Annotated in this window: 49 protein-coding genes; 28 read left to right on the top strand and 21 right to left on the bottom strand. The window is 71.6% G+C overall.

Annotation, left to right across the window (positions count from 1 at the left end):
- Positions 1-98: 98 nt before the first annotated feature.
- From LQ222_RS18295 to mepA, 3 genes are all read right to left on the bottom strand, one after another.
- Positions 99-1,424: a methyl-accepting chemotaxis protein gene (locus tag LQ222_RS18295; RefSeq protein WP_230168280.1), complete on the bottom strand. Its 1,326-nt coding sequence runs from the start codon at positions 1,422-1,424 to the stop codon at positions 99-101.
- Positions 1,342-2,169, bottom strand: a complete 828-nt coding sequence (locus LQ222_RS18290) for a hypothetical protein (protein ID WP_230168279.1) — start codon at positions 2,167-2,169, stop codon at positions 1,342-1,344. Before LQ222_RS18290 ends, LQ222_RS18295 begins: the two co-directional genes overlap by 83 nt.
- Before the next feature lie 83 nt (positions 2,170-2,252).
- Entirely contained in the window at positions 2,253-3,098 is an 846-nt protein-coding gene (gene mepA, locus LQ222_RS18285) for a penicillin-insensitive murein endopeptidase (RefSeq protein ID WP_230168278.1), read from the bottom strand.
- 88 nt (positions 3,099-3,186) lie between these two features.
- Between mepA and galE the strand changes: the two genes are divergently transcribed.
- From galE to LQ222_RS18270, 3 genes are all read left to right on the top strand, one after another.
- Complete coding sequence (gene galE / locus LQ222_RS18280; RefSeq protein ID WP_230168277.1) at positions 3,187-4,182, top strand: UDP-glucose 4-epimerase GalE; 996 nt, start codon at positions 3,187-3,189, stop codon at positions 4,180-4,182.
- Positions 4,183-4,250: 68 nt separating this feature from the next.
- Positions 4,251-4,922, top strand: coding sequence for a hypothetical protein (locus tag LQ222_RS18275; RefSeq protein ID WP_230168276.1), 672 nt, complete (start codon positions 4,251-4,253; stop codon positions 4,920-4,922).
- 169 nt (positions 4,923-5,091) lie between these two features.
- A complete protein-coding gene (locus LQ222_RS18270) occupies positions 5,092-6,057 on the top strand; it encodes a tripartite tricarboxylate transporter substrate binding protein (protein ID WP_230168275.1) in 966 nt (321 codons plus the stop codon).
- 21 nt (positions 6,058-6,078) lie between these two features.
- On the opposite strand, the gene LQ222_RS18265 is transcribed toward LQ222_RS18270, so the two are convergent.
- From LQ222_RS18265 to LQ222_RS18255, 3 genes are read right to left on the bottom strand one after another with little or no spacing between them, the layout of a single operon-like run.
- Positions 6,079-6,378 carry a hypothetical protein gene (locus LQ222_RS18265; RefSeq protein WP_230168274.1) on the bottom strand — a complete coding sequence of 100 codons (300 nt, stop codon included), beginning with the start codon at positions 6,376-6,378 and terminating at the stop codon, positions 6,079-6,081.
- A 17-nt stretch (positions 6,379-6,395) separates the two neighbouring features.
- Positions 6,396-7,784: an HlyD family type I secretion periplasmic adaptor subunit gene (locus LQ222_RS18260; protein WP_230168273.1), complete on the bottom strand. Its 1,389-nt coding sequence runs from the start codon at positions 7,782-7,784 to the stop codon at positions 6,396-6,398.
- Complete coding sequence (locus tag LQ222_RS18255) at positions 7,781-9,538, bottom strand: type I secretion system permease/ATPase (protein ID WP_230168272.1); 1,758 nt, start codon at positions 9,536-9,538, stop codon at positions 7,781-7,783. The genes LQ222_RS18260 and LQ222_RS18255 overlap by 4 nt, the downstream gene beginning before the upstream one ends.
- Positions 9,539-9,765: 227 nt before the next feature.
- Between LQ222_RS18255 and LQ222_RS18250 the strand changes: the two genes are divergently transcribed.
- Entirely contained in the window at positions 9,766-10,962 is a 1,197-nt protein-coding gene (locus LQ222_RS18250; RefSeq protein ID WP_230168271.1) for a glycosyltransferase family 2 protein, read from the top strand.
- A gap of 7 nt (positions 10,963-10,969) precedes the next feature.
- Here the strand turns inward: LQ222_RS18250 and LQ222_RS18245 are convergent, their stop codons facing one another.
- Positions 10,970-11,431, bottom strand: coding sequence for a GtrA family protein (locus LQ222_RS18245; RefSeq protein WP_230168270.1), 462 nt, complete (start codon positions 11,429-11,431; stop codon positions 10,970-10,972).
- A 129-nt stretch (positions 11,432-11,560) separates the two neighbouring features.
- Between LQ222_RS18245 and LQ222_RS18240 the strand changes: the two genes are divergently transcribed.
- From LQ222_RS18240 to LQ222_RS18160, 17 genes are all read left to right on the top strand, one after another.
- Positions 11,561-13,165, top strand: coding sequence for an ABC transporter substrate-binding protein (locus tag LQ222_RS18240; RefSeq protein ID WP_230168269.1), 1,605 nt, complete (start codon positions 11,561-11,563; stop codon positions 13,163-13,165).
- A 231-nt stretch (positions 13,166-13,396) separates the two neighbouring features.
- Complete coding sequence (locus LQ222_RS18235) at positions 13,397-14,974, top strand: ABC transporter substrate-binding protein (RefSeq protein ID WP_230168268.1); 1,578 nt, start codon at positions 13,397-13,399, stop codon at positions 14,972-14,974.
- A gap of 246 nt (positions 14,975-15,220) precedes the next feature.
- Positions 15,221-16,813 (top strand): ABC transporter substrate-binding protein, encoded by a 1,593-nt coding sequence (locus tag LQ222_RS18230; protein ID WP_230168267.1) that lies wholly within the window; start codon positions 15,221-15,223, stop codon positions 16,811-16,813.
- Positions 16,814-16,827: 14 nt separating this feature from the next.
- Positions 16,828-18,414, top strand: coding sequence for an ABC transporter substrate-binding protein (locus LQ222_RS18225; protein ID WP_230168266.1), 1,587 nt, complete (start codon positions 16,828-16,830; stop codon positions 18,412-18,414).
- A 311-nt stretch (positions 18,415-18,725) separates the two neighbouring features.
- Complete coding sequence (locus LQ222_RS18220) at positions 18,726-20,321, top strand: ABC transporter substrate-binding protein (RefSeq protein ID WP_230168265.1); 1,596 nt, start codon at positions 18,726-18,728, stop codon at positions 20,319-20,321.
- A gap of 24 nt (positions 20,322-20,345) precedes the next feature.
- A complete protein-coding gene (locus LQ222_RS18215) occupies positions 20,346-21,287 on the top strand; it encodes an ABC transporter permease (RefSeq protein WP_230168264.1) in 942 nt (313 codons plus the stop codon).
- 65 nt (positions 21,288-21,352) lie between these two features.
- Positions 21,353-22,216 (top strand): ABC transporter permease, encoded by an 864-nt coding sequence (locus LQ222_RS18210; RefSeq protein ID WP_408906406.1) that lies wholly within the window; start codon positions 21,353-21,355, stop codon positions 22,214-22,216.
- Between the two features lie 4 nt (positions 22,217-22,220).
- Positions 22,221-23,210 (top strand): ABC transporter ATP-binding protein, encoded by a 990-nt coding sequence (locus LQ222_RS18205; RefSeq protein WP_305800024.1) that lies wholly within the window; start codon positions 22,221-22,223, stop codon positions 23,208-23,210.
- Complete coding sequence (locus LQ222_RS18200) at positions 23,207-24,238, top strand: ABC transporter ATP-binding protein (protein ID WP_230168261.1); 1,032 nt, start codon at positions 23,207-23,209, stop codon at positions 24,236-24,238. Before LQ222_RS18205 ends, LQ222_RS18200 begins: the two co-directional genes overlap by 4 nt.
- A gap of 141 nt (positions 24,239-24,379) precedes the next feature.
- Positions 24,380-24,883, top strand: coding sequence for a (2Fe-2S)-binding protein (locus LQ222_RS18195; RefSeq protein ID WP_230168260.1), 504 nt, complete (start codon positions 24,380-24,382; stop codon positions 24,881-24,883).
- Between the two features lie 89 nt (positions 24,884-24,972).
- Positions 24,973-27,363, top strand: a complete 2,391-nt coding sequence (locus tag LQ222_RS18190; RefSeq protein WP_230168259.1) for a xanthine dehydrogenase family protein molybdopterin-binding subunit — start codon at positions 24,973-24,975, stop codon at positions 27,361-27,363.
- Between the two features lie 119 nt (positions 27,364-27,482).
- Positions 27,483-28,274: a xanthine dehydrogenase family protein subunit M gene (locus LQ222_RS18185; RefSeq protein ID WP_230168258.1), complete on the top strand. Its 792-nt coding sequence runs from the start codon at positions 27,483-27,485 to the stop codon at positions 28,272-28,274.
- Between the two features lie 103 nt (positions 28,275-28,377).
- A complete protein-coding gene (locus tag LQ222_RS18180) occupies positions 28,378-28,782 on the top strand; it encodes an AtzH-like domain-containing protein (RefSeq protein WP_230168257.1) in 405 nt (134 codons plus the stop codon).
- Positions 28,779-29,438 carry a 2-hydroxychromene-2-carboxylate isomerase gene (locus tag LQ222_RS18175; protein ID WP_230168256.1) on the top strand — a complete coding sequence of 220 codons (660 nt, stop codon included), beginning with the start codon at positions 28,779-28,781 and terminating at the stop codon, positions 29,436-29,438. The genes LQ222_RS18180 and LQ222_RS18175 overlap by 4 nt, the downstream gene beginning before the upstream one ends.
- A complete protein-coding gene (locus LQ222_RS18170; RefSeq protein WP_230168255.1) occupies positions 29,435-30,697 on the top strand; it encodes an FAD-binding oxidoreductase in 1,263 nt (420 codons plus the stop codon). The genes LQ222_RS18175 and LQ222_RS18170 overlap by 4 nt, the downstream gene beginning before the upstream one ends.
- Positions 30,698-30,806: 109 nt before the next feature.
- Positions 30,807-31,604, top strand: a complete 798-nt coding sequence (locus tag LQ222_RS18165; protein ID WP_230168254.1) for a cold-shock protein — start codon at positions 30,807-30,809, stop codon at positions 31,602-31,604.
- Between the two features lie 656 nt (positions 31,605-32,260).
- Positions 32,261-33,094 (top strand): flagellin, encoded by an 834-nt coding sequence (locus LQ222_RS18160; protein ID WP_230168253.1) that lies wholly within the window; start codon positions 32,261-32,263, stop codon positions 33,092-33,094.
- Positions 33,095-33,244: 150 nt separating this feature from the next.
- Here LQ222_RS18160 and LQ222_RS18155 read toward each other — a convergent pair whose 3' ends face one another.
- Positions 33,245-33,994, bottom strand: a complete 750-nt coding sequence (locus LQ222_RS18155) for an aspartate/glutamate racemase family protein (RefSeq protein WP_230168252.1) — start codon at positions 33,992-33,994, stop codon at positions 33,245-33,247.
- Positions 33,995-34,085: 91 nt separating this feature from the next.
- Between LQ222_RS18155 and LQ222_RS18150 the strand changes: the two genes are divergently transcribed.
- Positions 34,086-35,075 carry a tripartite tricarboxylate transporter substrate binding protein gene (locus tag LQ222_RS18150; protein WP_230168251.1) on the top strand — a complete coding sequence of 330 codons (990 nt, stop codon included), beginning with the start codon at positions 34,086-34,088 and terminating at the stop codon, positions 35,073-35,075.
- A gap of 52 nt (positions 35,076-35,127) precedes the next feature.
- On the top strand, positions 35,128-36,003 hold the full coding sequence (locus tag LQ222_RS18145) for a PHB depolymerase family esterase (RefSeq protein ID WP_230168250.1): 876 nt from the start codon (positions 35,128-35,130) through the stop codon (positions 36,001-36,003).
- Positions 36,004-36,012: 9 nt separating this feature from the next.
- Here the strand turns inward: LQ222_RS18145 and LQ222_RS18140 are convergent, their stop codons facing one another.
- From LQ222_RS18140 to LQ222_RS18110, 7 genes are all read right to left on the bottom strand, one after another.
- Positions 36,013-37,740 (bottom strand): ABC transporter ATP-binding protein/permease, encoded by a 1,728-nt coding sequence (locus LQ222_RS18140; RefSeq protein WP_230168249.1) that lies wholly within the window; start codon positions 37,738-37,740, stop codon positions 36,013-36,015.
- Between the two features lie 4 nt (positions 37,741-37,744).
- Positions 37,745-38,182 carry a DUF1499 domain-containing protein gene (locus LQ222_RS18135; protein ID WP_230168248.1) on the bottom strand — a complete coding sequence of 146 codons (438 nt, stop codon included), beginning with the start codon at positions 38,180-38,182 and terminating at the stop codon, positions 37,745-37,747.
- Positions 38,179-38,427, bottom strand: coding sequence for a DUF3253 domain-containing protein (locus LQ222_RS18130; RefSeq protein WP_230168247.1), 249 nt, complete (start codon positions 38,425-38,427; stop codon positions 38,179-38,181). The genes LQ222_RS18135 and LQ222_RS18130 overlap by 4 nt, the downstream gene beginning before the upstream one ends.
- Positions 38,424-38,984: a pyridoxamine 5'-phosphate oxidase family protein gene (locus LQ222_RS18125; protein ID WP_230168246.1), complete on the bottom strand. Its 561-nt coding sequence runs from the start codon at positions 38,982-38,984 to the stop codon at positions 38,424-38,426. The genes LQ222_RS18130 and LQ222_RS18125 overlap by 4 nt, the downstream gene beginning before the upstream one ends.
- 85 nt (positions 38,985-39,069) lie before the next feature.
- Positions 39,070-39,822: a DUF1194 domain-containing protein gene (locus LQ222_RS18120; RefSeq protein ID WP_230168245.1), complete on the bottom strand. Its 753-nt coding sequence runs from the start codon at positions 39,820-39,822 to the stop codon at positions 39,070-39,072.
- Between the two features lie 598 nt (positions 39,823-40,420).
- Positions 40,421-40,993 carry a DUF924 family protein gene (locus tag LQ222_RS18115; protein ID WP_230168244.1) on the bottom strand — a complete coding sequence of 191 codons (573 nt, stop codon included), beginning with the start codon at positions 40,991-40,993 and terminating at the stop codon, positions 40,421-40,423.
- Positions 40,990-43,902 carry an FAD-binding and (Fe-S)-binding domain-containing protein gene (locus LQ222_RS18110; RefSeq protein WP_230168243.1) on the bottom strand — a complete coding sequence of 971 codons (2,913 nt, stop codon included), beginning with the start codon at positions 43,900-43,902 and terminating at the stop codon, positions 40,990-40,992. Before LQ222_RS18110 ends, LQ222_RS18115 begins: the two co-directional genes overlap by 4 nt.
- Positions 43,903-44,099: 197 nt before the next feature.
- On the opposite strand from LQ222_RS18110, the gene LQ222_RS18105 reads away from it, so the two are divergent.
- Positions 44,100-45,026 (top strand): methyltransferase domain-containing protein, encoded by a 927-nt coding sequence (locus LQ222_RS18105; protein WP_230168242.1) that lies wholly within the window; start codon positions 44,100-44,102, stop codon positions 45,024-45,026.
- 98 nt (positions 45,027-45,124) lie between these two features.
- Positions 45,125-46,309: an alanine--glyoxylate aminotransferase family protein gene (locus tag LQ222_RS18100; RefSeq protein ID WP_230168241.1), complete on the top strand. Its 1,185-nt coding sequence runs from the start codon at positions 45,125-45,127 to the stop codon at positions 46,307-46,309.
- Positions 46,310-46,361: 52 nt separating this feature from the next.
- On the opposite strand, the gene LQ222_RS18095 is transcribed toward LQ222_RS18100, so the two are convergent.
- Both LQ222_RS18095 and LQ222_RS18090 read right to left on the bottom strand, forming a co-directional pair.
- On the bottom strand, positions 46,362-46,742 hold the full coding sequence (locus LQ222_RS18095; RefSeq protein WP_230168240.1) for a VOC family protein: 381 nt from the start codon (positions 46,740-46,742) through the stop codon (positions 46,362-46,364).
- Positions 46,743-46,803: 61 nt separating this feature from the next.
- The gene (locus LQ222_RS18090; protein WP_230168239.1) at positions 46,804-47,436 is read right to left on the bottom strand and encodes a DapH/DapD/GlmU-related protein; all 633 of its coding nucleotides are present in this window, start codon (positions 47,434-47,436) and stop codon (positions 46,804-46,806) included.
- Between the two features lie 202 nt (positions 47,437-47,638).
- Between LQ222_RS18090 and LQ222_RS18085 the strand changes: the two genes are divergently transcribed.
- Positions 47,639-48,367 (top strand): glutathione binding-like protein, encoded by a 729-nt coding sequence (locus LQ222_RS18085; protein ID WP_230168238.1) that lies wholly within the window; start codon positions 47,639-47,641, stop codon positions 48,365-48,367.
- A gap of 93 nt (positions 48,368-48,460) precedes the next feature.
- A complete protein-coding gene (locus tag LQ222_RS18080) occupies positions 48,461-49,102 on the top strand; it encodes a VOC family protein (RefSeq protein ID WP_230168237.1) in 642 nt (213 codons plus the stop codon).
- Positions 49,103-49,203: 101 nt separating this feature from the next.
- Here LQ222_RS18080 and LQ222_RS18075 read toward each other — a convergent pair whose 3' ends face one another.
- Positions 49,204-49,803, bottom strand: a complete 600-nt coding sequence (locus tag LQ222_RS18075) for a class I SAM-dependent methyltransferase (RefSeq protein ID WP_230168236.1) — start codon at positions 49,801-49,803, stop codon at positions 49,204-49,206.
- 107 nt (positions 49,804-49,910) lie between these two features.
- Here LQ222_RS18075 and LQ222_RS18070 point away from each other — a divergent pair, with 107 nt between their 5' ends.
- Complete coding sequence (locus LQ222_RS18070) at positions 49,911-51,284, top strand: PleD family two-component system response regulator (RefSeq protein ID WP_230168235.1); 1,374 nt, start codon at positions 49,911-49,913, stop codon at positions 51,282-51,284.
- Between the two features lie 210 nt (positions 51,285-51,494).
- On the opposite strand, the gene rpmG is transcribed toward LQ222_RS18070, so the two are convergent.
- From rpmG to rnr, 3 genes are all read right to left on the bottom strand, one after another.
- A complete protein-coding gene (gene rpmG / locus LQ222_RS18065) occupies positions 51,495-51,662 on the bottom strand; it encodes a 50S ribosomal protein L33 (RefSeq protein ID WP_168041378.1) in 168 nt (55 codons plus the stop codon).
- A gap of 357 nt (positions 51,663-52,019) precedes the next feature.
- The gene (locus LQ222_RS18060) at positions 52,020-53,540 is read right to left on the bottom strand and encodes a S41 family peptidase (RefSeq protein WP_230168282.1); all 1,521 of its coding nucleotides are present in this window, start codon (positions 53,538-53,540) and stop codon (positions 52,020-52,022) included.
- A gap of 215 nt (positions 53,541-53,755) precedes the next feature.
- Positions 53,756-56,016: ribonuclease R (rnr, locus tag LQ222_RS18055; RefSeq protein ID WP_374202173.1), on the bottom strand; the 2,261-nt coding region annotated here is incomplete at its 5' end.

The raw sequence follows: 56,016 nt of genomic DNA, 5'->3' as shown, positions 1-56,016 counted from the left end.
GCGCCACGCCCCGCCGGCCGCGGCGCAGGGCTGGCGCGCGCCGCCCGCCACCCGGGCGCTGCGCCACGCCTGCCGCCGGCGGCGCGGGCCAGGCGGCGCTAAGCGGCACGGATGCGCTGCAGGAACTGCCCGATCTCCCCGCGCAGCCCGTCCGAATGGCGCGTCACGGCGCCGATCGCGCTCATCATCTCGGCCGTCACCGCGCCCATCTGGTCGGCCGCCACGGTCACTTCCGAGATCTCGGCGCGCATCGCGCTGGTGCCCACCGCGGTGCGCTGCACGCTTTCGGCGATCTCGCGCGTGGCATGGCCCTGCTGGTCCACCGCGCCGGAAATCTCGGCCGACACGGTGCTCATGGCGGCGATCCGCCGCCCGATCCCCTGGATGGCGCCGACCGCGCTGCCGGTGGCGGACTGGATCTCGGAGATGCGCCGCGCGATCTCCTCGGTCGCGCGGGTGGTCTGACCGGCCAGGCTCTTGACCTCGTTGGCCACCACGGCGAAGCCCTTGCCCGCCTCGCCGGCGCGGGCTGCCTCGATGGTGGCGTTCAGCGCGAGCAGGTTGGTCTGCGCCGCGACATCGGTGATCAGTTGCACCACCTCGCCGATCTGCTGGGCGGCACGTGCCAGGCCCTGCACGCTGGCATCGACCGCCGAGGCCTCCTGCTCGGCCTCGCGCGCCATCGACGTCGCGCTCTGGACGCGCCGCGTGATCTCATTGACCGAGGCGCTGAGCTGCTCGGTCGCGGCCGCCACGGTCTGCACCTCGGCGGCGGACTGGTCGGCGGTCGCGGCGACGGTGCCGGCGCGCCCGGCCGTCGCGGTGCTGGAGACGCTGACGGTCTGCGCCGCGCGCGTCATCGCCTCGGCGGCGTGGCCCAGTTCGCCGAGGGCCGCATTGACCATGCCGTCGAAGGCATGCACCTGCGTCTCGATGGTGGCGGCGCGGGCGGCGCGCGCCTTCGCCTCGGCCTCGCGCTCGGCGCGTTCGGCCTGCTGGCGCATCGCGGCGTCGCGGAACATGGTGAGCGCGCGCGCCAATTCGCCGACCTCGTCGCGCCGCGTCGCGTGCGGCACCTGGGTATCGAGGTCGCCGGCCGCGACCCGCGTGGTCGCCGCCGTGATCTCCTCCAGCGCGCGCAGCACGCGGCGGCGGAAGGCGATGGCGCCCACGGCCAGCAGCAGCAGCGCAACGGCCAGCGCGCCGCCGGCCAGCAGCAGGTCGCGCAGCGCCGCGTCGCGCCGCCGCTGGGCGTGCTCCAGCAACGCCCCGGCCGCCGCCTCGCGCAGCGCCGCGACGCCGCGGAAGGCATCGACCGCGCGGTTCCACGCTGCCGTGTCGTCACGATAGGGCCGCCCGGCGCGGCCATCGGCCACCACGCGGTCGACCACCTGCATCGGCGCGCCGATGGCGTCCGCCATCATGCGGCGATAGACCGGCTCCAGCGGCGAACGCGGCGGCTCGCGCCCCATGCGCCCGGCCAGCTCGGTGCTGAGCGCGGCGAAGCGGCCGAGCGCGACGTCGGCGCGGCGCAGATCCTCGGCGCTGGGCGCGCGCGGCGCGGATCGCCGGGCCGATCGGCACCAGGAAGCCCGAGACCGCCTCGCGCAGGTCGAGCGTCAGGCGCGCGATCGCGGCGGCATTGCCCAGGGCTTCGTCGGCGCCGGCAATGAGGCCCTCGAGCGCATTGACCATCGGCGTCAGCGTGCCCTGCAGCGCCAGGCTGCGGTTCGACAGCTCGGGCTGCGCGGCGCGGCGCGCCTCGGGGGCGAGGGCCTCGGCCGCGGTGGCGTCGCGCCGGATCGCGGCGATCTCCTGCGCCAGCCTTTCCAGACCCTCGCGGACCGGTGCGGGCAAGGCCGCGCCGGCCTGCGCGGCGTCGCGCAGCGCGGCCACCTCGCGGTCCAGCGCCGACCGGGTATCGGCCAGCAGCTGGCGGTTGGGCGCGACCTCGGCGGCGGGGCCGCTGAGGACGCGGGTCAGCCAGGCGCGTTCGTCCGAGACCAGCAGCGGCAGCGCGCTGACCGCGCCATAGGCGGTGGCAAGGTCGCGCGCCGAGGTGTCGCGCGACAGCCGGCGGGCGCCATCGGTCAGCGCGACCGCGCCGATCAGGATGGCGATGCCGGCGATGGCCGCGACGGCGGCGCCGATGATGGCGCGAATGCGCATGATGTCACTCCGGTGTGGTGCATGCCGCGGATCGCGGCACGCGCTCGCCCGGAGCGTGTAACGTCGCGCGTGTTAACGGCGGGTCAGCGCGCGCCCAGCACGCCCGCGCAGGCCGCCGGCATGCGCGGCGGCGGGCCGGGCGGGCGCGGGATCGGCCGGCGCGCGTCGGGCGTCAGCCACCAGTCCAGGCTGGCATCGCAGCCATCGCCGGCCGGTGGCGCGCCGATGTCGCGGCACTCCGGCTGCCCGGCCGGGCAGGGCAGGCGGATATGCATGTGCGAATCATGGCCGCGCCAGGGGCGCACGCGGCGCAGCCAGGCCTCGCCGCGATGCCGCCGGCACAATTCGCGCTTGATCGCGTGGTTCACCAGCAGCCGGTCGATCCCGCGCTGTTCCGCCGCCAGCCGGATCAGCGCCACGTGCCGGTCGGTGAAATGCCGCGGGTCCACGCCCGATTCATCGGCCAGCACCAGGGAGGCGACCTGGATGTTCTCCCGCTGCGCCGGCGTGCTGCGCGGCTTGGGGGTCAGGTCGAACCAGATATCCGCGTCGATGCCGGTCTGGTGGCTGGCGTGGCCGAAGGTCATGGGTCCGCCGCGCGGCTGCGACAGGTCGCCGATCCACAAATCGGCGAAGCCGCGCGCGCGCGCCGCCGCCGCGAAATCCTGCACCCAGGCGACCATCGCCGGATGCCCCCAGTGCCGGTTGCGCGACACCCGCACCGCCTGCCAGCCCGGCCCGTCGGCCGGCAGCTGCACCGCCCCCGCGATGCAGCCGAGCGAGGTGCCGCCAATGATCCGCGCCGGCCCCGGCGCCGGCGCCGCGACCGCGCCCCAGCTCTCGGCGCGCGAAATGTCCTGCGCGGCCGCCGGCCCGCCCGGCAGCATGGTCAGGAGGGTCGCCAGAAGCGCCAGCAGTGCCTTGTGCATGCCCGATTGTTAGAGCAGCGTCCGCCGCGATGAAACCATGCGCCGCGCCCCGGCGCCCTGGCCCGCCGACCTCACGGAGTCCGCCCGCGTGTCCCGATACCTCGTCACCGGCGGTGCCGGCTTCGTCGGCAGCCATGCGGTGCTGGCGCTACTCGACCGCGGGCATGATGTGGTGGTGCTCGACAACCTGACCCAGGGCCATCGCGCCGCGGTACCCGCCGGCGCCACGCTGGTCGAGGCCGACCTCGCCGACACCGCGCGCGTGGCGGAGGTCTTCGCGACCTGGCGCTTCGACGCCGTGCTGCATTTCGCCGCGCTGTCCATCGTGGGCGCATCGATGCGCGACCCGCTGCACTACATCGCCGAGAATGTCGGCCATTCGCTCCGCCTGGCCGAGGCCGCCATCAAGGCCGGCTGCCTGCGCTTCGTGCTGTCATCGACCGCCGCGCTGTTCGGCGACCCCGACCGCGTGCCGATCGACGAGGATTGCCGGATCGCGCCGTCGAACCCCTATGGCGACAGCAAGCGGATGGTCGAGGAAGGCCTGGAATGGGCCGCACGCATCCATGGGCTGCGCTATGCCGCGCTGCGCTATTTCAACGCCGCCGGATCGGACCCGCAGGGCCGCGCCGGCGAGGACCACGACCCCGAGACGCACCTGGTGCCGCTGGCGATCGACGCCGCCCTCGGCCGCCGGCCGCCGCTGACGGTGTTCGGCGAGGACTACGCCACGCCCGATGGCACCTGCATCCGCGACTACGTGCATGTGACGGATCTCGCGCAGGCGCATCTGGCGGCGCTGGCGCGGCTCGAGACGCATGGGTCGTGCCGCTACAATGTCGGCAGCGGGCAGGGCGCCTCGGTCCGCCAGGTGATCGACGCGGTCGGGCGCGTGGGTGGCCGCCCGGTGCCGCATGCCATGGGCCCGCGCCGCGCCGGCGACCCGCCGGTGCTGGTCGCGGCATCGGACCGGCTGCGCGCCGAGACCGGCTGGTCCCCGCGCTATGGCGAGCTGGAGGAGATCGTGCGCACCGCCTGGGCCTGGCGGGAGGCCCGCCCGAAGGGCTATGCCGACCGCGGCTGACACGCACGCTCGCGGGCGCTGCGAAGTCTGTGTAGATGGGCGGTGGCATCGACACGAAAGGGTGATCCATGGCGCGCCACCGCATCCTGTCGGTGATCGGGCACGAACTGCGGGAGATGCTGCCGCCGACCATCTTCTTCGCGCTCGGCTTCAACCTGATCGTGCTGACCACCCACCTGACGACCGGCAGCTACGGGCGGCAGCTGTTCACCTTCACCCTCGCGACCACCGGCGCGCTGCTGGTCGGCAAGTCCGTGCTGCTGGCCAATGCGATGCCGCTGATGCACCGCTTCGACAATGCGCCGCTGCTCTACCCCATCCTGTTCAAGACCTTCGTCTATTGGCTGGTGGTAATGGCGCTGCGCCTGGTCGAGGCGCTGGTCGAGGGGCTGGTCGCCGATGGCAGCGTGATCGCCGCCTTCAACGAGGCCGAGGCGCGGTTCTCCTGGGACCGTTTCATCGCGGTGCAGATCTGGGTGCTGGTGCTCTTCCTGGCCTATGTCACGGCCGACGAGCTGAACGCGCTGTTCGGCGCGGGGGAATTGCGGCGCGTCTTCCTCACCTGGGCGCCGGCGGGCTTGCGGCGCAGCCGCCAGCAGCGGATGCGGGCGCTGGCGCGCATCGCCCGGCTGGCGCGCGAGGGCGATCCCGCCCTGCTGGTCGACCAGCCGGGACCGCGGCGGGACGAACTGCGCCGGCTGCTCGACGAGCTCGGCACCCGGCCGGCGCCGGGGCACTGAGAGACCGTTCGAGAATGCCGGCACCGTCTGGCCGCCCCACCCGCCAGGTGGCGGCCGGGTTGGCAGGCGGGCCGGGCGCCGGCGGTCCCGCATGGTCTGTGACACCGCGCCGCGGAATCGGCCATACTCCCGCCAACCCTGCCACGCGCGGGGGCAGGGAGGTTCCGCCATGACCATCGCCGCCGGTCGCCGCGCCGTCATCGCCGCCGCGATCGCCATGCCGGCGGCCCCGCGCATCGCCCAGGCCGCCTGGCCCGACCGGTCCTTGCGCATCATCGTCGCCTTCCCGCCGGGCAGTTCGACCGATGTGGTGGCGCGCGCGCTCGCGCAGAAGCTGACCGAGGCGATCGGCCAGCCCGTGCTGGTCGAGAACCGCGGCGGCGCGGGCGGCAACCTCGGTACCCAGGCGGCCAAGGCCGCGACCGATGGCCATACGCTGCTGATGCATTCCACCGCCATCAGCGTGAACCCGACGCTGTATCGGAATGCCGGCTACACGCTGGACGACTTCACCGCGATCGCGGTGGTGGCCACCGCGCCGAACGGCATCTTCGTGCATCCCTCGGTGCCCGCGACGACGCTGCCGGAACTGCTGGCCTGGATGCGCGCCAATCCCGGTTCGGCCTATGCCCATTCCGGCACCGGCACCACGCCGCATCTGGGCGCCGAGCTGCTGTTCCGGACGCTCGCCGGCGTGCAGGCCACGCCCGTCGCCTTCGGCCCGGCGCAGGCGGCGACCGCGGTGGTGGGCAACCAGGCGCCGATCGGCAGCACATCCTTGCCGCCGGCCCTGCCGCTGATCCGCGAGGGCCGCGTGCGCGGCATCGCGGTGGCGGGCGCGCGGCGCGACCCGACGTTGCCGGATGTGCCCACCGTGGCGGAGCAGGGCTTCCCCGGCTTCGAGGCGAGCACCTGGTTCGGAATGTTCGCTCCCGCCCGCACACCGAATGAGGGCGTGCAGCGCCTGCTGGCGGAGGTGCCGCGCGCGATGGCCTCGCCCGACCTGGTGGCCCGGCTGGCGGCGCTGTCGCTGACCGACCCGGGCCTGACCGGCGAGGCCGCGGCAAGCTTCGCACGGCGGGAAGCGGCGCGCTGGGCGGAGGTGGTGCGCAGTTCGGGCGCGACCGCCGAATAGGCCGCGCCCCGCCGCGGTGCCTCAGTTCTGGAAGCGGAAGGCCCCGGCCGGGCCATCGGCCGGCGCCGCGGGCTCCGCCGCCGCCGGCTGCCCGGCCTGCTGCTGCGCGATCTGCGCGCGCACCCGTTCCTCGATCTGCTTCAGCAGGTTGCCCATGCCGTTCACCAGCGCGGGCAGCTGCGTGACGGGCACGCACAGCGTCGCGCAGGGCGATGCCTTGCCGTCATTGCCGGTCACCGCCAGCGTGATGCGCGCAACGCCGTGCGCCACCTGTGCCTCGACGACGCCGTCGCAGAAGACGGTGGGGCGGTTGTCGGCCATGTCGGTCAATCCCTGGTCTATTGCTCGCGGAAGGCGCGCGTGAAGCTGTCGCGCACCGGCTGGGTGATGTAGCGCAGGAAGCTGCGTTCGCCGATGATGATCATCGCCTCGACCGGCATGCCCGGCACCAGGTTCACGCCATCGAGGCGCGCCAGCTGGTCCTGGTCGATCAGCACATGCGCGCGGTAATAGGTCATGCGCGTGCGCTCATCCACCGTGACGTCCTGCGCGACGAAGGTGACATGCCCGTGCAGGTAGGGCACCAGGCGCTGCTTGAAGCCGGGCAGGCGGACCTCGGCCTGCAGGCCGACATGCACGATGTCGATGTCGTTGGGCTGGATGTTCACCTCGGCCACCAGGCGGTCCTGCGCCGGCAGCAGGTCCATCACCGGGTCGCCCGGGCGCACCACCGCACCCACGTTGAACAGCCGCAGGTTCAGGATGGTGCCGTCCTCCGGGGCGACGATGTCGCGGCGCACCGCGATATCCTGCGCGGCGCGCAGGCGTTCCTCGACCTCGGCGAGGCGGGTCCGCAGCTCGCGCTGCTCGGCCGCGACCTCCTGGCGGCGCTGGCCGATGATGGCGCCGATCGTGTTGCGCGCCTCGGCCACCACCTGGGTCGCGCGGTCCAGCTGGCCCTGCAGGTCGTCCCCCTGGCCTTCCAGCGCCGCGGCGGTGCGCTGCAGCGCCAGCAGCGTGGGCAGGCGCTGCAGGCCCTGCTGCACCAGCGATCGGGTCATCTCCTCCTCGCGGCGGATCAGTTCGAGCTGCTGGCGCTGGGCGCGCAGCTGCCCGGTGGCGCCGGCGGTGATCGCATCCTGCTGGCCGATCCGCGCCTCCTGCACCGAGACCTGCGCCATCAGGCTGGCGCGACGCGCCTCGAACACCGCGCGCTGGCCCATGATGGCGTCCTGCGCGCGGGGCTCCGCGGCGTCCAGCAGGGCAGGCGGGAAGGTGATGGTGTCGGCGCCGGCGAGCTCGGCGGTCAGGCGCGCATCCTGCGCCATGAACGACCAGCGTTGCGAGCGCAGCGTCTCGAAGTCGGCGCCGGCGCGGATGTCGTCCAGGCGCACCAGCACCTGGCCGGCATGCACGCGTTCGCCGTCGCGCACCAGGATCTCGCGCACGATGCCGCCCTCCAGGTGCTGGATGGTGCGGCGCGTGCCCTCGACCTTGATCATGCCCGGCGCGATGGCGGCTTCCGACAGCGGGGCAAGGGCGGACCAGGCGGCGAAGGCGCCGAAGAACATGCCGATCGCGGCGAAGCCGAACAGCACCGTGCCGCGCGTGCGCGGGCGCGCCGCCGGGACAGGGACCTCGGGCAGGGTCAGGGTGACCGGCGGCAGGCGGCGCGGCACCACCTCCTGCGGGGCGGCCGGCTGCGGGACGGGGACGGGATCGCTCATGCCTGGGCCTCGCGGCCCTCGATGCGCGGCGCGGGGGCGGCGATCGGCGTGGCCGGCTTCATGATCTTCTTGAGCACCTCGGCCCGCGGGCCGAACATCTCGACCGCGCCGTCGCGCATCAGCAGCACTTTCTCGACCCCCTGCACCAGCACCGGGCGGTGGGAGACCAGCACCACCGTGGTGCCCTGGCGCTTGAGGTCGTGCAGCGCCCGCAGCAGGGCGGATTCCGCATCGCCATCCAGGTTGGAATTGGGTTCGTCCAGCACCAGCAGCTTGGGGTTGCCGAACATGGCGCGGGCCAGGCCGATCTGCTGGCGCTGGCCGCCGGACAGATGCGCGCCGCCCTCGCCGATCTCGGTCTCGTAGCCCTTGGGCAGGCGCAGGATCATCTCGTGGCAGCCGGCCAGCTTCGCGGCGTCGAACACGGCCTCGGCCGGGGCCTGCGCCATGCGGGAGATGTTCTCGAGCACGGTGCCGTCGAACAATTCGACATCCTGCGGCAGGTAGCCGACATGGCGGCCGAAATCCTCGCGCTGCCAGGTATGCACGTCACCGCCATCGAGCCGCACGGCGCCGGATGCCGGCGCCAGCGTGCCGGTCAGCAGCCGGATCAGCGTGGTCTTGCCGGCCGCCGACGGGCCGATGATCGCGAGGCTCTCGCCGGCTTCGAGCGCGAAGGCCACGCCCTTCACCACCGCCACGTTGGTGCCCGGGAAGCCGTAGGTGACGCGTTCGACCGTCAGGCGCCCGGTGGGTTCGGGCAGGGCGATGCCCGGCGGGCGCATGCGCGGCAGCACCAGGAAGGCCTGCAGCCGCTTCCACGACTGCCGCGACTGCACCAGCTGCTTCCAGCCGCCGATCATCTGTTCGACCGGTGCCAGCGCGCGCCCCATGATGATGGACGCCGCGATCGAGGCCCCCGCGGTCAGCTGCTGTTCCAGCACCAGGTAGGCGCCGATGCCCAGGATGGCGGCCTGGATCGCCAGCCGGAAGAACTTGGTGATGGCGAGCAGCGGCGCGGCGCGGTCCATCGCCTGGTTCATCGGGCCCGACATCTCGGCCACGCCCTTCTGCCAGCGGGCCATCACCGCCGGCAACATGCCCATGCTGTCGATCACCTCGGCATTGCGGACGATCGATTCCGCGCGCCGCTGGCTGCCCATGGCGGCGGTATTGGCCTCCCGCAGCAACTTCGAGGTGGCCAGTTCGTTGAAGATGGTCAGCCCCAGCAGCAGCGCCGCGCCGATCAGCGACACCCAGCCGAGCATCGGATGCAACAAAAAGATCACGAACAGGTAGGCCGGCACCCACGGCACGTCGTACAGCGCCAGCGCGCCGGGCGAACCGAGGAAGCCGCGCACCACGCCCAGGTCGCGCAGCGCCTCCATGCGGTAGGCGCGGCCGCGCAGCTGGCTCTCCACGGCGCGGGCGAAGCCCTCGGGCGCGACCTTCTCCTCCATCCAGGAGCCGATGCGCTGCATGATGCGCGACCGCGCCCCTTCCAGCAGCGCCATCAGCGCCAGCGCGACCATGGCGATCAAGGTCAGGTACAGCAGCGTGTTCAGGTTGCGCGTCGACAGCACGCGGTCGAACACCTGCATCATGTACAGCGAGACGGTCAGTTGCAGCACGTTGACCACGCCGGAGAACACGCCGACGGCAAGGAACTGGGCGCGGCACGCGGCGACGGCGCGCGCCAGCGGCGTCGATGCCGCCGGGGTCTCGCCCAGCAGGACCCGTGGGTCAGTGGCCATGCCGGTCCGCCGTTGACTGCCTCATGCCGCCTTCACCTGCCGTTCGGGCGGCCGGGCCCGGTCCCGGTCACGCGCCTGTGCGCCCAGCCTGCCCTTCTCCCGCCCCGTTTCGGGGCGAGACACCATGGCGGACTGATCTTCGACACCATATCACACCCAGTATCAATATGACCTTATTGAGGTCGCGCGGCCCCAGGTCGCGCGCGACGGGAGCGCCGGACAGGCCGATGGACAGCGCCGAACCGATCCGGGCGGGAGCCGCCGAGGGCGCCGCGCCGCTCGAACTCACCATCCTGATGCCCTGCCTGAACGAGGCCGAGACGCTCGGCACCTGCGTGCGCAAGGCGATGGGCTACCTGGTCCGGAGCGGCATCGTGGGCGAGGTCCTGGTGGCCGACAATGGCAGCACCGACGGTAGCCAGGAGATCGCCCGGTCCCTGGGCGCGCGCGTCGTCCCGGTGGCCGAGCGCGGCTACGGCGCCGCCCTGATCGCCGGCATCGCCGCCGCGCGCGGCCGCTTCGTCATCATGGGCGACAGCGATGATTCCTACGACTTCACCGCGCTCGACCCCTTCGTGGCCAGGCTGCGGGAAGGCTACGAGCTGGTCATGGGCAACCGCTTCCGCGGCGGCATCAAGCCGGGTGCCATGCCGCCGCTGCATCGCTACCTGGGCAATCCGGTGCTCTCGACCATCGGGCGGCTGTTCTTCCACAGCCCGGTGAAGGACTTCCATTGCGGCCTGCGCGGCTTCGACCGCGACGCGATGCTGGCGCTCGACCTGCGCGCCCCGGGGATGGAATTCGCCTCCGAGATGGTGGTGAAGGCCACGGTCAACGGGCTGCGGATCACCGAGGTGCCGACCACCCTGTCGCCCGATGGGCGGTCGCGCCCGCCACACCTGCGGTCCTGGCGCGATGGCTGGCGGCATCTGCGATTCCTGCTGGTGTTCTGCCCGCGCTGGCTGTTCCTGTATCCCGGCGCGGCGCTGTTCCTCGCGGGGCTGGCGGCGATGGCCGTGCTGCTGCCCGGCCCGGCGCGCCTGGCCGGCGTGACCTTCGATGTCCACACGCTGCTCTATGCCGCCGGGGCCACCGTGATGGGCTTCCAGGCCGTGCAGTTCTGGGTCTTCTCCCGGATCTACGGCGCCCAGCAGGGGGTGGTGCCGGAGGCCAAGGGCCTGACCGCGGCGCTCTCGCGCTTCGGCCTGGAACCCGCCCTGGTGGTTGCCGGGCTTCTGGTGCTGGGCGGCCTGGGGCTTGGCGTCACGACGGTGGCGATCTGGGGCGGGGAGCGCTTCGGCGAACTGCACGGCACGGCGGCGATGCGGCTGTCGATCGCCTCGGTCACCGCCATGCTGCTCGGGCTGCAGCTGGCCTTCGGGGCCTTCTTCGTGGCGCTGCTGGGGATGATGCGGGCGCGGTGATGGAGCGTCAGCGGTCCGGCGCTGGGCGGAACACCAGCTGCCGCGACAGCACGAAATTGCTGAACATCCCGGCGATCGACCCGGCCGCCACCCCCAGCACCGGGTGCGCCGCGACCATCGGCACGAAGGCCACCAGGATGGCGTAGGTGCCGTAGTTCAGGACGAAGCCGCCAAGGTTCACCACCACGAACAGCGCCCATTGCCGGTGCACCGCCTGGCCGCCGGCGCGGTCGCGGAAGGTCCATACCCGGTTGAGCAGCCAGGTCGTGGTCGCCGCCGTGACATAGGACAGCGCCCGCCCGCCATAGAGCCCCGCGCCCAGCGCCAGCGCGCCGTACAGCACCGCGGTATCGACCACGAAGCCGGCCGTGCCGACCACGCCGAAGCGCAGGAATTCCTGCGCCAGGCGCGCGCGCGAGGGGCCCAGCAGGCGCGTCAGCAGCGGGCCGATCAGCGGGATGTCGCTCATGCCCGCCCTTTACGGCGCCCGCGCCGGCTTGCCCACCCGTGCGCGGCGGGCCATCGGGCCGCGCTGGATCGCCCGCCCGCCGCCGGCTAAGGTCGCCCCGGCTTCACCCTTCCGAGAGAGACACCCCGCATGTTCCGACGCGACCTGCTGGCCGGCGCCGCGGCCGGCGCCACCGCCGCCACGCTCCCGCGCTTCGCCATCGCCCAGCCGGCCGCGGCCCGCACGCTGCGCTACGTGCCGCACGCCAATATCCCGAACATCGACCCGTTCACCAACACCGCCTTCATCGCGCGCGACCACGCCTTCCTGGTCTACGACCAGCTCTATGGCATGAACGACAAGTTCGAACCCGTGCCGCAGATGGTCCAGGGCCATGTGACCGAGAATAACGGCCTGCTCTGGCGCTTCACCCTGCGCGAGGGGCTGAAGTTCCACGACGGCACGCCGGTGCGCGGGCGCGACTGCGTCGCCTCCATCAGGCGCTGGGGCCGCCGCGACGCCTTCGGCCAGGAACTGATGGCCCGCGTCGCCGACATGACCGAGGACAGCGACCGCGTCTTCTCGATCCGCCTGAACCGCGCCTTCCCCAAGATGATCGAGGCCTTCAGCAAGGTCACGACATCCTGCCTGTTCATCATGCCCGAGCGCCTGGCGAACGTGGACCCCTTCACCAACATCACCGAGGCCGTGGGCTCCGGCCCCTTCCGCTTCGTGCAGAATGAATGGGTGCCCGGTTCGTCGCTGGCCTATGTCCGCAATGCCGACTACGTGCCGGTGCCCAATGGCACGCCGTCGATGACCGCGGGCCCCAAGGTCGCGCATTTCGACCGCGTGGAATGGAAGATCATCCCCGATGCCTCGACCGCCGCCGCGGCGCTGCAATCGGGCGAGATCGACTGGTGGGAGCAGCCCACCGCCGACCTGCTGCCGCTGGTGGCGCGTAACCGCGCCATCGGCGTGGATGTCATCAACGCCACCGGGCTGATCGGCATCTTCCGCCCCAACCACCTGACCGCGCCGTTCAACAACCCCGCCGTGCGCCGCACCGTCATCACCGCGATCAACCAGATCGACTTCATGACCGCGGTGATCGGCGACGCCACCGCGCCGGGCTATGCCAACCTCAAGCGCGAGGGGATCGGGTATTTCGCGCCCGAATCGCCCTCCGCCTCGACGGTCGGACTCGACCGGCTGAAGAAGTCGATCGACGCCGCGCGCGCCGAATTGCAGGCCGCCGGCGCGATGGGTGCCAAGCTGGTGCTGCTGAACGCGACCGACCTCGCCTCGATCAACGCGGCGTCCCTGGTGGGGGCGGACCTGTTCCGCCGCATGGGCTTCAACGTCGACCTGGTCAGCACCGACTGGGGCACGCTGGTGGCGCGCCGCGCCAGCAAGAACCCACTCGAACAGGGCGGCTGGTCCGGCTTCTTCACCTTCTGGAGTGGCGTCGACCACTGGAACCCCGCCAGCCACGCCTCGATCCGCGGCCATGGCGACAATGCCTGGGCCGGCTGGCCGACCATCCCGGCGCTGGAGACCCAGCGCAATGCCTGGTTCGACGCCCCGGACGACGCCGCCGCCAAGGCCGCGACGACCGAGATGCAGCGCATCGCCTTCGACGAAGTGCCCTACGTGCCCACCGGCATGTACTACCAGCCCACCGCCTTCCGGCGGAACCTCACGGGCATGTTGAAGGGCCAGCCGCCGCTGTTCTGGAACGTGCGGCGCGGGTGAACCCATCCTCCGCCCGCGGCGCCCGATGGGTTCGTGTTTTGGCACGCCCTCGAACGCCGGGCGGGCCGCATCCGCGGCCCTGGGCTTCGCCGGACTCCCGGCGGCGCCCATTCGGGCGCTCGGCATGAGGCGCGGCCTCATGCCGCAACCCTGATGGCCGTGACGCCCGCCGCCTCTTGCGCGGCGCCGGCCGATCTGATGGAGACTGCGGCCGCGATGCGGAACCCCACGATGCAGCGACGCCACCTCCTCGCCGCCGCGGCCCTCACGCTGGCGCGCCCCGCGCTGGGGCAGGGCACCACCGGCGCGGCGCGCGTGCTGAAATTCGTCCCGCAATCCGACCTGGCGGTGCTCGACCCCATCGTCACCACCGCCAATGTCGCGCGCTACCACGGCTATGCGGTGTGGGACACGCTGTACGGATTCAACCAGGACTACCAGCCCGATCCCCAGATGGCCGAGGGCCACCAGGTCGCGCAGGACGGCCGGCACGTCACCATCCGCCTGCGCGAAGGCCTGAAGTTCCACGACGGCACGCCGGTGCGCGGCGCGGATTGCGTGGCATCGATCCGCCGCTGGGCGGCGCGCGACCCGCTCGGCCAAGTGCTGATGGCGCGCACCGAGGACCTCTCGGCCCCCGACGACGGCACCATCCTGTTCCGCCTGTCGCGGCCCTTCCCGCAATTGTTCGCGGCGCTGGCCAAGCCCTCCGCGCCGGTCTGCTTCATCATGCCCGAGCGCCTGGCCGCCACCGACCCGGCGCGCCCCGTCGCCGAGATCATCGGCTCCGGCCCCTTCCGCTTCCGCGAACGCATCCCCGGCACCCGCGTGGTCTATGACCGCTTCGCCGACTACGTGCCGCGCGCCGAGGGCATCCCGAGCTGGACCGCGGGCCCCAAGCGCGTGCATTTCGACCGCGTCGAATGGCACGTGATGCCGGACGCCGCCAGCGCGGCGACGGCGCTGGGCAATGGCGACGTCGATTGGTGGGAGAACCCGTTGGCCGAGACGCAGGCCACGCTGCGGCGCAACCGCGGCGTGGTGCTGGAGGTGCCCGACCCGGTCGGCTTCATCGGCATGGCGCGCTTCAACGCGCTGCACCCGCCCTTCGACAAGCCCGCGATCCGCCGCGCCCTGCTGGGCGCGATCGACCAGGATGCCTTCATGGCCGCGGTGGTCGGCGCGGATCGCAGCCTGTGGCGCGACGACATCGGCATCTTCCCGCCCGGCACGCCGCTGGCGAATGATGCGGGGCTGGCGGCGCTGACCTCGGCGCGCGACCCCGATCGCGTGAAGCGCGAACTCTCGGAAGCCGGCTATGGCGGGGAGAAGGTGGTGCTGCTCGCCGCCACCGATTTCCCCACGCTCGCGGCGCTGGCGCGGGTCGGTGCCGAGACACTGCAGCGCGTCGGCCTGGAGGTCGAGCTGGTGTCCGCCGAATGGTCCGCGCTGGTGCAGCGCCGCGCCCGGCGCGAGCCGCCCGAGCGCGGCGGCTGGTCGATGTTCTTCACCTTCTGGACCGGGCTCGACATGATGAACCCCGGGGTGAACCAGGCGCTGCGCGGCACCGGGGACCGCGCCTGGTTCGGCTGGCCGACCATGGCGAAGATGGAGGAGCTGCGAAGCCAGTGGTTCGATGCGCCGAACCTCGAGGCCGAGCAGCGCATCGCGCGCGAGCTGCAGGCCGAGGCGCTGCGCGAGGCGCCCTACCTGCCGCTGGGCCAGTACTTCCAGGCGACCGCCTATCGGCGCGGGCTGTCGGGCATGCTGAAGGGCCTGCCGGTGTTCTGGAACATCCAGCGGGGCTGAAGCCCCGCTGGGCTTTTTGTGCGCCCTCAGGCGGCGGGCCCCGGCCATCCGGCCGGCTTGCCTGGGCGCCATGGACTGACGCACCCGGCGCGGCTGGCGGGTCGGGCGCGGTCGCGCCTTGCGCTCCCGGATCGTGCAGCAGCACGATCCGCAAGGGAGGGCCTTGTGGGGCGGCGTGGGGCATGCGGCTTGCCGTTCGCGGCTTCGGCTGTTCAGATGGCGGCTTCTGAAGGCTGGGAGACCACCATGAATCGTCGTGACCTGCTGCGGGGCACCGCGGCTGCGGGAGCCGTGGGCGCATTGCCGCGCATCGCCACCGCCCAGGCGCCCGCCACCCGCGTGCTCAAGATGGTGCCGCAGGCGAACCTCACCAGCCTCGACCCGATCTGGACCACCGCGAACATCACCCGCAACCACGGGCACATGATCTACGACAGCCTGTACGGGCTGGACGCCAACTTCGCCCCGCAGCCGCAGATGGCCGAGGGTCATGTGCTCGACGATGGCGGCAGGACCGTCACCATCACCCTGCGCCCGGGGCTGAAGTTCCACGACGGCGAACCCGTGCGCGCGCAGGACGTGGTGCCTTCCATCACGCGCTGGATGAAGCGCAATCCGTTCGGCCAGAAGCTCGAGACCGTGGTCGATGCGCTGGAGGTGGTCGATGACCGCCGCCTGCGCTTCAAGCTGAAGCGGCCCTTCCCGCTGCTGTTCAAGGCGCTGGGCCAGGTCTCCAACAGCCCGGCCTTCATCATGCCCGAGCGCCTGGCGCGCACCGACCCCTTCCAGCAGGTGCGCGAGGCGATCGGCTCCGGCCCCTTCCGCTTCAAGGCCGACGAATACAATTCCGGCTCGCTGGTGGTGTACGAACGCTTCGCCGACTACGTGCCGGTCGCCTCCGGCACGCCGAGCCTGACCGCCGGCCCCAAGGTCGCGCATTTCGACCGCGTCGAATGGAACATCATCGTCGATGCCGCGACCGCCGCCGCCGCGCTCCAGACCGGCGAGATCGACTGGTACGAGCAGCCGCCGCCGGAGATCCAGCAGCTGCTGCGCCGCAACCGCGCCATCGCTATCGAGGCGATCGACCCGCTGCCACTCACCGGCATCCTGCGCTTCAACCACCTGCACGCACCCTTCAACGACAAGCGTCTGCGCCAGGCCATCCTGCCCGCCATCGCGCAGGAGGATTTCATGCAGGCGGTGGTCGGCACCGACCCGGCCATCTACCGCACCGGTGTCGGCATGTTCACGCCGGGCACGCCGCTGGCGAACGATGCCGGCCTCGGCCCGCTGACCGGCCCGCGCAGCGTCGACCGCGCGAAGGCGCTGATGCGCGAGGCCGGCTACACCAACCAGCCGATGCGCCTGATCGGCCCGACCGACATCCTGGCCCCCTCGGCGATGACGCAGGTGGGTGCCGACCTGGTGCGCCGCCTGGGCTTCAACGCCGACATCGTGCTGACCGACTGGGGCACCACGGTGCAGCGGCGCACCTCGCGCGAGCCGGTGGAGCGCGGCGGCTGGTCGATGCTGTTCACCGCCTTCTCCTCGGTGGATTTCGCCGACCCGGCGGCGCATTTCCCGCTGCGCGGCAATGGCCCGCAGGCGTGGTTCGGCTGGCCCTCGGCGCCGCGCATCGAGGAACTGCGCGACGCCTGGTTCGACGCCCCCGACCTCGCCACCGAACAACGCCTGGCGCGCGAGATGCAGACCGTCGCGATGGACGAATTGCCCTACGTGCCGGTCGGCGCCTACCTGTCCATGACGGCCATCAAGCGCAACCTGACCGGGCGCGTGCCTGGCCTCGCGCTGTTCTGGAACCTGCGGCGGACGTGAGCGGGAGAAGCAGCATGGAACGCAGGACCTTCCTGGGCGCCGGCGCGGGCATCGCCGCCGCCGGCGTGAACGCCCCCGCGCTGTCGCAGGGCGCCGCGGCGCGCACGCTGCGCGTCATCCCGCAGGCCAACCTCACCAGCCTGGATCCGGTCTGGACCACCGCGGTGGTCACCCGCAACAACGCCTTCATGATCTACGACCAGATCTGCGCCACGGATGCCAAGGGCGAAGTGAAGCCCCAGATGGCGCAGGGCTGGGACGTCAGCCAGGACCAGCTCACCTGGACCTTCACGCTGCGCCCCGGCCTGATGTTCCACGACGGCGAACGCGTGCTGGCCAAGGACTGCGTCGCCTCCATCGAGCGCTGGCGCCGGCGCGACCCCTTCATGCAGGTGCTGTCGGCCAATGTCGCGGCGATCGAGGCGATCGACGACACCCGCTTCCGCTTCCGCCTGCATCGCCCCACGCCGCTGCTGATCATGGCGCTGGGCCAAACCCAGTTCCCCTGCTTCGTGATGCCCGAGCGCATCGCGCGCACCGATGCCTTCACGCAGATCCGCGACACCATCGGCTCCGGCCCCTTCCGCTTCCTGGCCGATGAATGGAACCCCGGCCAGCGCGCCGCCTGGGCGAAGAACGACCGCTACGTGCCGCGCGACGAAGCGGTGGACGGCCTGGCCGGCGGGCGCGTGCCGCGCATCGACAAGGTCGAATGGACCATCATCACCGACCCCGCCACCAGCGCGAACGCCATCGCGCAGGGCGAGCAGGACTACTGGGAATACCCGCTGCACGATCTGCTGCCGATGCTCCGGCGCAACCGCAACGTGGTGGTGGAACAGCGCCTGCAGGACGGCACCTACGGCATCGCGCGGTTCAACACGCTGCAGCCGCCCTTCAACAATCCCGCCATCCGCCGTGCCGTCGCCATGGCGGTGGACCAGCGCGACTATCTGCGCTCGGTCGCCGGTGACGATCCGGCCGGCTGGAGCGTGTGCGAAGGCGTGTTCACCTGCGACACGCCGCTCGCCAACGATGTCGGTTCGGATGCGCTGAAGGTCCGCAACATCGAACGCGCGAAGGCCGCACTCGCGGCCGCCGGCTACAATGGCGAGAAGGTGGTGCTGATCGCGCCGGGCGACTACCCGCAGATCAACGCGCTGTCGCTGGTCACCGCCGATATCCTGCGGCGGCTGGGGATGAACCTCGAACTCATCTCGGCCGACTGGGGCACGCTGGTGCAGCGGCGCACCTCGCGCGAACCGGTCGAGCGCGGCGGCTGGTCGATCATCCACACGACCTCCTCCGGGCAGTCGCTTGCGCTGCCCGTTTTCCACCTGTTCCTGCGCGCCAATGCGGCACAGGCCTGGTTCGGCTGGCCCGACGTGCCGGAGGTCGAGCGCCTGCGCGCCGAATGGGTCGAGAAGGGCGGCGATGCCGGTGAAAGCCGCCGCATCGCCGAGGCGCTGAACCGCGAGGCGATGCAGTCGATGTACTACATCCCGCTCGGCTACTACTGGCAGCCCTCGGCCTGGCGGCGCAACGTGACCGGCGCCTTCCGCGCGCCGGCGACGGTGTTCTGGAACATCGGCAAGACCTGAGAGACCGTTTGAGAATGCCGGCACCGGCCCTCTGCCCCACCCGGCCACCCAACGACAGTATCCTGGATGGGTGGCCGGGTGGGCGAGAGGGCCGGTGCCGGGCTGCAGAATGCGCCGCTCGGCGCATTCTCAAACCGTCGCTGAGCGAGGCGTGGCACGGCGCGTGCTGCGCTGTGCCGGGCGCCCGGGCGCGGGCACGGCCCGCTGGCGCAACCGCCGGCGGGGGTGCTGGCGACACGCCCATGTTTGATGCAATGTGATCGCCAACCGGGCAGGCAAGGCTCCGCCCAGGGACAACAGGGAGACGGTGAATGGACCGCAGGACGTTCCTCAAGGCTGGCGCCGGCGTGGCCGCGACCAGCGGCGTCTCGGCGCCCGCGCTGTCGCAGGGGGCCGCCGCGCGCACGCTGCGCTTCGTGCCGCAGGCGAACCTCGCGAATTTCGACCCGATCTGGGGCACGCAGTATGTCGTGCGCAACGCCGCCTGCATGGTGTGGGACACGCTGTATGGCTTCGACGCCAACCTGGTGCCGCAGCGCCAGATGGTCGACAGCGAGGAAGTCTCCGCCGACGGCAAGACCTGGACCTTCAAGCTGCGCGCCGGCCTGCGCTTCCATGACGGCGAGCCGGTCCGCGCGCGCGACGTCGCCGCCAGCCTGAACCGCTGGGCGGTGCGCGATGGCATGGGCCAGATGATCCGCGCGATCCAGGAGGAACCGGTGAGCGCGGTGGACGACACCACCTTCCGCTGGCGCCTGAAGTCGCCCTACCCGAAGATGCTGGTCGCCCTCGGCAAGAACAACACGCCGATGGCCTTCATCATGCCCGAACGCATCGCGCGCACCGATCCGTTCCAGCAGGTGAGCGAGTTCATCGGCTCCGGCCCGATGCGCCTGGTGCGCAACGAATGGGTGCCCGGCGCCAAGGCGGTGTTCGAGAAGTTCGACGGCTACGTGCCGCGCCAGGAGCCGTCATCCTGGCTGGCCGGCGGCAAGCGCATCATGGTCGACCGCATCGAGTGGATCATCATGCCCGATCCGGCCACCGCCTCGGCCGCGCTGCAGAACAACGAGATCGACTGGTGGGAGACGCCTCTCACCGACCTCATTCCGCAGCTGCGCCGCAACCGCAACATCATGGTCGACATCGCCGACCCGCTCGGCAATATCGGCTCCTTCCGCATGAACCACCTGCATGCGCCGTTCAACGACGTGCGCGCGCGTCGTGCGGTCGCCATGGCGCTCAGCCAGACCGACTACATGCAGGCGGTGGTGGGCGACGACCGCAGCCTGTGGCAGACGCTGCCGTCCTTCTTCACGCCGGGCACGCCGCTGTACACGGAAGCCGGCGGCGACATCCTGAAGGGTCCGCGCAACCTCGATGCCGCGAAGCGCCTGCTGGCGGAATCGGGCTACAACGGCCAGCCCATCACGGTGCTGGTCGGCCAGGACCAGGCGCCGCTGAAGGCGATGGGCGAGGTGACCAACGCGCTGCTGGTTTCGCTGGGCATGCGGGTCGATTTCGTCGCGACCGATTGGGGCACGGTCGGCCAGCGCCGCGCGGTCAAGACGCCGCCGGGGCAGGGCGGCTGGCACATCTTCCACACCTGGCATGCCGGGGCGGATTGCGTGAACCCGTCCTCCTACCTCGCGCTGCGCACGCATGGCGATGGCGCGTGGTTCGGCTGGCCGTCCGACCGGGCGGTGGAAGCCGCGCGCGACAAGTGGTTCGACGCGCCGAACCTCGATGCCGAGAAGGCCGCGGTGGCCGAGATGAACACCGCCGCGATGAACCACGTCACCTACGTGCCCACCGGCTTCTACAAGACCTACCAGGCCTGGCGGCGCAACGTCACCGGCGTGGTCGGCGCGCCGATCCCGTTCTTCTGGGGCGTCTCGAAGTCCTGACCAACCGACAGGTAATCCGCGATCATGTTCGCCTATATCGTCCGACGCGTGCTCGCCACCATCCCCGTGATGGCGGTGGTGGCGCTGTTCGTCTTCTCCCTTCTGTACATCGCGCCGGGCGACCCGGCGGCGGTGATCGCGGGTGACCAGGCCACGCCCGAGGATGTCGAGCGCATCCGCGCGTCCCTCGGCCTCGACCGCCCCTATCTGGTGCGGTTCGGGGCCTGGGTCTTCGACATCCTGCGCGGTGACCTCGGCGTGTCGATCTTCACCAACCTGCCGGTGTCGCTGATGATCAAGCAGCGGCTGGAACCGACGCTGTCGCTGATGGTGGTCACGCTGATCCTCGCGGTCTCGATCGCGGTGCCGATGGGCGTCATCGCCGCGGCGCGCGTGGGCACCTTCATCGACAAGCTGGTGATGGCTTTCGCGGTGCTGGGCTTCTCGGTGCCGGTCTTCGTGGTGGGCTACCTGCTGGCCTATATCTTCGCGCTGGAACTCGAATGGCTGCCGGTGCAGGGCTACACGCCCTTCGCCAACGGCTTCTTCCCCTGGATCGAGAACCTGATCCTGCCGGCCATAGCACTTGGGTCGGTCTATATCGCGCTGATCGCCCGCATCACCCGCGCATCGATGCTGGAAGTGCTGCAGCAGGACTACATCCGCACCGCGCGCGCGAAGGGGGCGGGGCAGCGTTCCATCCTGTTCCTGCATGCGCTGAAGAACGCGGCCGTGCCGATCGTCACCGTCATCGGCATCGGCATCGCGCTGCTGATCGGCGGCGCGGTGGTGACCGAGAGCGTCTTCGCCATCCCGGGCCTGGGGCGCCTGACGGTCGATGCCATCCTGCGGCGCGACTACCCGGTCATCCAGGGCGTGGTGCTGCTGTTCTCCTTCACCTACGTGCTGGTGAACCTGTTCATCGACATTCTCTACACATTGTTCGACCCGAGGATCCGCTACTGATGGCCTCCGCATCCGTCCTCAGCCCGGCTGGCGTCACGGCGGCGAATGTCGCCGTCGCGGCGCCGATGGGCGACATCATGCCACCGGTGAAGGCGCGCAGCGGCTTCTGGGGCTTCCTGTACCGCAACCCGACCATCGCGGTCGGTGGCACCATCGTGCTGCTGATGGTGCTGATGGCGATCTTCGCGCCGCTGCTGACCTATGCGGACCCGACGGCGCTGGCGCCGGCGCGGCGCACGCGCGAACCCTCGGCGCAATACTGGTTCGGCACCGACATGCTGGGGCGCGATGTCTATTCGCGCGTGATCTACGGCGCGCGCGTGTCGCTCATCGTGGGCTTCTCGGTCGCGATCTGCGCCTCGGTGATCGGACTGACCATTGGCCTGGTCTCAGGTTTCGTGCGCTGGGCGGACAGCATCGTCATGCGCGTGATGGACGGCATGATGTCGATCCCGCCGATCCTGCTGGCGATCGCGCTGATGGCGCTGACGCGCGGGTCGGTCGGCAACGTCATCCTCGCCATCACCATCGCGGAAGTGCCGCGTGTGTCGCGCCTGGTGCGCGGCGTGGTGCTGTCCTTGCGCGAACAGCCCTATGTCGATGCCGCGGTGGCGGCGGGCACGCGTACGCCGGTGATCATCTGGCGGCACATCCTGCCCAATACCATCGCGCCCATGACCGTGCAGGCCACCTTCATCTGCGCGGCCGCGATGATCACGGAATCCATCCTGTCCTTCATCGGCGCCGGCACGCCGCCGATCATCCCGTCCTGGGGGAACATCATGGCCGAGGGCCGGGCCCTGTGGCAGGTGAAGCCCTACATCGTCTTCTTCCCGGCGATCTTCCTGTCGATCACGGTGCTGGCGGTGAACATGCTCGGCGATGGCCTGCGCGACACGCTCGACCCGCGCATGGCGAAAAGGATCTGATGCGGTGGCGCTGCTCGAAGTCGAAAACCTCCAGACGCATTTCCGCGGCGTCGATGGCGTCAACCGCGCCGTCGATGGCCTGAACTTCCAGGTCGAGGCGCGCGAGACCGTCGCCATCGTGGGTGAATCCGGCTGCGGCAAGTCGGTCACCGCCATGTCGATCCTGCGGCTGATCCCCGAGCCACCCGGCAAGATCGCCGGCGCGATCCGCTTCGAAGGGCGCGACCTGCTGAAATGCTCGGACCGCGAGATGCGCGCCATCCGCGGCAACGAGATCAGCATGATCTTCCAGGAACCCATGACCAGCCTGAACCCGGTGCTGACCGTGGGCCGGCAGATCGGCGAGACGCTGCGCCTGCACCAGGGTCTCTCCGCCCAGGCCGCCGAGGCCCGCGCGGTCGAGATGCTGGACCTGGTCGGCATCCCGGAAGCCAAGCGTCGCGTGCGCGAATACCCGCATCAGCTCTCGGGCGGCATGCGCCAGCGGGTGATGATCGCCATAGCTCTGGCGTGCAATCCGAAGCTCCTGATCGCGGACGAACCGACCACGGCGCTGGATGTCACCATCCAGGCGCAGATCCTTGACCTGATGCGCGACCTCAAGCGCACCGTGGGGGCGGCCATCGTCATCATCACCCACGACCTGGGCGTGGTGGCGGAAGTGGCCGAGCGCGTCATCGTCATGTACGCCGGCCGCAAGGTCGAGGAAGCCGAGGTCGGCCGCCTGTTCCGCAACCCGCGCCATCCCTACACCCAGGGGCTGCTGGGCTCGATGCCCAAGCTCGGTTCGTCGCTGACCGGCACCGAGACGCGCTTGCAGGAGATCCCGGGCCTGGTGCCGAGCCTCAAGCGCAAGCTCGATGGCTGCGTGTTTGCCTCGCGCTGCGCCTACGCCACCGACCTGTGCCGGACGGTCGCCCCCGGGCTGGAAGAGAAGGCGCCGGGCCACATCGCGGCCTGCCACTACGCCATCAAGGACGCCGTTGCCGCATGAGCACCCCAATCCTCGAGGTCAACGACCTCAAGAAGCATTTTCCGATCCATGGCGGCTTCTTCGGCGGGCGCACCGGGTCCGTCTTCGCGGTGGATGGCGTGTCCTTCTCCATCAACAAGGGCGAGACGCTGTCGCTGGTGGGTGAATCCGGCTGCGGGAAATCCACCGTCGGCAAGGCCATCCTGCGGCTGTTTCCGCTCACCTCCGGCCAGGTGATCCTGGACGGCACGCGCATCGACGACATGGCGGCCGGCACGCTGCGGCCCATGCGCCGGCGGATGCAGGTGGTCTTCCAGGACCCCTTCAGCAGCCTCAACCCGCGCATGCGCGTGCGCGACATCCTGGCCGAACCGATCCGCAACTTCGGCCTCGCCAAGGACGCCGCCGACATCGAGCGCAAGGTGGCCGAACTGATGGACCGCGTGCGCCTGCCGCGCGACGCGGTCGGGCGCTGGCCGCATGAATTCTCGGGCGGGCAGCGCCAGCGCATCTGCATCGCGCGCGCGCTCGCCGCCGACCCGGACCTGATCATCTGCGACGAGGCCGTGAGCGCGCTTGACGTCTCGGTGAAGGCGCAGATCGTGAACCTGCTGCAGGACCTGCAGAAGGAACTGGGGCTGGCGATGCTGTTCATCAGCCACGACCTCGCGATCGTCGAGCACATGACGCACCGCGTGGCGGTGATGTATCTCGGCAAGATCGTGGAAGTCGCGCCGAAGCGCGCGCTGTTCGCGGCACCCAAGCACCCCTACACGGAAGCCCTGCTCTCCGCCGTGCCGGTGCCCGAACCAGGCGCGCAGCGTGAACGCATCATCCTGACCGGCGACGTGCCGTCCCCGATCAACCCGCCCAAGGGATGCCGCTTCCACACGCGCTGCCCCTACGCCTTCGACCGCTGCCGCCAGGACGAACCGGTGCTGCGCCAGACCGAGGAAGGCCATTGGGCGGCCTGCCACCTGCACGACCGGCCGGCCTCCGAGAACCCGCTCTCGGGCGCACGCGGCGCGGCGGTGATCGCGCATCACTGATCCTGCCGTTGAGAGCGGTTCGCAACGCGCGGACCGCCTCGCCGGACGCTTGACGAAGCAGGGGCGGCAGGGCGAGGCTTGCGCCATCACGCCCGGGCGCCACATGCCCGAAATCCAGACACAAGCTTGGGGAGACGCGCAATGCCGCAGGTCACGCTGACCGTGAACGGCCAGACCCACACGGCGGAGGTCGAGGGTCGCACCCTGCTTGTCGAGCTCCTGCGCGAGAAGCTGCGCCTGACCGGCACGCATGTGGGCTGCGACACCAGCCAGTGCGGCGCCTGCGTGGTGCACATCAACGGCGAGAGCGTGAAGTCCTGCACCACCCTCGCCGTCATGGCGAATGGCGCGCAGGTCACCACCATCGAGGGCCTGGCGGCTGCCGACGGCACGCTGCACGCCATGCAGGAAGCCTTCCGCGAATACCACGCCCTGCAATGCGGCTTCTGCACGCCTGGCATGGTGATGTCGGCGATCGACCTGGTGAACAAGCACCCGGACGGCATCACCGAACAGCAGATCCGCGAGGGGCTGGAAGGCAACCTGTGCCGCTGCACGGGCTACCACAACATCGTGCGCGCCATCGCCGCGGCCGCCGACGTGATGCACGGCAAGCGCACCGAGATCGCGAGCGCGGCGCAGTAGGCCATCGCGCACGCACGGGCGCACGCGCGCGCCCCAAGAACCGGCCCGGCAAATCCCGGGCGAGATAAGAAATTGGGAGCGAGACGACCATGAACGTGGTGGCACCCTTCGAGGGCATCGGCGCCAGCCTGCGCCGCAAGGAAGACTTCCGTTTCCTGCGCGGCCGCGGCGCCTATACCGATGACTTCAATCGCCAGGGCCAGCTGCATGCCTGGATCCTGCGCAGCCCGCATGCTCATGCACGGCTGACCTCGGTCGATACCGCGGCGGCGGCCGCGATGCCCGGCGTGGTCGCGGTCTTCACCGGCGCCGACATGGCGAAGGACAATATCGGCGGCCTGCCCTGCGGCTGGCAGATCCACAACAAGGACGGCTCGCCGATGGCGGAGCCGCCGCACCCCGTCCTCGCACAGGGCAAGGTCCGCCATGTCGGGGACCCGGTGGCCGTGGCCATCGCCGCCACGCGCGAACAGGCGCGCGACGCGGCCGAAGCCATCGCCGTGACCTACGACGTGCTGCCCGCGGCCGTGAACATGCTGGAGGCGGTGAAGCCCGGCGCACCGGCGGTGCATGACGATGTGGCGGGCAACCTCTGCTACGACTGGCATATCGGCGACAAGGCGGTGCTGGATGCGGCCTTCGCGCAGGCGGCCAAGATCGTCTCGCTCGACATGGTCAACAACCGGCTGATCCCGAACGCGATGGAACCGCGCGCGGCGCTGGGTGAATTCGACCCGAATTCGGGCGAGTACACGCTGCACACCACCAGCCAGAATCCGCACGTCATCCGCCTGCTGATGGGTGCGAACGTGCTGCACATCCCGGAATCGAAGCTGCGCGTGGTGGCCCCGGATGTCGGCGGCGGCTTCGGGTCCAAGATCTACCATTATGCCGAGGAAGCGATCGTCACCTGGTCGGCCGGCAAGCTCGGCCGCCCGGTGAAGTGGACCGCCGACCGTTCGGAATCCTTCATGTCGGACGCGCATGGGCGCGACCACATCTCGAACGCCCAACTGGCTCTCGATGCGAACGGCAAGATCCTCGGCCTGAAGGTGCATACCCACGCGAATATGGGCGCCTACCTGTCCACCTTCGCGCCCTGCGTGCCGACCTACCTGTACGCCACGCTGCTGGCGGGCACCTACACCACGCCGGTGATCTACTGCGAGGTGAAGGCGGTCTTCACCAACACCGTGCCGGTCGATGCCTATCGCGGCGCGGGCCGGCCGGAAGCGACCTTCCTGCTGGAACGCCTGATGGACGTGGCGGCCGCCGAGACCGGCATCGACCGCGTCGAGCTGCGCCGGCGCAACTTCATCCCGAACGACGCCTTCCCCTACCAGACGCCGGTCGCGCTGCAGTACGATTCCGGCAACTACACCGCCACGCTGGACCAGGCTTTGGCCGCGGCCGACTGGGCCGGCTTCGAGTCCCGCCGCGCGGAAGCGGCCAGGCGCGGCAAGCTGCGCGGCATCGGCTGCTCCACCTACCTCGAAGCCTGCGGCATCGCGCCATCGGCCGTGGTGGGCAGCCTCGGCGCCCGCGCCGGCCTGTATGAAGTGGGCACCATCCGCGTGCACCCCACGGGGTCCGTCACCGTGCTGACCGGCGCGCATAGCCACGGCCAGGGCCACGAGACCACCTTCGCCCAGCTGGTCGCCGACAAGCTCGGCGTGCCCACCGCGCAGGTGGACATCGTGCATGGCGACACCGCCAAGGTGCCCTTCGGCATGGGCACCTACGGGTCGCGCTCGCTGGCGGTCGGCGGCTCCGCGATGATGAAGGCGATGGACAAGATCATCGCCAAGGGCAAGCGCATCGCCGCCCACCTGATGGAAGCCGATGTCGACGACATCGAATTCGACCGCGGCACCTTCCGTGTGGCCGGCACCGACAAGACCAAGGCGCTGGTGGACATCAGCGTGGCCGCCTACGTCCCGCACAACTACCCGATCGAGGAACTGGAACCGGGCCTCGAGGAAACCGCCTTCTACGACCCCAAGAACTTCACCTACCCCGGCGGCTGCCACATCGCCGAAGTCGAGATCTGCCCCGATACCGGCAAGGTCTCGATGGTGAACTTCACGGCCGTGGACGATGTCGGGCGCGTCATCAACCCGATGATCGTGGAGGGCCAGGTGCAGGGCGGCATCGCCCAGGGCATCGGCCAGGCGCTGCTGGAAACCTGCGTCTATGACGCCGATGGCCAGCTGCTGTCCGGCTCCATGATGGACTACACCATGCCGCGCGCGGACGACCTGGCACCGGTCTCCGTCGCCACGCACACCACGCTGTGCACCCACAATCCGCTCGGCGTGAAGGGCTGCGGGGAGGTGGGCGCGATCGGCTCGCCGCCCGCCGTCATCAACGCCGTGGTGGATGCGCTGCGCGACTATGGCGTGCGAAGCCTGGACATGCCCGCCACGCCCGCCAAGATGTGGCAGATCATCAATGGCGGCCGCCGCGCCGCGGCCGAGTAACGGGACCCCGCCGTCCGATCGTCGGAGGGCCGTGACGCCCCGCGAAGCACGCTTCGCAGGGACACCGTCAGGGCCCGGAGGCGTGAATCGGCCGGTCAGCGACGCAAGGAGCGAACGAGATGTACGATTTCGCCTACCACAAGCCGGGCTCCGTCGCCGATGCGGTGAAGCTGCTGGCCGATCCCGACGCCAAGGCGATCTCCGGCGGCCACACCCTGCTGCCGGCGCTGAAGCACCGCCTCAACAAGCCTTCCGCCCTGGTGGACCTGTCCGGCATCGCGGAACTGCGCGGCATCAAGCGCGTCGGCAATGCCATCGTCATCGGCGCGCTGACCCGCCATGTCGAGGTCGCCACCAGCGCCGAGGTGGCCGCCGCGATCCCCGCGCTGGCCTACATGGCATCCCATATCGGCGACGTGCAGGTGCGCAACCGCGGCACCATCGGCGGGTCGGTCTCGAACAACGACCCCGCCGCGGACTACCCCGCCGCGGTGCTCGGCCTTGGCGCCACGGTGCACACCTCGTCGCGCAAGATCGCCGCCGACGACTTCTTCCAGGGCATGTTCACCACCGCGCTGGAACCCGGCGAGATCCTGACGGCGATCGAATTCCCGATCGTCGACAAGGCCGGCTACGCCAAGATGAAGAACCCGGCCAGCCGGTATGTCATGGCGGGCGTCTTCGTCTCGAAGGCGGGCGGCGCGGTGCGTGTCGCGGTGAACGGCGCGGGCCCCTGCGTGTTCCGCCAGGCGGCGATGGAAGCGGCACTCGCCGCCAACTGGTCGCCCGATGCGGTGGCGAACATCAGGCAGTCGCCCGACAACCTGAACGCCGACATCCACGGCAGCGCCGAATACCGCGCGCACCTGGTCGGCGTGATGGCCAGGCGCGCGGTCGCCGCCGCCGGCTGACCTGTCGCATATCCACGCGAAGGGCCGGGCGCGCCACGCCCGGCCCTTTTGCGTTCCGCGCCCGCGCGCGGCATGCTCCGCACAACAGCGGGAGTCGCACGCCGTGGAGATCGACAACCCCGAAGTGATCGCTGAGGCCCGCGCGGTCTTCGACCGCTACGAGGCCGCGATCGCCGGCAACGACACCGACGTGCTCGATGCCTCCTTCTGGCCGGACCCGCGCACCGTGCGCTTCGGCGTGACGGAAATCCTGTACGGCATCGACGCCATCCGCGCCTTCCGCGCCACGGTGAAGACCTATGCCGCGCGCGTGCAGAAGCGCATCCACATCACCACCTTCGGCCGCGACTTCGCCTGCACCCACCTGGAATACGAACGCGTCGGCACCGGGCTGGTGGGCCGCGAGACCAAGATCATGGTGCGCCTGCCGGGCCACGGCTGGCGTGTCGTCTCCGCGCATGTCTCGCTGCTCGCGGGGCATGATCCCGGCCGCACGCAGAAGGCATGACCGCCATGGGCCAGACCGTCGAATGCTTCTACACGCTCTCCAGCCCCTGGATGTATTTCGCCGGGCCGCAACTCACTGACATCGTCAGGCGCCATGGCGCGACGCTTGTCCTCAAGCCCTACGACTTCCGCCTGGTCATCAAGCATACCGGCGGCATCCCGCTGCGCACCCGCCCCGAGCCGCGGCAGGACTACCACGCGCTGGAGCTCGACCGCTGGTCGCGCCACCTGAAGATGCCGATCAAGCTGAAGCCCAGGCACTATCCGCCGACCGACCAGCGCCAGGCCGGCCGCATGGTCCTGGCCGCGCAGGCGCGCGGGATGGACGCGCAGGCGCTCAGCCACGCCATCCTGCATGCGCTGTGGGTCGATGAACGCGACATCGCCGACCCGCGCGTGCGCATCGCCATCGCCGAGGAGGAAGGCCTGCCCGGCGAGGCCCTGCACCGCGAGGAGGAAAGCCCCTCCGTCATGGCCGAATGGGACCGCAACAACCAGGAGGCCGTCGCCCGCGGCGTCTTCGGCGCCCCCACCTTCTTCTGCGGCGACCTGTTCCTCTGGGGCCAGGACCGGCTGTTCTTCCTCGACCAGCATCTGGGCGGCGTGCAGGTGCAGTCCGGCCCCTCCAGGGTGATCGGCAAGACACGCGCGTCATGACCCGTCACGTCGCCATCATCGGCGCCGGCATCGTCGGGGCCTGTTGCGCCATCGAGGCCCTGCGCGAAGGCCACCGCGTCACCCTCATCGACCCAGCCGACCCGGGCGGCGAACAGGCGGCCTCCTACGGCAATGGCTGCTGGCTCTCCCCGATGTCGGTCATCCCGCCCGCCGTCCCGGGCCTGTGGAAGAAACTGCCGAAGTTCCTGGCCGATCCGCTGGGCCCGCTGGCGATCCGCTGGTCCTACCTGCCGCGCGTCGCACCCTGGCTGCTGCGCTACCTGCGCGCCGGCTGGACCTGGGACCGCGTGGCGGAGGCCGCGCGTGCGCTGCGCCCGCTGGTCGTCGATGCCCCCGCGCTGCACAAGGCCCTGGCGGATGAAGCCGGCGTCGGCCACCTGATCGAACGCCGCGGGCTGATCTACATCTACCCCTCGCGCGCCGACTTCGCCGCCGAGGCGGGCGCCTGGAAGATCCGCCACGAGGTCGGCGTGCGCTGGATGGAACTCGACGCCGACGAACTCCGCCAGCGCGAACCCGACCTCGACCGCCGCTACACCTTCGCCGTGATGGTCGAGGAAGGCGGCCATTGCACCGACCCGGGCGCCTATGTGGCCGCGCTGGTGGCGCATGCGGTGGGGCAGGGGGCCACGTTGCGCCGCGCCCGCGCCACCGGCTTCAAGTTGGAGGAAGGCCGCCTGCTGGCCGTGCAGACCGACCAGGGCTGGGTCGAGGCCGACGCCGCCGTGATCGCCGCCGGGGCGCATGCCAAGCCGCTCGCCGCCATGCTGGGCGACCGCGTGCCGCTCGAGACCGAGCGCGGCTACCACGCCGAACTGGCCGACCCGGAGGTGTCGCCGCGCCACGGGCTGATGCCCTCGGACGGCAAGATGTCGATCATGCGGACCGCGAACGGGCTGCGCTGCGCCGGCCAGGTCGAGATCGCGGGGCTGGACGCCGCGCCCAACTGGAAGCGCGCCGAGATCCTGCGCGACCACCTGATCTCCTGCTTCCCGGGCCTGCCGCGCGACCTGCCCGCCAGCCGGGTGAAGGTGTGGATGGGGCATCGGCCATCGATGCCGGACGGCAAGCCCTGCCTGGGCCTGGCCAGCGCCACGCCGGACGTGGTGCACGCCTTCGGCCACGGCCATACCGGCCTGGTGGCAGGTGCGCGGACCGGGCGGATCGTGGCCGCCCTGCTGGCCGGGCGGGCGCCCGGGATATCGATCACACCCTTCGATCCGCGCCGATTCGCCTGAGGCGCGAGCCCCGGTTTTTCACTCGCTTTCCCTGTTGCGCGGTGCCATCCTGACACGTAGCGCCCTTGCATCCCGCAGGGACGCATCTTGTTTGTGGACCTGCAGGAACGTGTCGGAATTCGAAAATCAGGGTGGCGCCGGGCCGATCGAGGCCGAGGTGAAATGGTACAATGGTCGCAAGGGTTTCGGCTTCGTGCTGGGCCCGGACGGCACCGACGTCTTCTTCCACGCCTCGGCATTGACCGAGGCCGGGATCGAGCCGCCGGACACCGGTGACAAGCTGGTGTGCGAGATCGGCACGGACCGCCAGGGCCGTCGCCTCGTGACCCGCATCGTCGAGCTCAAGCGTGGCGAGGGTGGTGGCGCCGGTGCCGGCGCCCGCCCGCCCCGGCGCGATTTCGGCGACCGTCCGCCGCGCCGTGACTTCGGCGGCCCGGGTGGCGGTGGCGGCTTCGGCGATCGTCCGCCGCGGCGCGACTTCGGTGGTGGCGGCGGCTTCGGCGACCGTCCCCCGCGGCGCGACTTCAGCAGCCCGGGTGGCGGCGGTGGCTTCGGCGACCGTCCCCCGCGGCGCGATTTCGGCGGCGGCGGCGGCGGCTTCGGTGGCGGTGGCGGCGGCTTCGGCGATCGCCCGCCGCGCGCCTTCGGCGACCGTCCGCCGCGGCGCGATTTCGGTGGTGGCCGGGACGAAGGCGGCCCGACCTACGACGTGGCCGGCACGGTCAAGTGGTTCGACCAGGTCCGCGGCTTCGGCTTCGTCACGCCCGAGGATGGCGGCCAGGACGTGTTCCTGCATTCGTCGGTCCTGCAGCGCGCCGGCAAACAGGATGTGCAGCAGGGCGAGAAGGTCTCGCTCGAGGTCCGTGACGGCCAGCGCGGCCGCCAGGCCGTGAACATGAAGGACTGATCCGCAGGGATCGTCCGGACAGCCCCGCGGCCGAGAGGTCGCGGGGTTTTTCTTTGCGCGCGGGGCTGCACCCCAACGCCCCTTCAGGAAGCCCGCACCATTGCCCTCCCCGTGCTCCCGGCCCCAGGCTTCGCCTCGGGCCGCGAGCGCACGGCGCGACCGCGCCCAACCCGACTGCCGCGCCGGGCGCGCCAGTGCGTGGCGTGCAAGCCAAGCACGCGGATGCGTGCGCGTGCGACTGAGGCAAAGAGAAAGCGGACGTGTGCGCCTGCGATTGAAGCAAGGAGAAATCGGATCGTGCGCCTGCACGATCCGGGAGCGCACGGCGCGACCGCGCCCAACCCGACTGCCGCGCCGGGTGCGCCAGTGCGTGGCGTGCAAGCCAAGCACGCGGATGCGTGCGCCTGCGATTGAGGCAAGGAGAAAGCGGATCGTGCGCCTGCACGATCCGGGAGCGCACGGCGCGACCGCGCCCAACCCGACTGCCGCGCCGGGCGCGCCAGGGCATGGCGCGAAGGCAAGCCGGCCGGACGGCCGGCGCCCGCCGTCTGAGGGACGCAAAAAAGAATCCGCCGCGCTTAGCACTTCGTTTACCCGTCACCGCCACAGTGGCAGCGCGGCGGGAATATCCCGTCCATCGTGAAGGGAAGATCCCGATGAGCCTCAATTCGGTGAACACGAATCTCGGCGCCATGGTGGCGCTGCAGTCGCTGAACCGCACCAATGAGGCGCTGAACACCACCCAGAAGCGCGTCTCCACCGGCTATCGCGTCTCGGATGCGAAGGATGACGGCGCGGCCTTCGCCGTCGCGCAGTCGGTGCGGGCGGATGTCGCGGGCCTCACCGCCGCGAATGAACAGCTGGGTGGCGTGAAGGGCGTGCTCGACACCGCGCTGGCCGGCCTGCGCAAGGTCTCCGACACCATGATCAAGGTGCGCGAAACCCTGGTCCGCCTGGCCGACGACACGCTCAATACCGACCAGCGCGCGCAGTACGAAGCGCAGTACGAGGCGCTGCGCACGCAGATCACCAACTTCGTCCAGGATTCGACCTATAACGGCCGCACCCTGCTCTCGACCACCCCGCCGGAGGGCGGCGACATCACCACCACCCGCAACGAGGCCGGCACCACCTATACCCTTACCTCGGTGGATGGCGCGGGCACCATGATCGTCGCGGCGGCGCCGACCGATGCGGCGGGCGCGCAGGCGGCGCTGGCCGCCGGCGGCGACTGGGGCACCATCAACACGGTCATCGCGAATGCGCTGAACCAGTACGGGTCGGATGCGCGCTACGTCGATGCGCAGATCGCCTACAACCGCGACAAGCTCGATGCGCTGGATGGCGGCCTGGGCGCGCTGATCGACGCCGACCTCGCGAAGGAATCGGCGCGGCTGCAGGCCTTGCAGATCCGCCAGCAGCTCGGCACGCAGTCGCTCTCCATCGCCAACCAGGCGCCGCAGTCGCTGCTCAGCCTGTTCCAGGGCTGATCGCGGCGCCCGCCATCACCACCAGCGGATCGCGCAAGCGATCCGGGAGCGCGAGGCGCGACCGCGCCCAGGCCATCGGCGGCGTTCAGCGCACCAGTGCGGGGCACGAAGGCAAGCGGCCCGGACGGGCCGCGCCCGCCGTCCGAGGGCTCAGCCAAACCTCCTCGGCCGCAGCCCCGCGTGGAACCACGCGAGCATCGAATACACGTCATACACCGGCAGCCGCACCGCCTCCGCCAGCGCGGCGGCGTAGGGCGGCATGTTGGTGCATTCCAGCACGATCGCGCCGACCTGCGGATGCGCCGCCACCAGCGCGCGCCCGGCCTCCAGCACGTCCTGCTCGGCCAGCGCCACATCCAGCTCGGCCTTCTCCGCGCGGACCAGCACGCGGAAGAACTCCCGCCCGCCCTCCGTGCCCATGACCGGCGTGTCCGGCGCGGCGCCGACCGCCTCCAGATGCGCCGGCGTCAGCGAGGCCTTGCTCACCGTCACCACGCCCACCCGCTTGCCCGGTGGCAGGGTCGCCTGCACCCAGGGCAGCTGCAGCAGGGAGGATGTCGCGACCGGCACCCCCACCGCCGCCGCCAGCTCCCGCTGGAACAGGGACAGGAAGCCGCAGGTGGTGCTGATCGCCTCCGCCCCGAGCTCCACCAGCTCCTGCGCCGCCGCCACGAAATCCGGCAGCAGGCCGCGCGCGCCCTGCAGCACCACGCGGTCGGAGGTGGCGCCACGCACCACCTTGAACAGCACCGGGAAGGGCCAGGTCGCGGCATTGCCCATGTCGCCCGGAATGCGCGCGAAGCGCGTCTCCAGCATCAGGATGCCGACCGGCGCGCCATAGATGGACTTCCCGCCGCGCGCGATCCGCGCGAGGCTGGGGGCAATCGAGGGGGCGTTCATGGCCGGGAAGGCTAGGGCGGGATCGCGCGCGGCGGAAGCGGCGGCCGCCCCCCGGCCGTGGCGCCCGCGCAACCAGACGGAGACCGGGACCATGATGCGACGCACCTTCATCGCCGCGGCCATCGCCGCCGCCACCGCGCTGCCGGCGCTGGCCCAGGACGCTGCCTGGCCGAACCGGCCCATCACCATCATGGGCGGCTTCCCCAATGGCGCGGGCACCGACATCTACGCCCGCCGCCTGGCCGAACCGCTGTCGCGCGCGCTGGGGCAGACCGTCGTGGTGGACAACCGCACCGGCGCCGGCGGGAACATCGGCTCCGACCTGGTCGCGAAGGCGCGGCCGGACGGCTACACCTTCTACATGGGCACGGCGGGCACCCACGCGATCAACGCCGCGCTCTATCGCAGCCTGCCCTTCGACGTGGTGCGGGACTTCACCCCGGTGGTGCTGCTGGGCGACGTGCCCAACGTGCTGATCGTGAACCCCGAGAAGCGGCCGAACCTGAATTCCTGCCATGCGGTGCTGGCGGCGGCACGCGCGCGGCCGCAGGCGCTCTCCTATGGCTCGACCGGCAATGGCGCCTCCACCCACCTGGCCGGCGCGCAATTCGCCACGGCGGCCGGGCTCGACCTGCTGCACGTGCCCTTCCGCGGCCAGCCCGGCGCGATGGGCGCGCTGCTGTCGGGCGACATCGACCTGTTCTTCAACCAGACCGGCGCGGCGATGGGCCCGATCCGCCAGGGCCAGGTGCGCGCGCTGTTCGTGCTCACGCGCGAACGCCTGGCCGCGCTGCCCGACGTGCCGACGGTGGGCGAGGCCTGCGGCCTGCCGCCGATGGACACCTCGACCTGGTACGGCATCCTGGGCCCGGCCAACCTGCCGGCGCCGATCGTGGCGCGCATGAACGCCGAGGTGAACCGCATCATCGCCACGCCCGAATTCCGCGAATGGCTGGTGCAGAACCAGGGCGTCAGCCCGCCGGCGGCGCCGAACACGCCGGACCAGTTCCGCGAGACGCAGCGCGCCGACGTGGCGCGCTGGGCCGAGGTGGTGCGCCGCTCCGGCGCGACGGTGGATTGACCGCGATGGCGCCGTGCACCGCGCATCGCGCGGTCCGCCGGGTGGCGTGGCGATGATCCGCCTGCATCGCCGCGCCCTGCTTGCCGCGCCGCTCGCCCTGCCGGCGGCGGCACGGGCGCAGCCCATCGCCCCCGGCAGCGGCCGCATCGAGATCGCCGAACCCGCCGGCGCCACCGCCGCGCCGATGCCCGTCTGGTTCCACCGCCCGGCCGCCTGGACGCCCGGCGGCAAGGTCGGCGTCATCCTGCACGGCCTGCAGCGCGACGCCGACCGCTACCGCGACGAATGGCGTCCGCTCGCGGACCGCCACGGCTTCCTGCTGCTGGTCCCGGAATTCGGCCGCGAGAAATTCCCCGGCACGCGCTGGTACAATTTCGGCAACCTGCAGGACGACACCGGCCGCGCCACAGCGCCCGAGGCCTGGTCGTTCCACGCGCTCGACCGCGTGGTCGCCGCCGCCCAGCAGGCCGCGGGCAGCACGCGCCCCGGCTATGTGCTGTATGGCCATTCGGCCGGCGCGCAATTCGTCCACCGCTTCCTGCTGCTCACCGGCGCGCCGCGGGCCGAGGCGGTGGTGATCGCCAATAGCGGTTCCTACACCCTGCCGCGCTTCGACCGCCCCTTCGTGGAAGGCCTGGGCGGCACCGCGGCCGACGCTGGCGTGCTGCGCGCCGTCTTCGCGCGCCCGGTCATCCTGCAACTGGGCGAGGCCGACACCGACCCCAACCACGCCAGCCTGCCGCGCCAGCCCTGGGCGGTGGCGCAGGGCAGCCATCGCTTCGCCCGCGGCTGGCACTTCTTCGACACCGCCCGGCGCGCCGCGGCCGAGGCCGGCGCGCCCTTCGCCTGGCGCGTCGTCACCGTGCCCGGCGTCGGGCATTCCAATGCCGGCATGGCGGAAGCCGCCGCGCCGCTGCTGTTCGGCTGAACCGCGCCGTCAGGCTTGGATCAGCCTGCCACCCTCCAGCCGCAGCCCGCGGTCGTGGAAGCCCGCCACCGCCGGGCGATGCGCGATGGAGATGATCGCACTGCCCGGCAGCGCCGCCTTCAGCTTCGCATAGAGCCGCTCCTCGCCACCCGGATCGAGGCTCGCCGTCGCCTCATCGAGGAACAGCCAGTCCGGTTTCAGCAGCAATGCCCGCGCCAGCGCCAGCCGCTGCTGCTCGCCGCCCGACAGCCGCCGGTCCCAGGGTTCGCTCTCGTGCAGGCGGGGCGCGAGGTGCCCCAGCTCCGCCGCCTCCAGCGCCGCCGCCACGGCGTCATCGCTGAACCCGGCCTCGTCCTCCGGGTAGCAGACCGCGCGCTTCAGCGACCCGAGCGGGATATAGGGCCGCTGCGGCAGGAACAGCGCGCGCCCCGTCGCCGGCAGCGCGATCCGCCCCGACCCGAAGGGCCAGATGCCGGCGATGGCGCGGAACAGCGTGGATTTCCCCGAGCCCGAGGCGCCGGTCACCACCACGGATTCGCCCGGCGCCACCGCGGCCTCGCCGCCCGCCAGCAGCACCCGCCCATCGGGCAGAGACAGCGTCACGTCCTGCAGCGCCAGGCCCGGCGCATCGCCCGTCGCCGCCACCGGCCCGCCGCCCGCGGCGCGCGCGGCGGCCACCGCGCGGGTGAAGCCGGTCAGGCGTTCCACCGTCGCGCGCCATGCCGTCAGCCGCGCGTAATTCTCCACGAACCACGACAGCGAATCCTGCACCTGCGTGAAGGCGCTGCTGGTCTGGATCAGCCCGCCCAGCGGAATCCGCCCGGCGAAATACGCGGGTGCGGCCACCACGATCGGAAAGATGCTCGCCACCTGCTGGTAGCCCACGGTGAACAGCGTCAGCCGCTTGGTGGCCGACATGATGCCCCACCAATTCTCCATCAGCGCGCGGAAGCGTTGCGTCAGGCCGCGCTTCTCATCGGCCTCGCCGCCATGCAGCGCGATGCCTTCCACATTCTCGCGGAAGCGCACCAGGGCGTAGCGGAAATCCGCCTCGACCTTCTGCTGGTTGAAATTCAGCGCGATCAGCCGCCGCCCGATCAGATGCGCGAGCCAGGTGCCGAGCAGCGCATAGACCAGCGCCACCCACACCATGTAGCCCGGGATCGTCACGCCCAGCAGCGTCACCGGCCCCGACAGCGACCACAGCACCAGCACGAAGGAGAACAGCGTCACCACCGACCGCATCAGCCCGAGCCCGAGTGCGAGCGAATCCTCCACGAACAGCCGCGCATCCTCGGCGATGCGCTGGTCGGGGTTGTCGGTCACCGGGTCGGTCAGCGCCATGCGGTAATAGGCACGCTGATCCAGCCAGCGCGTCAGGTACACCTCGGTCAGCCAGCGCCGCCAGCGGATCTCGAGCGCCTGGCGCAGATACAGCGCATAGACCGCGATCAGGATATAGGCGAAGGCGACCACGGCGAAGGACGGCAGGAAGCCCTCGTCAGCGGTCGTGTGCCAGCTGAACAGAAGCGCCATGAAGGCCGCGGAATCCTTGGCTTCCAGCGCGTTGTAGAAGGCCCGCTGCCAGAAGGTCAGCACCACCGTCATGCCGACCAGCGACAGGTTCAGCACGACCACCGCGGCCAGCAGCCCGCGCGCGCGCCAGCGATCCTCGCTGGACCAATAGGGCCGCGCGAGCGCCCAGGCGTCGCGCAGGAAGGGGCCGATCGCGCGCATCGCCTTATCTCCGCAACCGGTTCTCGACATCAGCCAGCCAGGCCATCACCCGCGCACGGTTGGCGCCCAGGTCCGACCACCCCACCAGGCTGCGCGAATACAGCCACAATCCCGTCCCGCCGCCGGTCGGCGCCACGTCCGCCACCACGATGTCCGGGTAGTTCATCACCCGTGTGCGCGCCACCCATTGCGCCTGGCGGCGTTCCGGATACGCCGCCAGCGCGAAGACCCGCGGCTGCGCGGCCGCGACCGCGCGGATCGCCTCGAAGGCGGCCTCCGGCGTCACCGGGAACGGATCGCGCTGCAGGTGCCCCGCCCCCGGCGCGCTGGTCGGCGTCAGCAGGCAGGTATTGGGGGAGGGCGGCAGCACCAGCGTGGCGAAATCCACCGGCGCGGGCGCCGGCACGCCATGGGCGCCGCGCGAGAACAACAGCGAGATCATGGGCGTGCCCTCAGCCTGATGACGCCGCGGATCTCGGCGTGCGGATCCACCGGCTTTCCCTTGCGCAGGATATCGATCCGCCCCTCGCGCGCCAGCACCGCGGCCTCGTGCCGGATGCGCGGCATCAGCGGCTGCCAGCGCTCGGGCTCCAGCGCGCGCGCCACCTCCGACGGGCAGATCGACTTGTCGCAGCCCCGCGCGGCGGTCTGCGCCAGGATGGCGTCGCGGATCGCGGGCTCGCTCATGGCGCCACCCAGCCGGCCGAGAGCACCCCGGCCGGATCCCAGGCGAAGCGCGCCCGCCGATGGCCCTCCGCGGCCAGCTGCAGCCAGTCCAGCGCATCGATCCGCAGCGTGACCACGGCGAAGTGCGCCCGCCCGGCCTCGGTATCCCGTGGCGCGGGCGGCGGCGCCGGGACCGGCGCGCCCGGCCCCTGCGCGGTGGCATAGGTCGCGCGGCTGGTGGCTCGGCTCGCGGCCCAGGCCGCCTCGACCAGCGCGCCATCGACATGCAGCCGCGCCGCGCCGGCCAGGCGCAGCTGCACCTGGCGGCCGGCATCGTAGCCATGCAGCGCCACGCGGGGTTCGGCGGCGATCTCGGCGGCCTTGGGGCTGCGCCGGTCGGTATGCAGGCTGACCACCCGCGCCGCGCGGTCGAAGCGGCGCAGCACCACCGTGCGCAGGCTCGGCGCGCCATCCAGCGCGCGCGTCGCCAGGGTCGGGGTGTGGAAGGCGCTGCGCCGGTCGGCGGCACCCGCGGCAAGGCAATCGAAGGCGATCGCCAGGGCGTCGGAAGGGGTCATGGGGCCGGTATGGCGCGATCGGCGCAGGACGCAAGGGCGACGCGCCGGCCTGCCAGGGGGCGGCGGCCCCCTGGAGCGCCAGGCGTCAGGCGAAGGCGCGCTCCAGCAGCGGCCCAGGGGCGGTCGCGATCTCGCGGATGATCTTGCGGCGCACGGCACCCTGGAAGGCGCCGTAGCCCTCGGCCACCATCAGGAAGGCGCCGGGGCCGCCGATCACCTGGTCGCGGTAGTAGTCATCGACCGGCGGGATCCCCGCCAGCAGGGCCGAGGGCTGCGGCGTCCTGTCCAGCACCGCCAGCCCGTTCAGCACGATGCCCTGGGCCAGCGCGGCGTCCCGCGCGCCGGCCAGCGGCGGGCCGGAATTGTTCACCCCGTCGCCCGAGACATCGACCACCTGCCGCGTGCCGCTGAAGCGCGTGCCGAATTGCTGCGCCGCGAAGCTGATCGCGCCCGAGATCGAGGTGTACAGGTAGGTCTCGCGCGAGGCGCCATCGACCGCCGCGGCGAAGCGCGCGCAGCTCGCCGCGCCATCCAGCCGCATCCACGGCACCAGCACATGCTGGATGTTCCAGTCCGACCAGACGAACAGCGTGACGGCGATGGCGCCCAGCGGCCCGCCGGCGATCCCCTCGGCCAGGCGGGGGTCGCGGAAGGCGGCGGCGTAGCCGGCCATCTGCATCTCCATCTCCTCGGCATCGACGGAGCGCGAGACGTCCACCGCCAGCACCAGCTCGACATCCACCTCCTCGGTGGCATGGGCGCTGCGGGCGGCGATCAGGGCAGGGGCGGCGAGCCCGGCGGCGAGGACCGAACGACGGGACAGCAGGATGCGCGACATCAGGGAGCCTCCGTTGAGGCCGTGTGTCCGCTGCTCTCCGTCCCGGCGCCCTCGATGCCGAGGGTCGTGGCGCAACGATGCCGCAGGGCATTGTGCATCGCAACAAGAGAGTGAGTGATGCTGACCAAATCCGCCCGGTCGCGCAGTGGGACGCTGGATGGCGGCCGGTTTCCGGGTCAGGTCGGAGCAGGGAGCCGTGTGGCGGACACAGGGCGGGTGTTGACGGAGTTCCTATTATCTCGCCAGAAACACGCAATCAAGGAAAATAATCTTATGCTGCGCCGGCCGCTTGCCGCGCCGCAGCAGCAGCAGAGCCGCCACCGTCCACCCCCCCCCGCGATCGCGTCCGGCCGCACTGCGCCAAGGGCGCTGTCGCTCGCCCTGGCCCGCGCCGACGCCCCACGCGCGGCGTCACCTGAGCGGATGCCCCACGCGCGGCGTCACCCGAGCGGATGCCCCCCTGCACGCGGGATCCGCCCGCGTGTCCCGGTTCCGCGGTCCTGCCGCCATCGTTCCCGGCGCACCTGGCATTGCCTTCAGTGGCCTGCTGATCCGCTCCGTCCGGCCGCAAGGCGCGGCAAACGTCGCGGGCAGGCCCCTAGAACCCGCCCCCCGTCGCCAGCCACGCCTGCTCCGCCGGCGTGCTGTCCCGCCCCAGCACCGCGTTGCGGTGCGGAAACCGCCCGAACCGCCCGACCACCACGCGATGCCGCCAGGCATAGTCGATCGTGCCGGCAGGCTTCGCCATCCGCGCATCGTCGCGCAGCCCTTCGAACAGCGCGACCGACAGGTCCTGGTCGGCCATCGCTTCCGAATGCTCGAAGGGCAAATAGAGGAACACGCGCTCGGTGTGGCTCAGCGCCAGGTCGAAGCGATGCGCCAGCACCACCTCGCGCGCAATGTCGCGGGCATGCGGGTCGCTCGCGAAGGCCTCCGCGCTGCTGCGGAACAGGTTGCGCGGGAACTGGTCCAGCAGGATCAGCAGCGCCAGCGCGCTGTCGGGCTGCGCCGCCCAGTCATCCAGCGCGCCGTCCCGCGCCGCCACCACCGCCACGCCGAAGCGGTCGCGGATGGCGGCATCGAAGGCATCGTCGCGCTTGAACCAGGCCTCGCGAAACGTGTCGGGCCCGTCGGTGAACCAGAAGCCCAGGATATCGGCGGGGGTGGTCATGCCAGTGCCCTTTCCAGCAGGCGGACGGAATGCAGCGCCTCGCGCCCCGCCAGGTCCATGATCTGATGGCGGCAGGAGGTGCCGTCGGCGACGATGAAGGCCGCGGGTGCCGCGGCGCGCACCGCCGGCAGCAGCGACAGTTCCGCCATCGCCTTCGATGCGCCGAGCGTCTCCGCCTGGTAGCCGAAGGCGCCGGCCATGCCGCAGCAGGACGACGCGATGGGTGTCACGGTCAGCCCCGGGATCCGCCGCAGCAGCGCCACGGCCGGCGGGAAGGCGCCGAAGGCCTTCTGGTGGCAATGGCCATGGATATGCGCCTCGCCGTGCATCGCGCGCAGCGGCAGCACGGCCTTCTCGCGGTCGAGGAACTCGCTCAGCAGGAAGGCGCGCGCGGCCAGCGCGCGGGCCGCATCCCCCGGCGCCAGCGCGAGGAATTCATCGCGCAGCGTGGTGAGTGAGGACGGCTCGATCCCCACCACCGGCGCGCCGAAGGCCGACAGCGCCGCGATGCACCGCAGCGCCTCGGCCCGCGCCTGCCCGACCAGCCCGGCCGCCAGCAGCGTGCGCCCTTCATCCAGCGGGCGCGTGCCGCGCGCGGGCCGCGCCACCGCGGGGTCGTAGCCGGCGGCGCGCAGCACGCGGATCGCGGCGCGCAGGTTCTCCGGTTCGAAATACCGGTTGAAGGCGTCGGGCAGCAGGATCACCTCGCCCTCGCGCCCATCGGGCGCGCGCAGTTCGTGATCGTGGAAGGACGACCAGGACAGGCTGGGCAGCGAGCGTTCCGCCGCGATCCCGGTCGGCCCCTCCATCAGCCGCGCCAGGCCCGGCACCCAGTTGCGCGCATTGACCAGCGGCGGGAACAAGGAGGCCCAGCGCGCCCAGCGCGGCAGCGTCGCGACCATGCGTTCGCGCAGCCGCACGCCATGCACCGTCGCGCGCGCCGCCAGCACCTCGATCTTCATGCGCGCCATGTCGACGCCGGTGGGGCATTCGCGCTTGCAGCCCTTGCAGGAGACACACAGCTTCAGCGCCTCCGCCACCTCGTCGGAGGCCAGCGCGCCCGGCAACTGCCCGGTCAGCGCCAGGCGCAGCGTATTCGCCCGCCCGCGCGTGAGGTGCTGTTCGTCGCGCGTCGCGCGATAGGACGGGCACATCACATTGGCGTCGAACTTCCGGCAGGTGCCGTTGTTGTTGCACATCTCGACCGCGCTCAGCAGCCCGCCCAGCGGCCCCGGATACTCCGACCAGTCGAGCACCGGCGTGACCGCTTCATCCGCCGCATAGCCCGGCGCGTAGCGGAACAGGCTGCGGTCATCCATCTTCGGCGCGCGCACCACGCGGCCCGGATTCAGCAGCGCGGCAGGGTCGAAGGCGTCCTTCACTTCCTCGAACGCACGCGCGATCCGGGGGCCGAACATCGGCTCGTTGAATTCGGACCGCACGATGCCGTCGCCGTGTTCGCCGGAATGGCTGCCCTTGTATTCGCGCACCAGGGCGAAGCATTCCTCGGCGATGACGCGCATCTTCCGCACGTCCTCGCCGTCCTTCATGTTCAGCACCGGGCGCACATGCAGGCAGCCGACGCTCGCATGGGCATACCAGGTGCCCTTGGTGCCGTGCCTGGCGAAGACGTCATTCAGGCGTTCCGTGTAGTCGGCCAGATCCGGCAGCGCGACCGCGCAATCCTCGATGAACGACACCGGTTTCCCGTCGCCCTTCATCGACATCATGATGTTCAGCCCGGCCTCGCGCACCTCCGCGATCGCCGCCTGGAAGCCCGCATCGGTCGCGCGCACCACGGCATCCGGATAGCCCAGGTCGGCCATCATCTCCTCCAGCCGATCCAGCGCGGCCAGCAGCGGCGCATCCTCATGCCCGTGGAACTCGACGATCAGCAGCGAGTCCGGTTCGCCCTTCACCATGCGGTCGATCGTCGCGCGATAGATCGGGATCGACCGCCCCAGGTCGATCATCGTGCGGTCCACCAGCTCGACCGCCTCGGGGTCGAGCGTCACCAGATGCTGCGAGGCCGCCATGGCCGCGCGGAAGGTCGGGAACTGGCAGATGCCCAGGATCTTGCGCGGCTTGATCGGCCACAGCCTGAGATCCAGCGCGGCGGAGAAGGCCAGCGTCCCCTCCGACCCCACCAGCACGCGCGCCAGATTGCCGCGCCCTTCCGCGCGCGCCGCCGGCGTCAGGGATTCGATGTTGTAGCCGCCCACCCGCCGCAGCTGGTTGGGGAAGCGCGCGGCGATCTCCCCGGCCTCGCGCGCGCCCAGCGCGCGCAGGCGCTGGATCAGTTCCGCCGCCGGGGCAGGGACGTCGCCGCCCAGATTGTCCGGCATCTCGCCGAAGGTGAAGCGCGACCCGTCCGCCAGCAGCGCATCGATCGCCGTGACGTTGTCGGCCATCAGCCCGTAGCGGATCGACTTCGACCCGCAGGAATTGTTCCCCGCCATGCCGCCGATCGTGCAGCGCTGCCAGGTGGATGGATCGACCGGGAAGAACAGCCCATGCGGGCGCAGCGCATCGTTCAGCGCGCCCAGCGTGATGCCCGGCTGCACGCGGGCGGTGCGCGCGGCAGCATCCACCGCGATCACCTCGCGCAGGTACTTGGTGCAATCCATCACCAGGGCGCGGTTCACGGTCTGCCCGCATTGCGACGTGCCGCCGCCGCGCGCCAGCACCGGGATGCCTTCCTCGCGGCACAGCGTCATCGCCGCCTGCACGTCCTCGATCGACCGCGGCACCAGCACGCCATGGGGCATGACCTGGTAGATGCTGGCATCCGTCGCGTAGCGCCCGCGGTCGGCGGGGCCGAACAGCACCTCGCCGCGCGTCTCGCGCCGCAGGCGTTCGCCAAGCCGGCTGTCGGCCAGGCCGGGTCGGGTGGTGGTGGCAACGTTCATGCTGGAACCCCGGAATGACGGGCGGCGCGCGCGGACCGCCCGTTCCTGCGATGTAGCCGCCCGGCGCGGACAAGTCCGATGGATAGTTGTGATCGGTCGCACAAGCGCCGCTCATGGGACGGTACGTGGACAGAATGTCATTTGTAGCCGGATCGCGTAACGGCAAACGTCCGCGCGGTAGTTCCACGAGGTACGACATGCCCCGCAAGAGCCTCAAGGTCGGTCCGCTGCACGCGAGCCTCGCCGCCGGGCGTGACGGCGCCGAGGTGACGCTCGGCCTGGGCGGTGCCGCCTGGAACCGCTGGTACAAGGGCCTGGCCGACCGCCGCCGCGCCGCGCGCGATGTCGCCTGGAACGCCGCGGTGCCGCGCCTGCCCGCCGAGCCCGCCAACCCCGAGGCCGCCGCCCTGGCCGCGCGCGTCGCCTCCGTCGGCTGGTACCAGACCATCGACCTCGGCCATGGCGTCCTGACGCCGGGCGAATTCAACCACATCCCGCACCTGGCGAAGTACCGCCTGCCGGAGACCCTGGCCGGCAAGCGGGTGCTCGACATCGGCACCTTCGACGGCTTCTGGGCCTTCCAGTTCGAAAAGCGCGGCGCGGCGGAGGTGATGGCGCTGGACGTCGAGACCTTCGGCGACATCGACTTCCCGCCGAATGTGCGCGCCGGCATGGCGGACGACCTGCTGGCCACGCCGCTCGGCCGCGGCTTCGCCATCGCGCACGAGGCCCTGGGCTCGCGCGTGCAGCGGCGCACCGGCAGCGTCTATCGCCTCGATGCCGCCGAATGGGGGCGCTTCGACGTCAGCCATATCGGCAATGTGCTGGTGCATCTGCGCGACCCGGCGCTGGCGCTGCAGCGCATGCGCGCGGTGACCGAGGGCGTCGCGATCATCTCCGAGATGGTCGATCCCGACATCGACGGCCTCGGCGATGCGCCGCTGATGCGCTACATGGGCGGCCAGGTGAACTGCAACTGGTGGCGGTATTCCACCGCGTCGCTGCGGCAGCTCGCCCTCGATGCCGGCTTCGCGCGGGTCGAGGAAGTGGCCCGCTTCAACCTGCCGCTGCGCGACAGCGCGCGCGACCAGCGCCAGGTGGTGCTGCTGGCGCATACCGCCTGACGGCCGCATCGCGCCTGCTCATGGGCGCGACCAGCCGAACTCATTGGCGTCCGCCGCGGTCCTGCGCCATGTAGCGCGGGAAGCAGAGGAACCGCCCCATGGCCTATTTCCAGTCCAAGCCGACCGCCGGTCGCCACTTCCTGCAGATCCCGGGCCCCACCAACGTGCCCGACCGCGTGCTGCGCGCCATGGACAACCCCACCATGGACCATCGCGGCCCGGATTTCGGCCTGCTCGGCAAGCAGCTGCTGGAGAAGGTGCGCCACGTCTTCCAGACGCAGTCCCACGTCATCATCTACCCGGCCTCGGGCACCGGCGCCTGGGAAGCGGCGCTCGCGAACACGCTGTCGCCCGGCGACCGCGTGCTGATGTGCGAGACCGGCTGGTTCGCGCATCTGTGGCAGGAAATGTCGGGGCGCCTCGGCATCGTCACCGACCTGGTCAAGACCGACTGGCGCCGCGGCGCCGACGTGGCGCAGATCGAAGCGCGGCTGCGCGACGACAAGGCGCACGCGATCAAGGCGGTCTGCGTGGTGCACAACGAAACCAGCACCGGCTGCACGACGCGCGTGGATGAAGTCCGCCGCGCCATCGACGCCGCCGGCCACCCCGCGCTGCTGCTGGTCGACACCATCTCCTCGCTGGGGTCCATCGACTACCGGCACGACGAATGGGGCGTGGATGTCACCGTGGCCGGTTCGCAGAAGGGGCTGATGCTGCCGCCCGGCCTGTCGTTCAACGCGATCAGCGCCAAGGCGCTCAAGGCCAGCGAGACGGCGAAGCTGCCGCGGTCCTTCTGGGACTGGAAGCCGATGCTGGCCGCCAATGCCACCGGCTACTTCCCCTATACGCCGGCGACCAACCTGCTCTATGGCCTCGATGCCGCGGTCGACATGCTGCTGGAGGAAGGGCTGGAGAACGTCTTCGCCCGCCACGACCGCCACGCGGAAGCCACCCGTCGCGCCGTGCGCGCCTGGGGCTTCGAGATCCAGTGCGCCGAGCCGCGCCACTATTCCTCCGCGCTGACCGCCGTGCGCCTGCCCGAGGGCCATTCCGCCAACGCGCTGCGCGCGACCATCCTGGAACGCCACAACATGTCGCTCGGCAACGGCCTCGGGCAGTTGAACGACCGCGTGTTCCGCATCGGCCACCTCGGCGATTTCGGCGACCTGCAACTGGTCGGCACGCTGGGCGGGGTCGAGATGGGGCTGAAGGAGTCCGGCGTGCCCTACAAGCCCGGCGGCGTGCTCGCGGCAATGGACTACCTGTCGGGCAACGCCTGATCGCCCGGCCGCGGTCCGCCGGGCCATCGCCGGCGGGCCCCGGGCGGCGCGCTCAGAACAGCGCGGCCACCTTCGGGTCGTGGAAGCGCTGCACCTCGATCGCGTAGCCGGCCGGGTCCTCGAAGAAGAAGTGCTCGCAATAGGTGCCGCGCTGGATCGGGCTCAGCGCGGCGACCCCGGCGGCGTGCATCCGCGCGTGCCAGGCGGGGACATCCTCGGCCACGATGGTCAGCAGCACGGCGCTGCGCGGCTGGTGGCGCAGGTGCCCGCGCGTGCCGTCCACGATGCCGAAATACGACCGGCCGGCGACGCGGTAGATGCGCGCCATGCCCTGGTCGAGCACCAGCTCGAAGCCCAGTACGCTTTCGTAGAAGGCCGCGGCGGCGGCGAGGTCCTCGTAGTAGAAGAAGGTGATGGCGTAGTCGGCCGGCATGGCGTGCTCCCGTGGCGTCGCGCGCAGGATGCGATACGCGCCGCGCGCCCGGAAGCCCCGCTCAGCCGCGCTCCCAGCGGTCGCAGACCGCGGCCACGTCGTCGGACTGGAAATCCCCCAGCCGCTCCATGATCACCTCGAAGGGCCAGTCCCACCAGGCGATGCGCTGCAGTCGCGCGGCGATGCCGGGCGGGAAGCGGTCGCGGATCGGCCGGGCCGGCACGCCGCCGACGATCGTGTAGGGCGCCACGTCCTTCGCCACCACCGCGCCGGCCGCCAGCACCGCGCCGTCGCCGACCGTCACGCCGGCCAGCACGGTCACGCCATGGCCGATCCACACGTCATGCCCGATCGTCACGCGGTCGGCGCGGCGCTGCGCGAAGAAGCCCGCGTCGCGCGTCTTCGTCGCGTCGTAGTATTCCGGGCAATAGGTGAAGCGGTGCAGCGATGGGCGGTCCATCGGGTGGTTCGGCGGGCCGATCCGCACATGCGCGGCGATGGCGCAGAACCTGCCGATGGTCGCGTCCGAGACCTGGCAATCATGGCCGAGATACGAAAAATCCCCCAGCGTCGCGTATTCCATCGACGCCCGCTCCAGCACCTCGCAGCACCGCCCGATGGAGGCCTCGCGCAGGCGCACGCTCGGGTGGATCACGGTCTCGGCGATCTTGGGGCGGGCGGGCGGGTGGTCCATGGCGACGATCCGTGCTCGGGCGCACGAGATCAGGCGCGGCGCGGCGTGGCGTCAATGCGGATGGCCGGGCGCGCCATCCGCAGCCATCCCGCAACGCCACGCTTCGCCGCGGCGCCTGGCCCCGCCCTGTCGCGGAATGGTCACGCGGCTTGCACGCCCCGCGCGCCCTCGTCATCGTCATCGCAACCACGAGGACATGCCGATGCCCGACGCCGCGCCCATCGAGGTCTGGACCTGGCCCACCCCCAATGGCCACAAGGTGCACATCCTGCTCGAGGAACTGGCCGAGGCGGGGCAGGGCCTGCCCTGGCGCATCATCCCCGTGGCGATCGGCAAGGGGGAACAGTTCCGCCCCGAATTCCTCGCGATCACGCCCAACCACCGCATCCCCGCCATCGTCGACCCGGACGGCCCCGGCGGTGCGCCGCTGAGCCTGTTCGAGAGCGCGGCCATCCTGGTCTACCTGGCCGAGAAGGCGGGCTCGCCGCTGATCCCGGCCGACCCCGCCACGCGCTACACCTGCCTGCAATGGCTGATGTTCCAGATGGGCGGCGTCGGGCCGATGTTCGGGCAGTACGGCCATTTCGCGAACTACGCGGCGGAGAAACTGCCCTACGCCATCGAGCGCTACACCAATGAGGTCGCACGCCTGCACCGCGTGCTCGACAAGCGCCTGGCCGACAGCGCCTACCTGGCCGGCCCCGACTATTCCATCGCCGACATCGCGACCTTCCCCTGGATCCGCAATCCGGAACGCCGCGGCGTTGATCTCGGTCAATATCCGAACGTGGCGCGCTGGCACGATGCCATCGCCGCCCGCCCGGCCGTGCAACGCGGCATCGAGGTGCTGGCGGAGAACCAGCGCCGCGGCACCATGACCGATGCCGAGCGCGAGATCATGTTCGGCAAGACCCAGTTCGCGGCACGCTAGACGTTCGCTTTTTTTCCGCCGCAGGACATCCGCCAGGCCGCTCGGCCGACCGGATACCGCGCCGCCCGCCAACCGAGAGGAACGCCAGGACCCATGGCCGAGATCGACCACATCGTCATCGGTGCCCGCACGCTCGACGAAGGCGCGCGCTACATCGAGGAACTGCTCGGCGTGAAGCCGTCCAAGGGCGGGGCCCATCCGGGTGTCGGCACCCACAACATGCTGCTGGGAATGGGGGCGCAGTGCTACCTGGAGGTCATCGCCCCCGACCCCGCGCAGCCCGACCCGCCGCATCCGCGGCCCTTCGACCTCGATGACCCGTCGCTGCGGACCATGCTGGAGGCCGAGCCGCGGCTGATCGCCTATGTCGCCTCCACCCCCGCGCTGGATGCGGTGATCGCGCGGCTGGGCGCCTCCCATGCCGGGGAGATCAAGGCCATGACGCGCGGCAACTTCGCCTGGCGCATGGCCTTCCCCCCGCAGCGCCAGGACATGGACAACCTGATCCCGCCGCTGATCCAGTGGGATGGCGAACGCGCCGCCAAGCATATCCGTGACAGCGGCTGGCGCCTGGTGTCGCTGGAGGCCGAGCACCCCGACGCCATGGCGCTGCGCGGCGCCCTGACCGACCGCGGCCTGGCGGATGCCGTCAAGGTCCGCCAGAGCCCCCATCCGCGCATGGTGGTGCAGCTGCGCCACCGCGACGGGCGCGAGGTCACGATGACGAGCGCGTGATCGCGCGGCTTCAGGCCGCGGCAACCTTCCGTCGATGCATGACCTGTAGCATGGTCATGCGGCGCGCCCTGCCGCGCCGCATGAGGAGTGGGATGCGCGATTCACCCGGCAGGCCGGTACCGCCAGACGCTCGCCGGGGGCAGGTTGAGCGGCGTCCAGGCCTCGCGCCGGGCCGTCAGCCCCAGCGCGCGCCAGGGCAAGGGCGAGGTGATGCAATAGGTGTACAGCAGGAAGCCACGGCCGGGCGCGACCGCCTCGACCGCCGCCACGAAGCGCCGCTGCTGGTCGATCGGCAGCAGCACCAGCGGAATGCCGCAGATCGCCGTGCCGATTCGCCCGCGCAGCGCCGCCGGCAGCGCATCCGGCAGCGCGAAGGCGTCGCCCTGCACCACGGTCACGCCGGGGAAGGCGCGGGCCAGGTGCTGCGCCATGTCGGGCACGATCTCGACCACCACCAGGCGTTCGGCCGGCACGCCGCCGGCCAGCAGGGCGCGGGTGATCGCACCGGTGCCGGCACCCAGTTCCACCACCACCTCGTCGCCACGGCGTTCGACCAGGGCGGCGATGCGCCGGCCCAGCGCCGGCGAGGACGGCACGACCGAACCCATCTGCAGCGGATTGGCCATCCAGCGGCGCAGGAACAGCCCGACGCCGCCATTGCGCTTCGCAGCGCCGCCATCCTCGATGGTGAGTCCCGACATCGCATTCTCCGTGACAAAATGATGACGTTTCAACGAGTTATCATCGCCCTGTCGCTGATAGGACGCGGCCGCGCCCCCGGCCAGTTACCGTTCCATGGCGCCGCCGCATGACCGCGCGGGTCCTGGTGGTCGATGACGTGCCGGCCAATCTGCGGCTGCTCGAAGCCAAGCTGCGCGCCGAGTACTTCGAGGTCGCGCTCGCCGCCTCGGGGCCGGAGGCGCTGGCGCTCGCCACCGCCTGGGCGCCCGACGTCATCCTGCTCGACATCATGATGCCCGGGATGGACGGCTACGAGGTCTGCCGGCGGCTCAAGGCGCAGCCCGCCACGGCGCATATCCCGGTGGTGATGGTCACCGCCCTGACCGAGCAGCCCGAGCGCGTGCGCGGCCTGCAGGCGGGCGCCGACGACTTCATCTCGAAGCCGGTCGACACCGCCCTGCTGTTCGCCCGGCTGCGCGCGCTGCTGCGCGTGAAGCAGGTGCTGGACGCCTGGCGCATCCGCGGCGAGACCGCCCGCGACATGGGCTTCGACGCCACCGAGATCCCGGAGGAAGGCTTCGTCGGCGCCCGCCTGCTGCTGGCCGGCGGCCAGGCCGCCGAGGCCGAGGCGGTCGGTGCCGCGCTGGCCGCCGACGGCATCCTGCTGGACCACGCGCCCGACGAAGCCGCCGCCTGGGAACGCCTGCAGGACGAGATGCACGACCTGGCGCTGCTCAGCCTGCCGCTGGCCGGCGGGGATGCGCTGCGCCTGGCGTCGCGCATGCGCGCGCGCAGCGAAAGCCGCGACATGCCCCTGGTGCTGCTGGCCGCCGAGGACCAGCGCCAGGCGGTGCTGCGCGCCTTCGACCTCGGCGCCTCCGACCACGTGATGCGCCCGGTCGATGCGCCGGAACTGCGTGCGCGGGTGCGCAACCAGCTGCGCCGCCGCCGCTACCAGGAATTGCTGCGCGAAAGCCTGGACCGGTCGCTCGAACTGGCGGTGACCGATGCGCTGACCGGGCTGCGCAACCGGCGCTACGTGCGCCGGCACCTCGATGGCCTGCTGCGCAGCGGTTCGTCGGTCGCGGTGCTGCTGCTGGATGTGGACCGCTTCAAGCCGCTCAACGACCGCCATGGCCATGCCGCGGGCGACGTCGCGCTGAAGGTGGTGGCCGACACGCTGCGCGAACACCTGCGCGCGGTCGATGTGGTGGCCCGCTACGGCGGCGAGGAATTCATGGTGGTGATGGCCAGCGCCGGCGAGGAGGAGGCCGGCGCGGTCGCCGAGCGCCTGCGCGCCGCGATCGCCGATCGCCCGATCGTGCTGCCCGGGCTGGTGCTGGCGCTGACGGTCAGCATCGGCACCGCCATCACCCGTGGCGCGACCAGCGCCGACCGGCTGGTCGCGGCCGCCGATGCCGCGCTGTACCGCGCGAAGGAAGGTGGGCGGAACCGCGTGGAGCCCGCATCGGCCGCGGATTGGAGCACGCTGCCGGAATAGCGGCGATCCCGGTCACGGGGCCCCTCGCGGCCGGGCGGCGATCTTGTCCAACGCCATGGCCCGCAGGCGTCATGGCGATCGCGCGAAGCCGCCGCGACACCGGCCCAGCCTGGCGGCCGGGTGACCCTGGCGCCCGCAACGGGCCGTCCATGCGAATCGAAAACTGGGCGCCGGGACGGGCCGGCGCCTGCGGGGCGCGCCCCGCGCAGCCTACTTGATCTTCGCTTCGCGGAAGACGACGTGCTTGCGCGCCACCGGATCGTACTTCTTCTTCTCCATCTTGGAGGTCATCGTCCGGGTATTCTTCTTCGTCACGTAGAAATAGCCGGTATCGGCGCTGCTCACGAGACGAATGAGGATGGTGTTCGACTTGGCCATGGGTCCACTGCTCCGGGGCCCGCGGGCGAAGCCGCCCCGGGCGCGAGGGGCCGCAACCTAGCGATCGACGCGGCCGCGTCAAGGGAAACGCGGCCGGGACCCGCGCAATCCGCGCCGCCAGCCGCCCTGCCGATCACACCGCGCGCCACCCCCGCCCACGCGGCGCGATCGCGCCCGACCGTCAGGCGCCGCCGGCGCATCCGTGCCCGCCATACAGGCACCGATGCCGCCCGCCCCTCGGCTGGAGGCCGGCCGGGACCGCCGGCGCCGGCCGCCGGACACCGCCGGGATGGCCGGCGCGATGCGGTGGACGGCCCCTGGGCGGCATCCCCGCGGCCCCCGGCGCCGGACAACGCCTCATCGCGCCAAGGCCGCCGCCAGCGCCGGCTGGTCCAGCGCCAGCGCCCGCGCCACCGCCACATCCCCCTCCCGCGCATCGCCCGCCGGGCACAGGGCGCGGATCGCCTCCGCCTCGGCCATCGGCACGGGGTGGCGCAGCGCCCGCTGGCGGGCCTGCGCCGGGCCCATCGGCCGCGCGCCGGCGCGCAGCGCCGCCAGGTTGCGCGCCGCCGCCTCCGCCCCGCCCGCCGTGCACAGGCCGGGCAGCACGCCCACCCCCTGCAACGGCCAGCCGGCCGGCATCACCAGCCGCGACCAGGACATCAGCAATTCCCCGCCATCGGGCAGCGGCACCACCAGCTGCACCAGCCCCTTGCCGGTGGTGCCGGTGCCCAGCACCGCGGCGCGACCGCGATCGCCCAGGCTCGCCGCCAGGATCTCGGCCGATGACGCGGTGCGCCCATCCACCAGCACCACCAGCGGCAGCCCCTCGGCCATGTCGGGCCGGCCGGTGGCATAGATGCGGCTGGCCTCGGGGTGGCGGCCGATGGTGCGGAACGCCTCGCCATCGCCCAGGAACACGTCGGCCACCGCCGCCGCCTGGGCCAGCAGCCCGCCGCGATTGCCCCGCAGGTCCAGCAGGATGGCGCGCAGCGGGCGTTCCGCCGTGGCGGTCAGCACCGCGGCCGAGACCTGGCGCTCGGTCTGCGCCGTGAAGGACGGGATCCGCAGCACCAGCACATCGTCGATCCGCTCGCTCGCGACAGGGCTGCCGATCGGCAGGCTGCGGGTGACCGCCACCGTGCGCCGGCGGCGGCGCTCGCCCTCGACCAGCAGGGTCACGGTGGTGCCGGCGGGGCCTTCCAGCAGCCCGGCCGCCACGCCCGCATCGCGGCGGCGCAGCACGATGCCGTCGATCGCCAGCACGCGCTCGCCCAGGCTCAGCCCGGCCGCCGCGGCGGGGCCATCCGGGTTGAGCGCCACGATCACCGCGCCGGCGCCCGGGCGCGAGGGTGCCAGGCGCAGGCCCAGCCCCGCCTCGCCGATGCGCCGCTCGCGCGCCGCCTGGGCTTCCTCGGGCGTCACGTAGCGGCTGAACGGGTCGAGGTGGACGAAGACCGCCTCGAAGCTCGCGGCGATCAGCCGCGGCGCGCCGGCGCTGCGCAGCGCCGGCGATGCCGCCCAGGCGGCCTGCTGGAACAGCGTGAGGGCATCGGCCGCCGCGCCGCCGGTCGCCGCCGGGCCTTCATTGACCGAGGCGACGGGCACCGGGCGCGCCAGCAGGCGGCGCTCGCCGGCGAACAGCGTCACCTCGCGCGGCGTGCGCACCGCGCGCAGCGTCGGGTCGATCTGCACCAGCCCGGCCAGGCCCCAGGCCAGCAGGTCGGCGGGCGTGGCGGCCTCCAGGTGGCGCTCCAGGATGGCGGCGAAGCCGGCACCGAGCACCAGGCGCATCTCGTCGCGCGGATAGGGTGCATTGCGGACGGCCTCCTGCGCCACCACCACGCCCGGCAGCAGCAGCAGCAGCACGGCCAGCATGAGCACACGGGCGGAATGCCCGGCGGCCGGCCGCGGCGCTGGCGCGCCGGCGCGCAGGCCGCGTGCCGGGCCGGCGTCCAGGCCCCGGTCGGCCAAGCCGGCGCCGGCCCGCGCGCGTACCGGGCCCACTGTTGCGGCAGGCTGGCGTGGCGGGGCGGGGGCGGGCCTGTCGCGGTCGCCGGACGTCGCCGGCCGGCGCGATCTGGAAGGGGGCGTCAGCGCCGCGCCTGCGGGCGCCCCTTGCCGGCCGGCCGCTTGCGCCCGCTGCCGGGGATGCCCTGCAGGATGTGGAACACCATGCCGCCGGTGCGCGGCGTCGCCTCGGCGAGTCGCGCCTCCACCGCCTGTCCCAGCGCGAAGGTCAGTCGCGTCCTGCGACCGGCCAGCGTCTGCGTGGCCTCGTCCAAGTCCCATCGATCGTCCGGCAGGGATCCGAGCGGGACAATTCCGCTCGCTCCGTTGGCCTCCAGGGTGACGAACAGGCCGAAGCGAGTCACGCCGGAAATGCGTGCGTCGAACGACTCTCCGACACGCCCGGCCATGAAGGCCGCCAGGTAGCGGTCCACCGCGTCGCGCTCGGCCGCGGCGGCGCGGCGCTCGGTGCTGGTGATGTGCTCGGCGGTGTCGGGGAAGCGCGCCGCCTCGCTCTCCTGCATCCCGTCGGGCCCAAGCTTCAACCCGCGGATCAGCGCGCGATGCACCAGCAGGTCGGCATAGCGGCGGATCGGGCTTGTGAAATGCGCGTAGCGCGGCAGCGCCAGGCCGAAATGGCCGAGGTTGTCGGGCGCATAGGCGGCCTGCGACTGGCCGCGCAGCACGGCCTCGTTGACCAGGCGTTCCTGCGGGTTGCCGCGCACCTTCTCCAGCACCCGGGCGAAGTCGCGCGGGTGCAGGCGGTCGGATGGCGGCAGCGTGATGTCGAAGGTGGCCAGGAACTGCCGCAGCCCCTCCAGCTTCTGGTCGGACGGCCGGTCGTGCACGCGGTACATGCAGGGCTGGGACAGGCGTTCCAGCTCCTCGGCCGCGCAGACATTGGCGGCGACCATGAATTCCTCGATCAGCCGGTGCGAATCGAGGCGCGCGCGGGGCGCGACCTCGGCGACGCGGCCGTGGCTGTCGAGCACCACCTTGCGTTCCGGCACATCGAGGTCGAGCGTGCCGCGCGCGATGCGCGCGCCCAGCAGCGCGCGGAAGGCGCCATACAGGCGCCCGACATGGCCCTCGGGCAGCGTATCGGCCGGCGAGGGCGCGGCGGGGGCGGCGCCGGGTGCCGGCGCATCGGCGGCCGCCTGCACCTGTTCATAGGTCAGCCGCGCGACCGACCGCATGATGCCGCGCCCGAAGGCGTGCGACTGCTTGCGGCCCTGCGCGTCGAAGCGCATCTCGACGAACAGGCAGCCGCGGTCCTCATGCGGGCGCAGCGAGCACCAGCCGTTCGACAGCGCCTCGGGCAGCATGGGCACGACGCGGTCGGGGAAATAGACCGAATTGCCGCGCGCCCAGGCCTCGCGGTCCAGCGGCGAATTGGGCGTGACGTAATGCGCGACATCCGCGATGGCCACCAGGATGCGCCAGCCGTCCCCATCGGGTTCGGCGAAGACCGCGTCGTCGAAGTCGCGCGCGTCCTCGCCGTCGATGGTGACCAGCGGGATGTCGCGCAGGTCCGTGCGGTGCTGCGCGCTGACGCCGACGGCGCGTTCGGCCTGCTGCACCGCCTCGGCCGGGAACACGTCAGGGATGCCATGGGCGTGGATGCAGACCAGCGAGACCGACCGCGGCTCGCCCATGACACCCAGGCGTTCGACGATGCGCGCCGGCTTGGCGCCGAAATGCCGGGTCGAGGGCAGCGGTTCCGCCAGCACGATCTCGCCGGGCCTGGCACCGCCTTCCTCGCCGCGCGGCACTTCCCAGGTGCCTTTCTGGCGGCGGTCGGTCGGGATGATGCGGCCTTCCTCGAACACCCCCAGGATGCGCGCGGGCGGCGCGCCGGCGATCCGCTTGAAGGTGCGCCCTTCATACTTGCCCGGCCCGATCGGCCTGAGCCGCGCGAGCACCCTTTCGCCGGCCGTGAGCGCCCGTTGCCCGCGCGGTTCGGCGTGCATGTAGATGATCGGCGGGCGGCCTTCGCCCTGCCATTGCAGCGGCCGCGCGATGGGGTCGCCATCGGGGTCGGTGCCGGTGATCTCGACCGGCGCGATCTCGGGCAGGTTGCCCGGCGCGATGATGGCGCGCTTGCCCGCCTGGGTGGCGCCGCCCTCGGCCGAGAGCTCACGCATCAGGGCGCGCAGCTCCTGCCGCTGGTCCGGCCACAGGCCGAAATGGCGTGCGATGTCGGACTTGCCGACGCGGCCGCGCGCCTGGGCCAGGAAGGCGCGCAGCTCGGCCTTGGTGGGCAGGGGCGGGGGTTCGGCCGGGCGCGCGGCGGCGCGGCGGCGGGCGGCGGCGGCGGGGCGTGCGACGGCGCGCGGTTCGGCGG

Source organism: Roseomonas sp. CECT 9278 (genome assembly GCF_918698155.1).
Classification (GTDB): Bacteria; Pseudomonadota; Alphaproteobacteria; order Acetobacterales; family Acetobacteraceae; genus Neoroseomonas.
Note: the sequence above shows the minus strand (reverse complement) of the source record. Positions and strands in the feature narration are given on the sequence as shown.

What these genes read in the sequence shown, in the direction of transcription:
- LQ222_RS18235 (WP_230168268.1), top strand. Translation starts at nt 13,397, where the DNA reads ATGCAGCGACGCCACCTCCTCGCCGCCGCGGCCCTCACGCTGGCGCGC.
- LQ222_RS18230 (WP_230168267.1), top strand. Translation starts at nt 15,221, where the DNA reads ATGAATCGTCGTGACCTGCTGCGGGGCACCGCGGCTGCGGGAGCCGTG.
- LQ222_RS18290 (WP_230168279.1), bottom strand. Translation starts at nt 2,169, where the DNA reads ATGCGCATTCGCGCCATCATCGGCGCCGCCGTCGCGGCCATCGCCGGC.
- LQ222_RS18060 (WP_230168282.1), bottom strand. Translation starts at nt 53,540, where the DNA reads ATGCTGGCCGTGCTGCTGCTGCTGCTGCCGGGCGTGGTGGTGGCGCAG.
- LQ222_RS18260 (WP_230168273.1), bottom strand. Translation starts at nt 7,784, where the DNA reads ATGAGCGATCCCGTCCCCGTCCCGCAGCCGGCCGCCCCGCAGGAGGTG.
- LQ222_RS18100 (WP_230168241.1), top strand. Translation starts at nt 45,125, where the DNA reads ATGGCCTATTTCCAGTCCAAGCCGACCGCCGGTCGCCACTTCCTGCAG.
- LQ222_RS18080 (WP_230168237.1), top strand. Translation starts at nt 48,461, where the DNA reads ATGGCCGAGATCGACCACATCGTCATCGGTGCCCGCACGCTCGACGAA.
- LQ222_RS18295 (WP_230168280.1), bottom strand. Translation starts at nt 1,424, where the DNA reads ATGATGGCGGACGCCATCGGCGCGCCGATGCAGGTGGTCGACCGCGTG.
- LQ222_RS18090 (WP_230168239.1), bottom strand. Translation starts at nt 47,436, where the DNA reads ATGGACCACCCGCCCGCCCGCCCCAAGATCGCCGAGACCGTGATCCAC.
- LQ222_RS18070 (WP_230168235.1), top strand. Translation starts at nt 49,911, where the DNA reads ATGACCGCGCGGGTCCTGGTGGTCGATGACGTGCCGGCCAATCTGCGG.
- LQ222_RS18155 (WP_230168252.1), bottom strand. Translation starts at nt 33,994, where the DNA reads ATGAACGCCCCCTCGATTGCCCCCAGCCTCGCGCGGATCGCGCGCGGC.
- LQ222_RS18110 (WP_230168243.1), bottom strand. Translation starts at nt 43,902, where the DNA reads ATGAACGTTGCCACCACCACCCGACCCGGCCTGGCCGACAGCCGGCTT.
- LQ222_RS18160 (WP_230168253.1), top strand. Translation starts at nt 32,261, where the DNA reads ATGAGCCTCAATTCGGTGAACACGAATCTCGGCGCCATGGTGGCGCTG.
- LQ222_RS18220 (WP_230168265.1), top strand. Translation starts at nt 18,726, where the DNA reads ATGGACCGCAGGACGTTCCTCAAGGCTGGCGCCGGCGTGGCCGCGACC.
- LQ222_RS18145 (WP_230168250.1), top strand. Translation starts at nt 35,128, where the DNA reads ATGATCCGCCTGCATCGCCGCGCCCTGCTTGCCGCGCCGCTCGCCCTG.
- mepA (WP_230168278.1), bottom strand. Translation starts at nt 3,098, where the DNA reads ATGCACAAGGCACTGCTGGCGCTTCTGGCGACCCTCCTGACCATGCTG.
- LQ222_RS18185 (WP_230168258.1), top strand. Translation starts at nt 27,483, where the DNA reads ATGTACGATTTCGCCTACCACAAGCCGGGCTCCGTCGCCGATGCGGTG.
- LQ222_RS18195 (WP_230168260.1), top strand. Translation starts at nt 24,380, where the DNA reads ATGCCGCAGGTCACGCTGACCGTGAACGGCCAGACCCACACGGCGGAG.
- LQ222_RS18085 (WP_230168238.1), top strand. Translation starts at nt 47,639, where the DNA reads ATGCCCGACGCCGCGCCCATCGAGGTCTGGACCTGGCCCACCCCCAAT.
- LQ222_RS18120 (WP_230168245.1), bottom strand. Translation starts at nt 39,822, where the DNA reads ATGTCGCGCATCCTGCTGTCCCGTCGTTCGGTCCTCGCCGCCGGGCTC.
- LQ222_RS18140 (WP_230168249.1), bottom strand. Translation starts at nt 37,740, where the DNA reads ATGCGCGCGATCGGCCCCTTCCTGCGCGACGCCTGGGCGCTCGCGCGG.
- LQ222_RS18275 (WP_230168276.1), top strand. Translation starts at nt 4,251, where the DNA reads ATGGCGCGCCACCGCATCCTGTCGGTGATCGGGCACGAACTGCGGGAG.
- LQ222_RS18265 (WP_230168274.1), bottom strand. Translation starts at nt 6,378, where the DNA reads ATGGCCGACAACCGCCCCACCGTCTTCTGCGACGGCGTCGTCGAGGCA.
- LQ222_RS18190 (WP_230168259.1), top strand. Translation starts at nt 24,973, where the DNA reads ATGAACGTGGTGGCACCCTTCGAGGGCATCGGCGCCAGCCTGCGCCGC.
- LQ222_RS18175 (WP_230168256.1), top strand. Translation starts at nt 28,779, where the DNA reads ATGACCGCCATGGGCCAGACCGTCGAATGCTTCTACACGCTCTCCAGC.
- LQ222_RS18130 (WP_230168247.1), bottom strand. Translation starts at nt 38,427, where the DNA reads ATGAGCGAGCCCGCGATCCGCGACGCCATCCTGGCGCAGACCGCCGCG.
- LQ222_RS18250 (WP_230168271.1), top strand. Translation starts at nt 9,766, where the DNA reads ATGGACAGCGCCGAACCGATCCGGGCGGGAGCCGCCGAGGGCGCCGCG.
- rpmG (WP_168041378.1), bottom strand. Translation starts at nt 51,662, where the DNA reads ATGGCCAAGTCGAACACCATCCTCATTCGTCTCGTGAGCAGCGCCGAT.
- LQ222_RS18225 (WP_230168266.1), top strand. Translation starts at nt 16,828, where the DNA reads ATGGAACGCAGGACCTTCCTGGGCGCCGGCGCGGGCATCGCCGCCGCC.
- LQ222_RS18210 (WP_408906406.1), top strand. Translation starts at nt 21,353, where the DNA reads ATGGGCGACATCATGCCACCGGTGAAGGCGCGCAGCGGCTTCTGGGGC.
- LQ222_RS18170 (WP_230168255.1), top strand. Translation starts at nt 29,435, where the DNA reads ATGACCCGTCACGTCGCCATCATCGGCGCCGGCATCGTCGGGGCCTGT.
- LQ222_RS18135 (WP_230168248.1), bottom strand. Translation starts at nt 38,182, where the DNA reads ATGATCTCGCTGTTGTTCTCGCGCGGCGCCCATGGCGTGCCGGCGCCC.
- LQ222_RS18150 (WP_230168251.1), top strand. Translation starts at nt 34,086, where the DNA reads ATGATGCGACGCACCTTCATCGCCGCGGCCATCGCCGCCGCCACCGCG.
- LQ222_RS18125 (WP_230168246.1), bottom strand. Translation starts at nt 38,984, where the DNA reads ATGACCCCTTCCGACGCCCTGGCGATCGCCTTCGATTGCCTTGCCGCG.
- LQ222_RS18105 (WP_230168242.1), top strand. Translation starts at nt 44,100, where the DNA reads ATGCCCCGCAAGAGCCTCAAGGTCGGTCCGCTGCACGCGAGCCTCGCC.
- LQ222_RS18215 (WP_230168264.1), top strand. Translation starts at nt 20,346, where the DNA reads ATGTTCGCCTATATCGTCCGACGCGTGCTCGCCACCATCCCCGTGATG.
- LQ222_RS18095 (WP_230168240.1), bottom strand. Translation starts at nt 46,742, where the DNA reads ATGCCGGCCGACTACGCCATCACCTTCTTCTACTACGAGGACCTCGCC.
- LQ222_RS18115 (WP_230168244.1), bottom strand. Translation starts at nt 40,993, where the DNA reads ATGACCACCCCCGCCGATATCCTGGGCTTCTGGTTCACCGACGGGCCC.
- LQ222_RS18075 (WP_230168236.1), bottom strand. Translation starts at nt 49,803, where the DNA reads ATGTCGGGACTCACCATCGAGGATGGCGGCGCTGCGAAGCGCAATGGC.
- LQ222_RS18270 (WP_230168275.1), top strand. Translation starts at nt 5,092, where the DNA reads ATGACCATCGCCGCCGGTCGCCGCGCCGTCATCGCCGCCGCGATCGCC.
- LQ222_RS18200 (WP_230168261.1), top strand. Translation starts at nt 23,207, where the DNA reads ATGAGCACCCCAATCCTCGAGGTCAACGACCTCAAGAAGCATTTTCCG.
- LQ222_RS18245 (WP_230168270.1), bottom strand. Translation starts at nt 11,431, where the DNA reads ATGAGCGACATCCCGCTGATCGGCCCGCTGCTGACGCGCCTGCTGGGC.
- LQ222_RS18255 (WP_230168272.1), bottom strand. Translation starts at nt 9,538, where the DNA reads ATGGCCACTGACCCACGGGTCCTGCTGGGCGAGACCCCGGCGGCATCG.
- LQ222_RS18240 (WP_230168269.1), top strand. Translation starts at nt 11,561, where the DNA reads ATGTTCCGACGCGACCTGCTGGCCGGCGCCGCGGCCGGCGCCACCGCC.